We start from the raw sequence: 51,260 nt of genomic DNA, 5'->3' as shown, positions 1-51,260 counted from the left end.
TGCAAGCCCCGAAGGGCGCGGCCAAAACGTCCATCCGCTGTGTTGCACCTCTTGCCAAGGACTATGGCCATTGCCTGCGAAGCGCGCCTTGCCGAGTGAACGTTTTGACTCGCGCAGAGACCACTGGAGACTTGATCAGAGGCTCCTTAGGTCTACAGCCTGCTAGGGCACCCCATTATGTCTTCTACTCGTCAGCCCACCGCAAAGCTCGAATTAGCGGTGGTCGCAGTGGCATCGCGATATCAGCACTACACTTTACGAATCTCGCGGCCTGATTCACTGTGGCGCACTGGGGTCCACCAGCGTCGCTATCAGCGCCGGGTATTGCGTGTAGCGGCAATGATCAAAGTCGCACAAAGCACCAGCATTGATTTGGGTGCCATCTCCGATGCACTTGCCGAGTTACCTGAGCACTCGATGCCAGCCTTAAAAGACTGGCAACGTTTATCCTCGCACTGGCGCAGTTCTTTGCAATCGCGCATCGACACCCTGCTGGCACTGTGTGATCAGCTCGATAGCTGCATTGGTTGTGGCCCTCTGTCGCCGACAGATGCCCCTTGCGCACCCCAGAGAATGAGAGGTGAGCCCCAGTTGCTTCCCAACTAGAATGGCGCCACTGCAACTATTTTCTCGTTGGGTGTAGCCTAAGGGCGATTTGCGTCAATATCTGTCGTATATTGTTGCTAGAGTAAATAAAACAATGTGAGCCCATCAAGTGATCGACTCACTGACTCTGGAGAGCGACATGGCAAGCACCGCGAGCCGATTGATTAACCTAATTATGTTGTTGCAACGTGAACCGAATTCACCGGCCTCCAGGTTGGCGCAGTCGCTCGACGTATCGGTGCGGACCATTCAGCGCTATATCGGTATGTTGGAAGATATGGGAGTGCCGGTATACGCGGAGCGCGGCACCCATGGTGGATACTCGCTGGTGCGGGGGTACCGGATGCCTCCATTGATGTTGAGCGCTGAAGAGGCGGTTGCCGTTTATCTGGGTACAGAAATGGTGGAGCGATCCTGGGGGCGCTTGTTTCGGCCCGCTGCGCAAAGCGCCTTAAGCAAAATTGCCAATGTTCTGCCCCATGATCAGTTAGCGGAAATCGACTGGGCCAAAGAAAGTCTACTGACGCGCGGTATGCCCCGCATGAACCCGAGTGTTGATAACGATCGTTTGCACGATATCTGCAATGCCACCCGTAACCGGCACGAGGTCGACATTATCTATCGTGGTCGCGGCGAAGAGTTCGCGCTCAAGCGCCGTATAAACCCCTACGCGTTGGTTTACAGTTGGGGGCAACAGTATTGCGTTGCTTATTGTCAGCTGCGCTCGGCCATTCGCTCTTTTCGGGTAGATCGTATCGAGGCACTTGAAGTGCTGCCGCAAACCTTTGCCCGGCCCGAAGGTTTTAACCCAGACGATTTCCTCACCTGGGAGGGCAACCAGCAGCCGCCCCCCACGGAGGTGCAACTGCGGTTCCCGCCAGATTATGCGGCGGTGGCGAAGGATCACCCTTGCTGCTGGGATAACATGACCGAGCACACAGACGGCAGCGTTGAAGTGGCTTTTAAAGCAGTAGATCTCGCCACCGCCGCGAGTCGGGTGCTGGGTTTTTTGCCGGGAGCACAAATAATCGGCCCTGAGCCTTTAATCTCACTGATACGTCACCGGGCCCAAACCATTGCAGACGCATTAGCTTCCCCAGCCACAATCAATAACGACAAGCACAACGCTAATGCACGCTCCCATCATTAACCTTGATTAATTAATTGCCCGACGGATGCCGCTGAGCACATACCGCTAAACTCAAACCACTAATCTCATACCACTAAATATGGCGCCTGCGGGCCAGTCCGATGAAAAATACGGTCCGATAACGGTTTATGACAATGGTGATATTGGCACGGTTATTACTGTTGTCACATCTGCGGCCCGCGCTGCCTCGTATTCCCCTGTAACATTTCCCCTTTTTCAGGGTCTACAGGTTAACGCACAACGATAGGGCGCAGGTAAGTATGTTAATTCGATCCAAGGGCCGTCTGACTGAGAACGACGTAACACCCGAATCCATTTATCGTGACCGCCGCCGCTTTATGCAGCTGGCTCTTGCGGGCACTGCGATGGCTGCTACGCCACTTAGTCAGGCAAAGCCGGGCTTTGTTACCGACTCATCGGCAGCACAAGGGCCGCGCTGGCTAGAAGAGGGTATTGCGGGTGCGCAAGCCTATGGGCAAGAGGTTAAAGATAAATTAACGCCCTACAAGCATGTCACCAGTTACAATAATTTTTATGAATTTGGCTATGACAAGGCCGACCCTGCCGAACATGCGCACACACTCAAGCCGCACCCCTGGCAGGTTGAAGTGAGCGGCCATGCCGAAAAAACCGGTACTTTTAACTTGGAAGATATTCTGGCGAAAGTCGACTTGGTAGAGCGCGTGTATCGGCTGCGCTGTGTTGAGGCATGGTCTATGGTCATTCCCTGGGTGGGGTTTGAGCTGGGGCAATTGTTAAAACAATTTGCACCCACCAGTCGTGCTAAATATGTGGCCTTTGAAACGTTGCATGCACCGGATCAGATGCGCGCGCAAGACAGTGTGTTCAGTTCAATTGAATGGCCTTATGTTGAAGGTTTACGCATGGACGAAGCCATGCACCCACTCACCTTGTTGGCGGTGGGGCTTTACGGTAAACCTGTACCCAATCAAAACGGGGCACCACTGCGCTTAGTCGTGCCCTGGAAGTATGGTTTCAAGAGTATCAAATCGATTGTTAAAATTTCCTTTACCGAACAAGAGCCTCCGACCAGCTGGAATATCAGCGCACCGCGAGAGTATGGTTTTTACGCCAATGTAAACCCCAGTGTCAGTCACCCACGCTGGTCACAGGCGACAGAAAGGCGCCTGCCCAGCGGCCTGTTCAGCCCCAATATCATTGATACACAGATGTTCAATGGTTATCAGGAAGAGGTGGCTGATTTGTATAAAGGCATGGATTTGACGAAATACTATTAGACGGGTTACGGGTTACGGGTTACGGGTTACGGGTTACGGTAGAACAGGAGCGGTTAGTGACAGTAGTGTGGTGGCGAAGAATTGCTATTTTTTTACTTGCTTTGAGCCCGCTTGCGTTTATCACTTATATGACGGTGACGCAGCAGCTGGGAGCGGACCCGGCGAAAACCATTGTGTTGTTTACCGGTGAGTGGGCGATTTACTTTTTGTTCTTTTCTCTGTCAGTAACGCCATTGGTGCGTTTAGCAAAATGGCGTTGGCTGATGGTTCACCGGCGTATGCTTGGGTTGTTCGCACTGTTTTACGCCCTTTGTCATGTGGCCTCCTATCTGGTGTTTATTTTGGGGTTGGATCTGTCCCGGTTTGTCTCTGAGTTGGTCAAACGTCCATACATTACGGCCGGCGCGCCGGCGGTTTTGATTCTCATAGCTTTGGGGGTTACTTCAACCAAAGGTATGATGCGCAGGCTAGGTAAAAACTGGCAAAAATTACATCGCCTAGTGTATGTTGCGTTGTTTCTCGGCTGGGTTCATGTTTTGTGGCAGGTGCGTTCCAGTTATTTTCACGCCGTATTGTTCGGTGTTATCACACTGGTTTTACTGGGAATACGGTTTTATTGGCACCGACAAAAGCTGCAGAAACAAAAGAAGGCCGCTTAGTAGCGGCCTTCTTTATAATTCACATATAGCAGGCTGTTGAACCGTTTATATCTTCCACATAAGTGTGGCGCTGTAGTTGGCTGGAGCACCGTAGTAACCCTGTGCCCAAAACAAACTGTTCAAATACTTTTCGTCGGTTACATTGTTGGCATTGACCTGCAAAGAAAGCTTGTCGGTAAAGTCATAGCGGGCCATCAAATTAACGATGGTGTAGGCGTCTTGACGAGTCACTATGTTATCACCGGCCTTGGCAAATCCCTCACCTACCACACCTTGCACACGCGATATATCGTCTTGCCAACGCAAATTTGCTCCTATTGTCAGAGCGCTTAGAGCCGCTGGGTTATAGGTTGTCGAGAGCTTTAACACGCTGTCGGGCGTATAGCCCGCAATCAGATCATCGCCTTTGATATCAAAGCTGGTAAAGCCGACGCTTGCCTGCAGGCCGCTAATGAGTTCGCCGGCCAGCTCCAGTTCGTAGCCATTGCTGCTGACTCCGTCGGCTCCGATGTAACGCTGTTGATCCGCAGGCAGGCTCGCTGTGCTGGGATCAAGCTTTGCCAAATTGGTTTGTTGCACATCAAAGTACGCGGCTGTGGCCAGTAATCGGCCTGAAAACAGCTCAGCTTTTACACCTAGTTCGGCACTTTCTCCGGTTACCGGATCGAGGCGAAAATTGTTAATGTCGAGCTCGGTTTGTGGCATAAAGGTTTCGGTGTAGCTCGCGTACGCCTTGATACCTGGCACAAGCTCATACACCGTACCCAGGTAGGGAATAAATTCATCGTCATCGGAGGTTTGGTCGGTAGCGTAAGAGACGCCGTCCACTTCGAGTTGGTTGTAGCGACCACCGGCGATAATGTGCCAGCCGTCTAAAATATTAAACCGACCGGACGCATAATACGCGGTTTGCTTTTCCTCAATCTCACTGCCCGAAGCGCCTTCGCGCAGTACCGGAAATGGCGTGTTGCCGTGCCACTGCTCCATGGCCGGCAGGGGAGGGAAACCATTACCCGTGGAATAGTCATACAGTGAAATATCTTCATAGGCCATTTCAGCAAAAGACGCGCCGGTTGCGATTTGATGTTCACGACCCAATAAGTCAAAGGCACCAGTGACATATACGTCGAATAGATCGTGGCGGTCATCTAAATCGTATTCGCTGGCATAGCCGATCAGTCCCAATCCGGTTTCACGGTCAGGGGTGCCGTAGACGTAGAAAAGTTCTGAGTCTTCGTCGGTGGTAATGTGCGAATAGATTGCGGTTGCCTGCCAGTCCTCATTAAAAGCGTGGGTCAACTCAACAAAGGTGTTTTCTTTGACAATATTCCAGTTTGACCAGTCGGCGGCGGTATTGGTACTGCGGTCAAAGTTGGTGGGCGTGCCGTCGGTGTAGTACAGGGTCAATGCGCCCCAAAGATTGCCGTCGGCACTGCTGTCACTGTAGGTGTGGCCCAAGGTGAGCTGAGTGTTACGGGTTAAATCCGCCTCCACAACGCCGTAGAAGACAGTTTTCTCGTCACTATAACGGTCCAGATAGCTTTCACTGCTCTGATCAACCACAACAACGCGAGCCCGGACCGAGTCGCCAATGGGGAACATACCGTCCACTTCAATGCGCTGGCGATCCCAAGAGCCGCCGGTAATAGCAATAGCGCCATCGGCTAAATCGGCCGGACGTTTGCGCGCCAGATTCACCGTGGCAGATGGGTTGCCGGCACCTGTCATTAAACCGTTGGCACCGCGTACCACTTCAATTTGGTCATAGATGGCGGTCTCAATATTGCCATGGGTGTTGCCGGAACTTAGGGGTAGGCCAATGCCGTCGATTTGGAAGTTATTGATTTCGAATCCGCGCGCGGTGTAATAGGTACGGTCTGATTCAATACGCTGTACGTCGATACCGGTGGCCGTATCGAGCGCGGAATTGATATTGGTCAGCTGAAAGTCTTGCATTAAATCGCTCGACAGAATCGAGATAGACTGAGGCGTGTCAGCCACGCTCACCGGTAGGCGGCCGGCTACACTGGCCTGATCTGGCGCATAACCACTGGTGCGCGAACCGGTAACTTCCATTTGCTCAATTTGGCCCGGTTGAGCTGTATCCTGGCGCGCGGTCTCATTGGCTGTGGCAATCTGGCTCACAGATAGGGCAATTGCCAGTGAGGTTAACTGAAAGGTCTTCATAAATATTCACTCAGTTCAACAGCTCGGCCCCATCCAACCGTCAGAGTCCCTCTGAACAGCAGGTTACCTTGCTGATAGTCATCATCGTGTACCGTCGAGCTTGTACTCCATTCTCACGGTCGTATTCTATATATTAATAATAATCTAAATGATAAGCGTTATCAACTGTGGGGTGGTGTTTGTTGATGCAGATGTCACGTTTGGCAATTGATGCCTAGGTGGGAAGGTTTAATAAGTTGCCTTTTACCGATGGTTTTTACAACTTCACACAACTTTGTGCTTTTTATGTAAGGCAAAAACGGATTACCTTGCAATAAAGCAACTTGATTAACAGGGGAGTTAAATCATGCGGTTCATAATCTTAGTAACAGCAATGGCAAGCGGTCTGCTGGCCTGTGGTGGTTCATCGTCGGATGCCCCGCCAGTGACAGGTAATCCTGGTAACCCAGTAGGTGTCGAGCCCGTTGAGTATGAACAACTTAAGCCTGCACAAGTGGACTCAGAGCCACTGGTTGCGGTAGCGGGCGATGAATTGAGCAATTTTCTTAAGAACGGCTTGCGGCTTCAAACCATGGGATATCAATTCACCGATGGTGAAAGTGTTGATGATACTGTTGATTTTTCTGCGCCGCCTGCAAGTGGCGATGGTGGTGGACACGACTACTCAGATACCAATGTTCACGTGGCCGGTGTCGATGAGGCGGATGTCGCTAAGTACGACGGTCAACACTGGTTTGTTTCCTACGTTCCACAAGGCACCGCGACTAACTTGCCCGGTATTCAAATATTCTCGACGGAACCTGATATTCCCGCGGCCAGTTTAGTGGGGGCATACAGTTTTGCCGACACCGAATGGGGTGGGGCTGCCGCAATGTATTTGCATAAAGACGGCGATACGGCCAGTCAGATAGTTGCTTTGCGCAATCAATGGGGAAGCGTTACCCCCGTATTGCCAGGGCCCGGACTGGTCGTCGACTTCGCAAGTGAAATCTGGCCTGGGCCGGTAAACAGTGAGCTGCGCCTAGAATTTATCGATGTCAATGTGCCGTCAGCGCCTGAGTTAAGCAACGTAATCACGATTGATGGCGCCTTGATCAACAGTCGTCGCATTGGCGATACGCTCTACGTGGTGTCGCGCTATGACCCTTGGCTGTATAACTTGGCGCTGGAGCATACCGCTGATGGCGCGCGCGCAGACAACGAGCAGTTTCTGCAACAGACGAACCTTGACGATATTTTGCCGGGCTATCGCATCGGGGACGAAGAGCACACGTTAGCGGATTCGTGTTTGGTACAAAGCTCTACTGACGAAAACTCAGGTTTCTATTCACTGGTGAATGTCACCGCGATTGATTTGGCCAGTCAATCTGTCATCGATTCGTTGTGTGTTAGCTCCGGTGTAAATGATATGACCATGAGCGCCGACACTCTGTATTTGACCGGCAATAGCTGGCAAAGCGACGGGCAAACCACAACAATCCATAAATTTGATTTAACCGATAGTGGAGCTGCGTATTCTGCAACCGGTGCGGTCAGAGGTGACTTGCGTGGCCGGGCACCGTATCGAGTACACCAGCACGAAGGCTATTTGCGAGTTGTCACCTCTGACTGGAATGGTGAGCTGGTGCATAAATTGTTTGTGATGGAGCAAAATGGCCAAACGTTGGATGCCGTAGCAGAGCTTCCCAATGATAATCGGCCCGAGGCTATTGGTAAGACTGGCGAAGATATTTTCGCAGTGCGCTTTCGTGAAGATCAGGCGTATATTGTGACCTTTCGGCGAATCGATCCGTTCTACGTAGTGGACTTGGCGAACCCTCTGGACCCCAAAATTACTGGCGAGTTAGAGATCCCAGGCTTTTCGGATTACATTCACCCTATCAATGACCAGTACATTTTTACTCTGGGGCAAAATGTCAATGGAGAGACTGGTTGGACCGATGGCATTAAGGCTCAGCTGATTGAAGTCGCCGAGGGTGTGCCGAGTTTGGTCGGTGAGGTAAATATTGGTCAGCAAGGAAGCCGCAGTGAAGCCTTGTATGATCTGCGAGCGTTAAGCTTTTTACCGGATGGCAATGGGGGTGTACGTATAGCCTTTCCAGTTAAAGTGCACGCTCGCAGCGACAGCGAGACCAGCGCATGGCAGTACAGCGGTTTACAGATGCTTGAGCTTGTGGGGGTCGACGCCAATGGCGCTACGCTAGAGGATAAAGGCGTCTTGATTGCCGAAGCCGCCGGCAGCGAACGCTGGGACTCTGGATTTGGCGCAAGGCGAGGCCTGTTGCACGACCAAGCGGTGTATTACGCGCATGATAACCAGCTATGGTTTGCCGCTTGGGGCAGTCCTGACGATCCTACCGGCCCGGTAGGAGGCGAGCCCATCGCTTGTACCGAAGAAATACGCTATGGCATGAGTGTTACGGTTTGGGCAGGGGACGACCCCTGTGCTGCCCAAGTGACGTTAAGGGATGATGACTATGTCGAGCAGGTAATGGGTATCGCTGACGGACATGGCAGTTGTGTATTCGAAGGCGCTGCTGAGCGTGCCGGCACCTACGATTTAACCGTAGTGTTGGAGGGCTATATCACCGAGGTGCACTCGGGGATTCAGGTGTCGGCCGATGCCTGTCACGTACAAACTCGTTATCGACATATCAACCTTTGGGCGAACGAGTAAGCTGTCAGGGGCTCTATTTGAGCCCCTGGTTTTTTTAACGGCGCAAATATCGCCGACCTCCTGGTTCCCTAACCGTATCGCTTGCCGCTATACTCCTTAGACTTCTACAGGAGAATAAAATGAGTGAGTGGATGGTCGCCGGTATGCCGGTGTGGCTTTGGGTTGTAGGCGGTATTGCTCTGGCAGCGCTGGAGATAATTCTTCCCAGTTTTTTTCTACTTTGGCTCGGTGTCAGCGCCATTGTTGTCGGTGTTGTTAGCGCTGTACTCCCGCTCGATTTATCCACGCAGTTATTTCTTTGGGCGGTATTGTCGATGGCCTGCCTGGTGGCCTGGTTCCGCTGGGTGGCACCGCGTATGAAAGACAAAACCCGCAGCGGTATGGCGTATGAAAAACTACTGGGCCAAACGGCAACGGTGCTGGATTTCAACGAATCCACAGGGCGAGGGCAGTTGCGTTTCCCTGCGCCTTTGTTGGGGGAAGATGAATGGCGATTTATCTGCCAAGAGGATGTAAAGTCTGGCGATAGAGTGGCGGTGACGGAAGTCTCCGGTAACGATCTTGTGGTCAAACTTCACCGATAACAATCAGCTATAGGGAACTCTAAAATGGACGCATTAATTACGGTGCTTGCCGGCGTTTTTCTGGTATTTTTTATTATCACCCGTGGCGTTAGAATCGTGCCTCAGGGCCGCAAGGATGTGGTGCAGCGTTTAGGGCGATACCATATGACGTTAACGCCCGGCCTGAATTTAATAATCCCTTTCTTTGACAGTGTTGCTTACAAGGTAACGACCAAAGACATTGTATTGGACATTCCATCGCAAGATGTTATTACCTACGATAACGCCGTTATTATTGCCAACGCGGTAGCCTATATTAATATCGTTAGTCCGGAAAAATCGGTGTACGGCGTCGAAAACTATACTATTGCCATTCAAAATCTCATTCAGACCTCGCTGCGCTCCATTATCGGCGAAATGGCTCTGGATTCAGCTTTATCCTCCCGTGATCAAATCAAAGCTAAACTCAAGGCGTCGATATCGGACGATATTGCGGATTGGGGCATTGTCCTAAAAACCGTTGAAATTCAGGACATTAACCCATCGCCTACAATGCAGCAGGCAATGGAAGAGCAGGCCGCTGCCGAGCGCCAAAGACGCGCAGCGGTAACCCGTGCAGAGGGTGAAAAACAAGCCGCCATTCTTGAGGCGGATGGTCGATTAGAGGCCTCGCGCCGCGATGCTGAGGCTAAAATTGTTCTGGCGAATGCGTCGGCTAAGTCGATTAAAGTGGTCACCGACGCCGTTCAAAGCGGTGATGAATTGCCGGTTATGTATCTGTTGGGTGAAAAGTACATTGAGTCAATCGGCGACTTGTCCACTTCCGCCAATTCCAAGACGGTTGTTTACCCAGCCGACTTGGCCAATGCCGTGAAAGGGCTATTTGCCAAAGGCTAGCAGGCTCTGCATTCGCGGTAAGATATTCTTAAGGGTGGCGCTCGCGCGCTGCCCGCCTCTTCAGTACTTCTTGTTAATTTGCATTTGTTCTTCCGGCGCGCGCACCGTCAATCGATAAATAGCCATAAATTATATGTGGTTATTGAGGGTTTTTTGCGCAATCTTACCGCACGCCAGCATGACTCATCGACGAAAACTGCGTGTCCTTTCACTTCAAACCGATCGCCGGCCAATCAAATTTGCAAGCACTCTTTCTTTAAGCTACTACAATTAAGCTAAAGTCTTTTACTCGCCATTTTCGTTTGGCGGTACCGCTTGCTTGAACTAGGGCTGAACCTTTTAAGCTGCATGCTGGACTCATTGGCTGACTTACCTATATGCGCTGTCAGTAACATGTTGCTAGCAAGGCTAAAAGAGTGATGTGGATGGTTGAATGCAGTAACCTCAAGGAGGCCAGGGTGACAGCGGATATGCTCGGATTTCTCAGTCAGGATTTCATGCCACATGGGCACTGTTACATGTGGCAGCCTGCCATTTTGTGGACCAATGTAATTTCGGATGCAATGATTGCGCTGGCCTATTTTAGCATTCCCGCAGGGCTAATCTATATCAGAAAGCGGCGCCGAGATCTTATGTTTCCCTCGCTGTTTATTCTTTTTTCGCTTTTTATACTTCTGTGCGGTTTGACGCATGTTTACAGTATTTACACTATTTGGGTAGGTAGCTATGGCGTGCATGGAGCAATTAAGGCCGCTACTGCGACGGTATCCGTCATTACGGCAATAGCCTTGATTTATATGGTGCCGCGCATCTTGGCAACTCCGTCAATAGACCAGTTGCGTCAGGCCGTCAATGAAGCCAATAAGGAAAAGCTAGACCGGTTGTCAGCCGAAGCCCAGTATGAGAGTGACCGCAACCTGCGCGAGGCTGCTAACGCTTCACCTGTTGGGCTGATGGTGGTGGACGATAATGGACAAATCACGATGGCGAATGATGCGTTGTGTACTTTGTTTGGCTATCAACTCGGTGAGCTTGCCGGTGAAAATGTCACTGTGCTTATTGAGCGCGATATGCGCGGCTCCCATGGCAAGTTGCTACAAAGTTTCTTCACGTCCAGCAGTGCGAGTAGAGCGATGGCGTCTGGACGTGTTGTGCACGGTGTACATAAGTCGGGGCAAAAAATTCCTATCGAAATTAGGCTTATAAAAAAGACTATAAATGATGAGGATAAGGTTTTCGCCGCGGTGACCGATGTGAGTGAGAAGCTTGCATCGCAAGAGCGATTGGCTAAGGCGAATCACCGATTTGAACGAATTACATCGGCGACTCGCGAAGGGTTGTGGGAGTGGCAGCTTGAAAGTAACACACTGTGGTGGTCGTCGGCATTGTGGCAATTATTTGGCTACCAGAAAGAGCCGGCTGAGCTCAATATGGGTTTGTGGGAGGCGCATGTTCACGACGATGATCGCTCCAAATTTTTCTCGGCAATGGACAAGCACATCATTAATGGTGACGACTTTGATGTTGAGTTTCGCGCAATACTGGTTAACAGAGAGGTTCGTTGGTTTAGAGTTCATGGCGAGTGTGTTGGCGAGGAAGGCGCTAGTAATCGCTACATGTGTGGTTCGGTAGAGGATATTCAGCAGCGCAAGGATATGGCGTTGTCACTGTCCGAGAAAAATCAATTTTTGGAGTCAATCTTCTCCGGAACATCCTACGGGCTATTTGTACTTGATTGCCTGAAGGATGGCAGGCAGGTTTTCACTTCGGTCAACCCCACAATTGAAAGTGCGCTGGGGACTAAGATAAAGGACCTAAAAAATAAAACAGTATCAGAGTTGGCGCCAAGAGTTCTATCTCGGGAGAGCGCTGAAAAAATAGAAGATCGCTACAGGTTGAGCTATGAAACTGGGCGCCAGCAAACCTATGTTGAAAACGTTGAAATTAAGGGGCACTCCACCTGGTGGAAGACTTCACTTTATCCGGTAATGGATGAAGTGGGCGATATATATCGAATTGTTGGGTCTTCGGTGGAAATAACTGAACTTAAAGAGACTGAGAGTAAACTAAAAGAAAGTGAACAGTTTTTGTCAGCGGTGGTTGAAAGCTCTCTATGTGGTTTGTATATTCTGGATATCAAAGATGACAAGAATGTTTTCGTCAATGAGCGTTACACAGCAATCACCGGTTATGCGTTGAAGGATCTGGAATCGTTACCCGGCATGGCATCTATTATTCATCCAGAAGACGTTGCAGAGGTGAGACGTCACGTGCAAAGAGTTATACAGAATAAGGGTGCAGTTGAGCCTATAGAGTATCGGCTTTTACATAAGAATGGACACTGGATATGGTGTTATAGCTACGATATGGTATTTCGTTTTGACCCGGACCGTAATCCGATACAAATGCTGGGAAGTTTTATCGATATTAGCGATCTAAAAGAAAGTTCGGAGAAACTGAAGCAGTCAAACAAAGATTTGGAAAATTTTGCCTATATGGCATCTCACGATTTACAGGAGCCCCTCCGGAAAATAATTGCATTTTCGACGAGTGTTGAGGCAGGGGCTGAAATAGAGAATGTGTCTGAAGATACCCGCTATGCCATGAAGAAAATGGCTGAGTCGTCACGGGTTATGAAGGATTTGGTTAAAAATATACTTCAGGTCTCTAAGGTGGCATCGAGAGAAGTTAGCGTTGCTCCAGAGCCACTGTCAGACTTGATGGCTGAAGTTCGAGAAATACTCAGCGAAGACATTGATGCAGTGCAGCCAATAATTGAAGTCGTGAGGGATGCTACATTGAGCGTAGACAGGTTCTTGTTTGTGCAACTGCTGAAGAATCTTGTCGGTAATGCAATTAAGTACAAAAGTCCCGACAGAGAGTTGATTATCCGCATTGATGTTACAGATCGATATGAAGGCCGTGTGGTGTGTGGTAGGCAGATAACAGTGTCCGATAACGGAATTGGATTTGATAATGAGGATGTCGATAAAATGTTCTCGGCTTTTGGGCGGTTAGATAACGAGCTTAAAAACACGGGTAGTGGTATGGGATTGGCGATTTGTCGACAGGTTGTTAACGCCCACAAAGGCACCATTCACGCCCAAGGAGTGCTTGGTGAAGGCGCGACCTTCTTTGTTGATATACCTGATAAATTAAGTGAGGTTGAGTCGTGAAGCCTTATCGTGTGTGGTTAGTGGATGATGATGTCGATGATGTTTTCTTGGCTAAGTCAGCAGCTAAACAGTTGGCTAACCGGGTCGACTTGGCCAGTCTAAGCTCGGGGCGAGAGTTGCTGCAGTCTATTCAGGAAGTGGATGAAAGTGAAATGCCCGATTTGGTGCTGCTGGATCTTAATATGCCGGGCCTAAATGGCTTACAGGTGTTGGAGCAACGACGAGCAAACCTGAAGAAATTTGTTCATGTACCAATGGTGGTTTTATCCACGGCGGACAATAGTGAGCAGATCAAGGAGTGTTATCGTTTAGGGGCCAGTGCGTATGTTGTTAAGCCAAGTGAATTTGAAGATTTTGTCGTGGCACTGGGAAGAATTTTCGATTTTTGGTTGCTGACTAACTCCCGGTTGTCGCAATCTGCAACAAGCTAATAGCGCCTTTTTACCTATTGGGCAGATAAAGCGCTGGCCTTATTCGTGACACGATTGCGGTTTTTCATATGCGCATTCCATATTAGCGAACGGTTGCGACCGTTGATTTTTGCTTGATAGAGTGCCTTGTCCGCTCGAACGATAGGTTGTTCCAGTGTGGTTTCCTGCAATGTGCACTGGGCTATTCCAAAGCTGGCGGTTACTGAAATTGTCTCGTCGGTATCGCCGGTGTCTGATCTAACCGCCACCCGCTCTATTTTCTCACGCAACCTTTCGGCAAATTCGATGGCGCCACTCGCCGTGCTGTGAGGCATGGCTATCAGAAATTCTTCACCGCCCCAGCGAGCGGCGACATCCTCGGCTCTTACCGACTCTTTAATTAACTGGCCCATTTTCCTAAGTACCTGATCGCCACCAATATGGCCATAGATGTCATTGACTTCTTTGAAGTGATCAATGTCCATGATTACGATGCTCAAGGGGTGGCCGTGGCGCTGATGCCCGGCCCAAAGGCGATCTAACAGCTCTTTCAGTGCGCGCCTATTATTTAGGCCGGTAAGGACATCAATATTGGCGTTATACTGGGCTCGGTCGTGGGCCTGTTGGGTTAGGCGAAATCTTGCGGCTAGCGCTAAAGCCAATAGTGTAGCTTCAATCAACATGCCAATTTCGGCGGCGCGAAAGGTAAATTCATAGGCCGGCAACAAGCCTATGGCGGTTAACGTTGTGGTAATAGTGCCAAGTGTGCCGGCACTGATTGCAATTAAGAAGTAGCGGGCATTCAGCGGTTGATTGCTGAGTTGATGAAACCCGTGTATGAGCATTAACACAGTGTAAACAACAAGAAAAACAAAGGCGCTGGTTATCGCCAGGGTATGATGCTCCTGTACCAGCGCAATGACTTGGGTTAACCAAAATAGGCATGTTGCACCCAGAGCCCAGTAGAAGCCCCGCCTCCAGTGCTTGCGAATATCGAGAAACTCTACGCTAAATACGAGTGCGCTAGTGCCGAACAGACCCAGCAGTATAGGTTGCCCCCAGCGTTGCCAGGCCGTGGCGTCCGGCCATATCCAGGCAAATCCATGGCCCGTGTAGCCGAGATTGGCGGTGACGAAAACTCCAAGGTAAAAAGCGTAGAGCAAGTGGCGGCGATCTTTGAGGCCCAAAAACAGCAACACGTTATACAGCATCAATGCCAGTAGGTAGCCATAGCCTAGGCCATAAGTGAAAAGCCTTTGTGTGGCAAATTTATCGCGCTCACTTTGTGTCAGGAGATACACCGGCAAAAACATGGGGTCGGGTGTTTGCGCACGAATTAAAAGCACATGCCGTCCGGGGCTAAAGCTAAGGTCGACTTCAAAACCCGTGTACTGATGACCCCTATTCGCGTAGGGTTTGTGGTCTCCAGCAGTGTGCGTATAGATGAGCTGGCCATGGCTCAGATGAAAGAAATCGAGCTGGTCTATCCAGGAGGCGTCTATCATCAAGCGACGCCGATCGCTGCTAGCCGCCTTGAGTTCCAGGGCGAGCCAAATCGGCTGTGCGGCCAGCCCTTTTGCGATGACTGAGGTGTCTGACGCTACGAATTCTCCATCTAGAAAACGTTGGTATGCTTGGTGCCAGTTAAGCGCAGATGTATCACCGCTTTCCTGCAGCGTAAAAAGATATCTGCCAAGCGGCTGGGGCGGTAATTCCGCAAGCGATACCGGAGCGCATTGAGCTTGCCCTGCAATGCCAGAGACAATGCTTAAAAAGCACAAAACCATTAATATATTCAATGGCTTAGGCGAAACTTTACGGCGCAGACACGTCATAGGGGCGTGGTTATTGTGAGTAGGTTTGTAGGCACCGATGTTAGATGATTTTCGTGCCACCGACAATGCTTGTAATGGCCTCGGCTGAAAAGTAGGGCGACCCATCCGCATTATTAGCCCACGATATTGTGTTGCGGTTAAAGGTGCGCAATGACAGGACGGATGTGGACTTGGGCTGCTAAACTTGCCGCTATGATGACAACTGCCTTAGCGACTCTACAGACAACCTTTGGTTACAGCGACTTTCGTGGCCAGCAAGCTGACATTATCGATGCTCTAATTGCCGGAGACGATGTGCTTGTGTTAATGCCTACCGGTGGCGGTAAATCACTGTGCTATCAAATTCCCGCGTTGGTACGCGAGGGCTTAGCTATAGTCGTATCACCTCTGATCGCGTTGATGCACGATCAAGTTGAAGCGCTTGGGCAGCTGGGAGTGAGTGCGGCTTATCTCAACTCAAGCTTAACCTCCGATCAGGTTCAGTCGATAGAGCAGGGTTTGCGCAACGGCGAGATTAGGATTCTCTATGTTGCGCCGGAGCGGTTGGTGCAGCCACGAACCTTGAGCCTATTGCAATCCCTACCTATTTCCTTGTTCGCAATTGACGAGGCGCACTGTGTGTCCCAGTGGGGACACGATTTTCGCTCTGACTATTTACAGCTGAGCTTGCTGCAACAGCAGTTTCCAGCCGTGCCGCGCATAGCGCTTACCGCCACCGCCGATGAGCGCACCCGCGCCGAGATTATTGAACGCCTACAGTTGCAGGCGGCGAAGCAGTTCGTGAGCGGGTTTGACCGCCCCAACATCGTTTACCGTATTGAGCAGAAACAAAATGCGCGCCAGCAACTGCTGCGATTTCTACACAATGAGCACCCTAAAGACGCAGGTATTGTGTACTGCCTGTCGCGCCGCAAAGTAGAAGAGACGGCAAGCTGGCTGACGACTCAGGGTTTGAATGCCCTGCCTTACCACGCGGGTTTGCCCGCGCCTACCCGCCAACAAAATCAGGACCGATTCCTGCGCGAGGACGGTGTCATTATCGTTGCCACCATTGCTTTTGGTATGGGAATCGATAAGCCAGATGTGCGGTTTGTGGCTCACCTGGACCTGCCCAAGAGCATTGAATCCTACTATCAGGAAACCGGTCGCGCGGGCCGCGACGGCGAGCCCGCTACCGCTTGGATGGTGTATGGCGTACAAGATGTAATCAAACTTAAGCAGATGCTGAGCCAGTCACAGGGCAATGAAGAGTTTCGTCGGGTTGAGCACCACAAGCTCGATGCGATGTTGGGGCTGTGTGAAATTACCAGTTGCCGTCGCCAGGTGCTCTTGTCTTATTTTGGCGAGCAAGACCACGGTCCGTGTAATAACTGCGATACCTGCCTAACGCCACCCCAAACGTTTGAAGGCACTGTCGTTGCGCAAAAAGCGCTCAGCGTTTGTCATCGTACCGGCCAGCGTTTTGGGGTAAATCATCTTATTGATGTATTACTGGGTAAAACACCTGACAAAGTCATCCAATTTGGTCACGATAAACTCAGTACCTTTGGCATAGGGGGGGAGCTGGACGTCAATCAGTGGCGCTCGGTTTTTCGTCAACTCGTGGCGCGCGGACTTATGCAAGTTGATGTGGCGGGTTTTGGCGGCCTGCAGCTCACCGAAAAATGTCGGCCTCTGCTCAAGGGTGAACAGAGCATTGAATTGCGCAAAGACATTAAGGTGGACTCCGGCCGCAAATCCCGCAGCAGTGGAGCCGCTAACGGACTTTCTGGGCCAGACCGGGCCCTGTGGGATAAACTGCGCGAGCTGCGTAAGAGCTTAGCCGCTGAGCAGGATATTGCCCCTTACATGATATTTCACGATGCCCACTTAATGGAAATGGTCAGCTTGCAGCCGCAAGACTTAGATGCCTTTTCCCGTATCTCTGGGGTGGGCGCGAGCAAGCGTGATCACTACGGTGATGCGTTTGTTGCAGCCATCATCGAGCACGCGGAAAGTTTATCCGAATACGCAGGCAGTGCCGAAAACGTGAAGGCCACCGAGCACGAAACCTTCGCGTTGTTTAAAGCAGGGATGACAATTGCTGATATCGCGCGTCAGCGCGATATCACCGAAACCACAGTGTACGGTCATTTGGCCGGATTAATTGAGCAGGGCCAGCTGGATGTGACCGAGGTGGTCGAGTTACCCGAACAAGAGCTCGACACTATTTTTGATGTCATGCTCGCTCACGATGATGAACCCTTTAAGCTCAAGCCTGTCTATGAAGCACTGGACGGCGCTTACGACTACGGCGTATTGCGCTGTGTGCGGGCCGTGGTGGTGAGGGAGACCACTGATTGATGCAGGCGGTGCTTTTTGATTTAGATGACACCTTGCTTGATAAATCCAGCAGCCTTATGGACTGCGCTTGGGGCTTTCAGTGTAAATATAACGCGTGTGCGGAACCGGAGAAATTTATCAAGGCTTTTGTTCGAGAGAATGAAGTCATTCAGCCTAAATGGGCGGCATTTCGAAAAATTGCCAAGGAATGTGCGTTAAGTGACAGCCTAGCCGAAATCATGCATGTCGACTTTGATCAAAACTTCGCTCAATACTGCAAAGCTTTTCCCCGTGCGTTAGATACGGTTCGTAGATTGTCGAATACCGGCATTAAGCTGGCGATAGTGACCAATGGACGGGACTTTTTTCAGCGCAATAAAATCGAAGCTTTGGGGCTGTACGGTTATTTAGATGCCATTGTCACGTCGGGCGAATTGGGCGTTAAAAAGCCAACGCCAGAAATCTTTCTTCATGCTCTTGATATGATGGGTGCACAAGCCAAATATTCTGTGTTTTGTGGTGACAGCATAGTGGCAGATATGCAACCTGCCAACCTATTGGGTATGACAACCATCTGGAAAACCCAAAGACAAAGTGTACAACCAGCTGCGGTAAACTATAGGTTCACGCATTACAGCGAGTTCGGCAGCATACTGGGGCAGATAAAATTTGACCGTGCCTGAATCCGGGCGCCGATCACTGAGTTGAGACAAATGGAAAAAGCGATGAGCACTCCCTATATTCAACGGCTCTTTAGCCTAGCCTCTTGCAGATACTTTTGGGTGGCCGTTGCCCTGGCCATGTTAGCCCTTGAGGGTGGTGCGCTGTATTTTCAGCATGTTGAAAAATTCTACCCCTGCGAATTGTGCATATACGTGAGGGTGTGGGTGGCGCTCATTTTTTTAGTGAGTGTTATTGCTCTGTGGATAAGGAAATGGTTATGGGGGCGCATAGCGGCTAGTTTGACTGGGCTCGTGTTAAGCCTTGGTCTGGCCATGGAAACCTGGGGGTTGATCAAAGTCGAGTACGGAATTGGCAATGGCGGCGCCTGTGGCTACAAGGCCAATTTTCCGGACTGGGCGCCGCTCGATAGTTGGTTGCCTGCCGTGTTTGAGGTGCAGGATCTTTGTCAGGCTACGCCTTTGGTGTTAGGGCCAATTTCAATGACACACGGTTTGGTCCTCGTCAGCATTGGCTTGGTGCTTGCGATGAGTGTGGCACTGATGGGCTGTGTGCGCCGGGTTGCGGAGTAACGATTGTGGGGATTGAGATCGAACGGAAATTTCTGGTAGATGTGTCCCTGCTCCCCGAGCTTGTCGCAGGAACGTATATCTCTCAGGGGTATGTTGAAACGGCTTCAAGCACTGTGGTGCGTATTCGCGTCAAAGGTAATATCGGGTATCTAACCTTGAAGGGGGAAAGCACGGGTATTGCCTGTGCCGAATACGAATATGAAATTCCCAAGGCTGATGCCAAGGAGATTATAGCCACCTTGTGTGCTGGGAAAACTGTGGAAAAAACACGTTACGAATATCCAGTGGCAAATCATACCTGGGAGGTAGATATTTTTCACGGCGAGAACCAAGGGCTTATTGTTGCGGAAATTGAACTGGGAGCCGAAAACGAAGAGTTTCTTAAACCCGATTGGGTCATGGAAGAGGTGACGGGCCAGACTCGGTATTTTAATTCGCAATTGCTTAATCATCCGTATGCGACGTGGTAGTTGTTGTGTACACCGAGTGATACGCGGCGGATAAACAGCAAAACTGTATTTTTACGACACGCGCAGAGCTTGGCCGATTAGACAGGCCAATATTCTACCGATGCGACGGATGATCTAATACAACTCGGTGCCTTATAGGCGCAGAACATCGCAAACGTCTTGACGTGCACGGCAAGCGAATTGCGGGCTGATGTCGCTAACGCTTGGTAAGCCGCAGAGGGCGTGGTCTGAAGCGCACATTTGCCGCACCTTGCCTCTAGCAAAGGGAACCACCCTGTCCGTCGAGACAAGACACAAAATCTGCACGCTTCAGGCTACGCTGAGCATGCTTGGGTTTTTCAACAGCCAGCTATGGCGTAGCAGTTGAAAAATTTTTCCTAGGTGGGGCTGGTTTAAACGTGTCCTTAGTGAATTTTCTACGGCTGGTAACAACCTTTAACGAAAGATCGCTGGTAAATAAGGTAGGATTGCAGTCTGCCGGATTAGACGTTAGTGTTGTTTGGGCCAGTATTTAATGACTTAATACCCAATGGGTTTCTTAGCTCAAGGGCCTTTTACTCAAAGGACCGCAAAGGACTGTTAGGTTAAAGGACCCTTACGGAAAGGAGTGTTACTTCAAAGGAACGTCACGTCAAAGGCCTGTTCCCACAAAGGAGAGCTGTGTGCTATGGTAAGCAAGGTACGAAATTGTATTGTTATTGGTCTTGTCTGTTCACTCGCCGCCTGCGGTTCGTCGGATGATGCTGAGCATGAGTCGTTGGTTGCCTACACTAGGCTTGCGTGCCCAGCTGTGTCGAGCAATACCCCGTACGAGGATTCGCTTTTTACAGTGATCGACAATGAGCACGAGTATCGTGAGCGCTATTTGGCTACCGCTCTGAACAGCCAGCAGGATGCGCCAGCTGTTGATTTTGACACTCATCAGGTCATTATGCTGTACGCCGGTCAAAAGCCCTCTTTAGGTCACAGCATAGACGTGGAGAGTATTGCCGAGCATGGTGAATTTCTACAGGTAAGTTACCGTGAAGGCGAACCGCAAAGCTGCGGTGCCGACGCTGCATTATCCTACCCATATTGCTTTGTTTCTGTGGCCATCAACGATAAGCCCGTTCGCTTTGAGGGCGAGGTTTTTAATAGTTGCCCATAGTTCGAAGCGCAGCGCCCCGACACGGAAGTAAATCTCACGGCACTACGCCAGAAATCATAGGGCAGGCTTTTCGCCCGCCTTATGATTGAAGCGCAATCTCTACGCGCTATTGCGTAGAGATTTTGCCGCACTCACCATATTTTGCAATGCAGGCCGTACTTCGTCCCACTGGCGCGTTTTTAGTCCGCAGTCCGGATTGATCCACAAGCGCTCTGCGGGAATTCGCTCCCGGGCTTTGCCCATTAAGTTCACAATATGCTCCTCGCTGGGAATGTTAGGGGAGTGAATGTCGTAAACACCCGGCCCTATTTCATTGGGGTACTTAAAACTGTCAAACACATCCAGCAGTTCCATGTCTGAGCGCGATGTTTCAATGGTGATGACATCTGCGTCCATATGGGCAATGGCATCGATGATGTCGTTAAACTCTGAGTAGCACATATGGGTATGTATTTGCGTTTCATCTTTAACGCCATTGGCGCTGATGCGAAAACATTCTACGGCCCATGTTAAGTATTCCTGCCACTGACTTTGACGCAGCGGTAACCCCTCTCGAAGTGCGGCCTCGTCAATTTGAATGATGTTGACCCCAGCGGCCTGCAAATCCAGAACCTCTTTGCGAATGGCCAGTGCCAGTTGTTTACAGGTTTCACTGCGCGGCTGATCGTCGCGCACAAAAGACCAATTGAGAATGGTCACAGGCCCTGTCAACATACCTTTCATTGGCTTGTCAGTGAGCGATTGCGCGTAGCGAATCCATTCTACGGTCATGGTGTGTGGTCGAGTAATATCGCCGAATAAAATGGGTGGCTTGACACAGCGCGAGCCGTAAGATTGCACCCAGCCGAATTGACTAAACACGTACCCTTCAAGTTGTTCACCAAAATACTCAACCATGTCGTTGCGCTCGGCTTCGCCGTGCACCAGCACATCTAAGCCAAGCGCCTCCTGTTCACGCACGGAATATTCGATTTCGGTGCGCATGCGGTTTTGATATTCGTCGAGTTTCAGTTCGCCTTGTTTGAAAGCCAGCCGATCCTTGCGAATCTGTGGGGTTTGCGGAAACGAGCCAATCGTGGTGGTGGGGTATCTGGGCAGCGCCAGTTGCTGGCGTTGCTTGGCAGTACGTTTGCTATAGCTGCTGGCTCGCTTGCCAAGCGCGGGTGTTATTTTAGCGACAGACTCCTGTACAGTGGGGTTGTGCACACGATCAGAGGCGCGGCGGCCGGCTAAAGCATCGCGGTTCTGCGCAAGCTTTTCGGCAACGCTTGCTCGGCCTTCATTCAAGGCGGTGGCGAGTGTTGATAGCTCATCTATTTTTTGCTGGGCAAAGGCGAGCCAGTTTTTTATTTCACTGTCCAGATTTTGTTCGGCCGTTAAATCGACAGGTACATGTAAAAGCGAGCACGAAGGCGCTAACCATAACCGCTCGCCGAGCTTTTGTGAAATAGGCTCCAGCCAACTCAACAGCTCGGTTAAGTCACTTTTCCATATGTTGCGCCCGTCGATAATACCCAGCGAAAGCACTTTGTGGCTGGGCAGCCAATCTATGACTCTTACCACTTCAGTTCTCGCCCGTACCGCATCGATGTGCAAGCCCGCCACGGGCAGTTCACAGGCGAGCTTGAGATTATCACGCAGTTCGTCAAAGTAGGTTGCCACCAGCAGTTTCACCGGTGCGGCTTTGAGCTGATGGTAGGCGACATTAACGGCGTGTTGCCAGTTTCGGTCTAGTTCGGTTACCAGAGCGGGCTCGTCAATTTGCACCCACTCGGCCCCCGCATCGGCCAGCTGTTGCAATAGCGCTTGATAAACAGGCAATAGTTTATCCAACAGCTGTAAGCGGTCGCAGCCATCTTTGCTTTTACCTAACCACAGGTAGGTGACGGGGCCAATAATAACGGGCTTGGCATTTACACCCTGTGACTTGGCCTCTTGCAGTTGCCGGATCAGTCGCGCCGGATTCAAGGTGAACTCAGTATCCTGGGTGAACTCCGGAACGATGTAGTGATAGTTGGTATCAAACCATTTCGTCATCTCACCGGCGTGTACGCACTGGCACGCGGAATCATTCACCGCTCGGCCGCGGGCGACGCGAAAATAATTGTCCAGCTCAGTGCCTGCGAGATTGCTGACACGCTCAGGTAAGTGGCCCAGGGTGAAGCTGGTGTCGAGCACCTGATCGTAGAAAGAAAAATCCCCCACCGGTGCCCAGTTGAGGCCGGATTGTTGTTGCCAGTGCAGTTGGCGCAATTCGGCACCGGTTTGCTGGAGTTCAGCTTCTTTAGTTTGCCCCTTCCAATAAGCTTCTAGGGCAAATTTGAGTTCACGTTTTGCGCCAATGCGCGGAAATCCTAAGTTGTGGGTAATGGCCATTGTTGCCTCCTGTCAGTTGATTAGGGGCAGTCTAGGGGCTATTAACCATGATTAATAATGGTATTATATAATCTAAATATTAATAATATTCATGGGTTGTCTATGATTGAGCGCCACCACCTGGAGTTGCTAAAAGCCGTAGCAAGTAAGGGCACCTTGACCCGTGCCGCCGGGCATTTAAATCTTACCCAGTCGGCTTTGAGTCATTCCATCAAAAAATTGGAACAGCGTTTGGGAACTGCCCTGTGGGAAAAGGAGGGGCGGCAACTGCGCCTGACCACGGCGGGTGAATATCTGCTGGGGTTGGCAAACCGATTGGTCCCACAGTTTGAACATGCCGAGCAGGTGGTCGCTCAAATGGCCGCTGGTGAGCGGGGCTCTTTGCGAATTGGCATGGAGTGTCATCCCTGCTACCAATGGCTTCTTAAGATAGTGGGTCCTTACTTATCGGCTTGGCCTGATGTCGATGTAGACGTGAAACAGCAATTTCAATTTGGCGGTATGGCCGCTCTGTTTGGGCACGATATCGACTTACTTGTGACGCCTGACCCTCTGTTTAAACCTGGGGTAGTGTTTACTCCGGTATTTGATTATCAGCAGGTGTTAGTCGTGCCGCTGAATCACTGGTTATCCGACCGCCGGTATGTGGAGCCGAAGGATTTGGCCGGAGAGGTGCTTATCTCCTACCCGGTACCCATTGAGCGGCTGGATATTTACAATAAATTCTTACAGCCAGCGGGTATATCGCCTAAACGCCACAAAACCATCGAAACAACCGACATTATGTTGCACACAGTAGCCTCGGGCAGGGGTGTTGCCGCTCTACCCGGTTGGCTAGTCGAGGAGTATGCGCAAACATTGCCTATTATGGCCCTGCCATTGGGTAAAGCCGGTGTCAGTAAGCAAATTTATTTGGGGGTTCGGCAGGTCGACAACCAAGTGGATTATATCGATGCGTTTTTGCAAATGGCGACCGCGCGTAAGTAAGGGTAAAGTGATGAAAATTGGCTGGTGCGGAAGCTGATTCCTACTCTAATCTCGGCCGGAATAATGAATAAACAAAGGAAATGCAATGTATTCTACTTTGAGAAAATTACATTTTGTCGCGGTAATGCTCGTAATTTCACTGAGCCTACAAGCCAAAGAGCTTCACAAAGTTACCAAGGTCGATGATTTGGTTTGGGCGGAGCCGAAGGGTTATCCGCTTAAGGTGGATATTTACAGTCCTAAAACGAATCAGGATTTAAACCCTGTTGTGGTGATTTATCACGGCGGCGGCTGGTTGATTAACAACGAATCGATCATGGATTCAATGAGTCAGTATTTAGCAGAGCGCGGTTTTGTGGTGGCGAATATAAACTACCGTCTACTGCCGACTTTAAACAATACGACGACCATGAATGAGATTATTGAAGACGTGTTTGGCGGTCTACTTTGGGTAAAAGCCAATATTGCGCAGTATGGTGGTGATCCTACACGAGTAGCGATTACCGGTGACAGTGCCGGAGGCCACCTGACATCAATGATTTTAACGCACGGACGTGAACTGGAATCAGACGGTTATAGTGGCGATAGCCTTGGTTTCAACCCCACATGGTTGCCGCAAGGCAAAACAGCTGAACAAGTGGCCTCAGAAGATGGCTTAAAAGTACAGGCAGCGGTTGTTAGCTATGGAGCGTTTGATCTGCTGGGTACGGCGCAAGGCGGTTTTGAGACCGCACAGAATATATTCTGGCAATTTGCTCAGGCCGAGCCCCGCGGTATGTTTGGTGGGGAGGTGAATGTCGACAGCAATCCCGAGCACTACCGTATGGTGTCACCTCTATACAATATCCCGGCTATTGACGAGTATAAACTGCCACCTCAGCTTCATCATGTTGGCAGCGAGGATACCACCACCACTGCCGCATCGATCAAAGTTTATGTCGACAAAATGCGCAATGCTAGCCAACCCGCCGAGCTGATTGTGTATGAAGGGAATAATCACGCATACATGGATTCTGGTTGCCTGGAAGTGTTTGACAGCTGTTTTGACACTCACGCCGTGCCAGTTTTAGAAAAGGATATAGTACCGTTTTTACATGAGCACCTGTGACAAAAGTCGACACGGGTCAGGCTTGCTGTATGGGCGTGGAGAACATAGCGTGGCTTAATTGATTGGGTTTAGGGCCGCGTGTGTCGCGAAAGTAGAACGGCATCTGGTCTATACTGGTAGCCAACTTAGGGGAATACAGTGAATAACTGGATAGCACGATTTACAATTGCGCTTGTGTTTTGTTATACGGCGCAGGCAGTAGTGGCGGCAGAAATATCACTGACGGTCACTGACGCTGATGGTAGCCCTTTACCGAGTGCGGTGGTGTGGTTGCCGGGAGGCAATGTAACCCCGCGTGCGACACCTTATGTGATGAACCAGCGTAATCGACAATTTGAGCCCGGTGTATTGGCCGTTCCCACCGGCAGTCGGGTGGCCTTTCCCAACTCCGATTCGGTCATGCATCATGTCTATTCTTTTTCGCCGGTAAAACGTTTCGAGATCAAGCTCTACAAAGATAGCCCGGGCGAGCCTTTGCTGTTTCCCACAGCAGGGGTAGTTCAGCTGGGGTGCAATATTCACGATTGGATGCTGGGTTATATTGTAGTAGTCGATGCCGATACCTTTGCGGTCACCGACGCCGAGGGTAAAGTGAGCCTGAGTGTAGATGGCGACTCCGCCGATCTGTCAGTTTGGCATGCGCGGTTTAAAAATTTAAGTGCAACCGAGCAACACACGGTTCGCTCCGGTGCTCAGGTTATCAAAGTGGCGCAAGCGTTAACGCCTGCGGTCGATCCCTATCAAGCGGATGAATTTGATGGCTACTAAGCTGACATATAGGTGGCGATGGTTGGATAGCTGCGTCTGTTTGAACAGCAGGCGCAGTATTGGATTTTTTCTTTTATTGCTTGCCTGTCTGCAGGTTCAAGCCAGCTCCTTGCAGGTTAAAGGGCAGCTAGAGCTTAGGGGAACACTGTCTGACACGCCTGAGCCCTGGCTGTATAGTGGCTCAGGCCTGCATCGCTATAGTGATCAGCATGAAGGGCTGAGTGTTGGTAGCAGCGTGTTACAGGCCCAGTATGATTTTCTCAGCGCGTGGTCGCTGCATGGTGTCGCGCATATTAATGATGATGTCGATACCAAGCTTGGCATTACCGAAGCGTATCTAAAATATAAGCCGCTGAGCGCTAATGGCTACCAGTGGCAAGTTAAGACCGGTGGTTTTTACCCCGCCCTGTCGCTTGAAAACCCTGACATCGCCTGGCTGTCGCCGTATTTGTACAGCAATTCAGCCATAAACAGTTGGGTGGGGGAAGAGTTGCGTGTGTTCGGTGGTGAAGTTGCGTTTAGCCGACCCGGCCGCCGTTTTCACAGCCCTCACAGCTTTACCGCAGTCGGTGCGATTTTTAAAGCCAATGACCCTGCTGGCAGCCTACTGGCATGGCGCGGTTTTGCGATGCATGATCGACAGACCGTTTATAACGAAAGCATAGCGTTTGCCGATAACCCCGCGTTTGACGACCCGCGGCTGAGCCGTCAGGCGAACGAAGTATTGCCATTTTCAGAAGTCGATGGTCGTTTTGGGTACTACATAGGTGGACATTGGGATTATCTTAAACGCTCGCAGTTGCGTGTTTATTACTACGATAATAACGGTGATCCGCGAGCGCTCAATTATAAAACCGGCCAGTATGCCTGGGATACCAAATTTTTCTCCGCAGCCTGGCTGTTGAAACTGTCGCAACGCACCAGGGTTATTGCGCAATTTATGGATGGTAGCACTGCCATGGGGCCCAGTCTTGGAGTCAATAACGATTATCAAGCCAGCTATGTCTTGTTAAGTCACACTTTGGGTAAGCACCGGTTCAGTGCGCGCTACGACCGCTTCGAGGTACAAGATAAAGACCACTGGTCGTTTGACCCCAATAATAGTAACGGTGACAGTTTTGCCGTCGCGTGGCGTTGGAACTTGAGTCGTCATTGGCAAGTGGGCACGGAGGTTATGGTTACCGACAGTTATGTGGAAAATCGTGAATTGTGGTGGGAGCAGGCGAATCAGCAACAGACTCAGTGGCAACTCAATGCCAGGTATCGATTTTGATCAAAACAATGCGACCGAGCGACTTGTGGCTTGCGCTGCGCCACTGTGTTGTCTCACGTCACCAAACTCTGTATTCGAGGTCATGCGGTGAATGGTAAGGGGCTACACAGTATTCCTCGCTCTACCAGTGCCATTGTGCTGACACGAAGTGATTGGCGAGTGGAGATTCATCTGCGTCTGGAACCCAATGGCGTTGCCACTTTACTGGCCTACGCTGGGCGCGACAATACGCCTGAGCGTTCGACTCAGCAGGGGCCGTTTCAGACTACGGATGTTGCCTTGGGTGCAAGAAGAGCCATTGTCGTTGAACTGCTGAAGCAGAACTACCAAATCGCCGCCGGTGCTCACCCGGTATGGAGTTTGAACGCGCAGCGGGACATAAAAATATCCCGCGAGATCAAGCAAGAAAACGCGTTAAAGTTCGATTTTGATCCTAAGGATGTATTCCTCGATTGGTGATTTGCGCAAGTAAATAGCGGCCATTGTCGGAAGATTGCGTCGCAAGTCACACCCAAAATATTGAGTACAAGCCGCAACTATATTCTTATGTTCAATATGACCATATGTTAGGATATGCAAAAGCCTAATATAACAGCAGGTCATCTTGATGATCACAATAATAAAATCATTGCCCGCTTCGTTATCGCTGGTGAGCGCGATGTCCGTACTCTGTGGAATACCGGGTGGTCTTACCACGATGGCGGCACCCGATGCAGGTGATCCGTCCACGCTACCCATTGACAGGCACGCACTCGTCAATCGTCATAATCCTATCAATCAATCACCAGATATTCTGTCACCTTTCTCTCTCGGCAACGGTGAGTTTGCCGTGACTGTGGACGCGACGGGTTTGCAGACGTTCCCCAACATTTATGAACAGGGCATTCCATTGGGGACACTGAGTCAATGGGGGTGGCACAGTACGCCCAATGTTGACGGGTATCAGCTCAGCGATACTTTCGAACGGTATAACGTGGACGGGCGCGATATTAGCTACGCCGCTAAGCAACACTCTGACGCCGGGCAATGGCTGCGGGCGAATCCGCACCGCTTGCATCTAGGCCGGGTAGGTTTTGCCCGCCGCGATAAGTCGATCGGAGTTACTGATATTTCTGCTATCAGTCAAAAGCTCGATATGTGGCAGGGTACAGTCAACAGCCAGTTTGAACTCGACGGGCAGTTGGTGACTGTAAAAACCGCCGTGCACCCGGAGCGGGATCAGTTAACGGTAACCGCGTCGTCCAAACTGCTACAGCAACAAGATTTAGCCGTCGAGTTTGAATTTCCCTACGGGACTCTGAGCTGGGGCAAAAAAACAGCTGATTGGCAAAGTCCGGAAAAACACACGACGGAAGTTGTAGAGCAACGCGCGCAGGGGATTATTCTAAAGCGAACGCTCGACGCCACCGTTTACTACGTGGCCATTGCATGGGCAGGCGAAGTTCGTTGGCAAAAAACGGATGCACACCGTTATGTTTTGCAAGGTACTGCAGAGGAACTTTCATTCTCCGTAACCTACGCACCCACCAAGCTGTTGTTGGTGCCCGCTGACGCTAACCGTGATTTCTCTGTGGTTAAAGCGCACTGGCAAGACTTTTGGTTGAGCGGCGGGGCAATCGACCTTTCTCTTTCAAAAGATTCTCGTGCTCATGAACTTGAGCGGCGGATAATCCTGTCGCGTTACCTGACTGCCATTCAAACATCAGGCTCTTTACCTCCCTCGGAAACTGGCCTTACTTGCAATAGTTGGTACGGAAAATTTCATTTGGAAATGCACTGGTGGCACGGAGTGCATTATGCGCTATGGAATAAGCCGACTCTGTTTGAAAAAAGTTTGGCTTGGTACCAAGAGCAATTGCCGCAAGCAACAGCCAAGGCCGCAAGGCAGGGGTACAAAGGCGCACGCTGGCCCAAAATGGTAGGCCCTAATGCCGCGGAAAGCCCATCAACGATTGGTGTTTTCCTGGTCTGGCAACAGCCGCATCCAATTTACTTTGCTGAGCTTTTGTATCAATTAAACGGTAAAAGCCGTGAATCTCTCGAGCAGTATAAAGAGATTGTGCTCGCCACAACTGAATTCATGGTGGATTATTTGGTTTGGAATGAGCAAACGCAAGTCTATGATCTTGCGGGGCCAATTATACCGGCGCAAGAAATTTACAGTGCGGACGAAACCCATAACCCAACGTTTGAACTGGCTTACTGGCGCTATGGTTTACAGTTGGCCCAACGATGGCGCAACCGGTTGCAGCTAGCGCCAGACGAAGCTCTGAACGATCGCCTGCAATATTTAGCGCCTTTGCCCAAGTTCAATAATCACTACGTCAACGCGGGCAATGCGTTGAATACATTCGAAGACGCTTCACACCTCAATGACCACCCCAGCGTGTTGGGAATTTTGGGGATGTTACCGGGGCACGATGTTGACAAAAGCGCGTTGAATAATTCGTTTACGAAAATTTTCGCAAGCTGGAACTGGCAGCGTACCTGGGGTTGGGATTATCCGCTGGTGGCTATGACGGCGGCTCGTTTGGGGCGCACAGAGCAAGCTATTGATGCATTATTAATGCAGGTTCCCAAGAACACCTATCTCAACAATGGTCATAACTACCAGGAAGACTCGCTGCCAATATATTTGCCGGGTAATGGCGCACTTTTGAGCGCGGTTGCCATGATGGCGGCAGGCTGGGAAGGCTCTCCGTCGCGTCACGCGCCAGGCTTCCCGGCCGCTGGATGGACAGTGCGTGTTGAAAATATTAATCCTTTGCCTTAACGGAGATTGTTATGTGTGTTCACTCTAGTATTAAAGGGGCTGTTATGCTCTTTGTGCTTGCCTTAAGTAGTATCACTCAGGCGGATGAGCAATGGAAATGGGGTGACTATGGCCTGCAGAATAAAGATCAAACAATATTGCTTAATTTTCGCGGCGATACCTATGCCGAGATTACCGGTTTCAGTTTTAATTTTATCGAAACAAGCATCGACAGTATCAAAAAGTCTGGCAATTCCCTTGATGTGACACTGGCTCTGGCGAGCGGTGATGGCTATAGCCAGAATTTTCCAGGCAAGGTGGACGTTAAGGTTTCGTTTGATAATGGAAAATTTCGGTTTCAGACGCAGCACGACACTTTTAATCATATAACGATCACCCTTAAGGATCAGGATGAGCACTACTTCGGACTGATTGAAAAACTATACCCCGCTAACAAGAAAAACCCGGATTTGCGTGGGCAAACCGTAGATGTCGAAGTCTACGCCCTTGGCGAAAGAGACTATGGTGAGAACTACGCGTCGGCCTACTCGGCCTTTTATATGAGCAGTGCAGGCTATGCGAGTTTTTTCGACAGTTTTAGCAAGGGACAGTATCGGTTGGGGGTGAATGGTGAGACGCAAATCTATCACCAGACTGATGCATTGGATTGGTATGTCATTCACGGCAAAGATGGTGTGGCGATACATCAGCGTTACTACGACATTATTGGCGATCCCAAAAACGTTCCAGCCTGGGCATTAGGGCCAGTAGTGTGGCGCGATCATAATGGGGGAGGGAAAGATCAAATTATTGATGATTTGTCTCGCTTTGCTGGGCTGGAAATTCCCCTGACCGCAACATTTGTCGATCGCCCCTATAGCGATGGCGGACACAAGTGGTCAAAAATGAATTTTGCCGAAGGGTTTGAAAACCCCGAGCAATGGATTAAGACCATTAATGACGATTTCGGTATGGCGTTTATGAGCTGGGTTGGTCCAATGACATTTGGTGACCTGGATTTCCCGGGTTTGCTTCCCAATCACCGCAGCTATATAGATTTAACTCACCCCGCCGCGCTTAAGGAATTTAAACATCGCCTGACTGAACTGCAATACAAGGTTGGGGTGCAGGGGCATAAAATGGATCGCGCCGATGAAAATTTCCCAGTGACCGCTAAGTGGCACAAGGAAACGAGCGAATCTCAATCGCGCAACCACTATGTGTATTTGTATTCAAAAGTCATTGATGAATTTTTACGCAGCCATCATGGCGATGATCAATTTAACTTTGCACGCTCGGCTTACCACCGTTCACAGCCTTACTTAAGTGCTGTATGGGGCGGCGATGTCAGACCTAACTGGCAGGGCATGGCGAGCAATATGGCAAACGCCATTCGTGTGGGTTTTATGGGCTTTCCGGTGTGGGGCTCTGATACCGGCGGGTACCTTGGCGATGGTCGTATTGACGAGCAGCTCTACGCGCGCTGGTTACAATGGAGTAGCTGGAGCGGCATGTTCGAGGTTAAGCTCGATGGTATTGCGGGCCAGGGAGAGGATCGCCCGCCCTGGAAATACTCAAAAGATCTGCAGTCGGTGTTTCGCAATGCGGCAACAAAGCGTATGGAGTTACTGCCATACAATTACTCATTAGCGAACCGCTCGGCACAGCAAGGCGTATTGATGAAGCCTATGGCGTATCAGTATTTGCACGATGAGAATACCTACACCCTATGGGATCAGTACGTGTTTGGCGATGCTTTTTTAGTGGCGCCGGTGTTTACAGAAAATGCGAAAGCGCGCTCGATCTATTTCCCCAACGGCAAGTGGCGCTCTTATTATGAGCCGGGCAAAGTGATTCAAGGGCCGGCGACCGTCAATTGGCCGTTGGTTGCTGATCACATTCCCGTTTTTGTCAAAGCGGGCAGTATCTACGTAACGGGTGATGTATACCGCGGCAGCGCTAAGCGCTGGCAAGGTGAACTAAGTGCCCCTGAGCTGGTGATTCATGTTACACCGGGGCAGGCGGGGCAGCGTGAAAAATTCGAGTATGTCGATATGCACGATGGCGATGCAGTCAAACCCATGTTGCTTAAAAGTGGCAAAGCGTCACTGGAATTTACCGCGCCTGAGTTACAGCATCGCGCACACGTTGTGGTTTATCTGGAGCAGCCAGCGCAAAAAGCAACGCTAAACGGCCAGGCTGTGACGATGGAGAGTGATTTACCTGAGGCCGGCTACCGATTTAATCTGCCCGCCGGCAAGTCAACTCAGTTGCAGCTTAGCTGGTAGTTCTTCGGGGGGCGAGGGAGTAACCGGGGCAGGGCGCTTGCCTTGCCCCGGCCTTGAGCAAGTTAACCGCCCCAAAGTGACGTTAATTGACCCAGTAATTCTTTACCACCATTACTGCTGACATAGTCCAATACTACGGGAGTGAACTGCTCCACCAGCGCCGGGTCCATGCCTAATGTGTCGAAGGCACTGCGTACACTTTCCATACTGGTGACCTGCTTAATCAGAGTGTCCGTCAAGCCGCCACCGCTAGTGGGAATGATGTCTGTCAACTGCGATGCACTGTCATCGGATAGGTTGTTAGCTGCCATCGCTACCAGAGCCGATGTGCCGCCAATGGCCTGATCTGAGGTGATCCCAAATTGTTCGGTCAGCGATGAAATTAAGCTCTCTGGCGCCGAAGTTTCAGAGCCCGATAGTTGGTTTCCTACATCTTGCAAATCTAAAGCACTGGCATTGACGCCTACAAACAAACACACACACACAAGCAAAAGTCGCTTCATATCCTTATACTCCATAGTGAGGAAATAACCGCTAAAACCGTTATATTAGCGGAATATTAGTGAATCGGATATGACAGGCATTGCACAAGTGCGGTCCAGTTGGCGTTGTTGGCTCCAGCCGCGGCCGTTGCGCGTCACACTGGCGCAATAATGCAGTGCTTCATGCTATTTAATGTGCCATTTCGTGCTACCCTGTTGCCTTGGCAGACAGTTGAAAAGAAAAGAATTAGGATCGGAAATTTTGCGCAATTTACTCATTTTCTTGCTTGCAGGTTGGGTTTTCTGTTTTAACGCTCACGCTGAGCCGCCGAACCCCGATAATCTGCAATTGGCGTCGGTAAGTGCCAAGGTGGCTTCGGTCAACGATGGGAGCGCTTTGTACGAGAAGCGCGCCGATTGGGTGGTGCCAATTGCCTCTGTTACCAAGCTTATGACCGCAATGGTTGTGTTGGATTCGGGAGCTGATTTAAACGAGCGCCTAGAGGTGACCAAACGGCACTTTCCTGCCGCGGCCAACGCTTATTCCAGAATTCGGCCAGGCTCGCGCGCCAAACGCAAAGATTTATTACACATAGCGGTTATGTCCTCGGAGAACTACGCAGCCTATTTGTTGGCATGGCACCACCCTCAGGGTTATGACGCGTTTATTCAGGCTATGAACGACAAGGCGCAAGCACTGGGTATGGAGAATACGCAGTTTGTAGACTCCAGTGGCCTGTCAATCGAGAACGTCTCTAGCGCCGATGATTTAGTGACCATGCTGACGGCGGCGTATGGTTATGAGGAGATTCGCAACGCCAGTACCAGTGCCAAGCACGATGTGTGGTTTACCCACCCCGGTTACTCTCTGTATTACGCCAACACGAATCCTCTGGTGCGCAGCTCCCGTTGGGATGTGCTTCTGAGCAAAACGGGTTATTTGAGCGAAGCGGGCCGCTGCTTAGTCATGGTGGCCAATGTCCAAAACAAGCCGACAGCGTTTGTCTTTCTCGACTCTTTTGGCAAGCGCACTCCGCTGGGAGATGCTGGTCGCACACGACGTTGGTTAAGTGGAACTGCAAGTGGCCGTATAGCCGGAGCTGCGGCCCAGTATGAGAAAGATAAGGCGCAAAAGCTCTCGGTTGTGCAGATCGCTCAGGACTGAGGTAAACGCTTTAACTCAGTCATTGTCGGTGTGGTCAGTGGCTTTCAGATCCATTGTTCCGCACACATCATTTGCAGACAGCCCGCTGTTGCGCTATAAATCGGGTTGCAAAACAGTAATCCAATTTATAGCGGGTTAAATAATAATATAAATGTAGGTGACTTATGAATGTAAACCTCCCTTGCTTGGCGTTAGTATTAGTGTCGCTGTTAACCGCCTGTTCGACATCGCCTGAGCATAAATCAACCCAGAATCACGGATTTTCCAGTGCGCAGGAGTCTTCAGCCGAATTCTGGAATATTCCCTATCCCCAGAGCTTTGATACCGCAACGCTTGTCAATGAACAGGATGTCTTGTCGGTTGCCGGTGCAAAGGTGGTCGATGAAAGTGGTAACACTTTTGTACTGCGTGGCGTCAATATCGCCGATCCGGCCAAGCTCGCTTACGACAACCGATGGGACGAGCGTATTTTTGCCGAAGTGGCGGCCTGGGGGGCTAATGTTGTACGGATTCCTGTGCACCCGCTAGGGTGGCGCCGTCAAGGCAAAGATTGGTATTTCGAGCGTATTGATGAAGCGGTACGTTGGGCCAATGCGCACAATATGTACTTGATTCTCGATTGGCACATTATCGGTAATATACAGTCGGCTCTGTATCAGCATCCCATGTACGTCACCAACATGGATGAAACCCGTGAGTTCTGGCAGTCGGTTGCTTTACGCTATCGCGGTGTACCAACTATTGCAGTCTATGAGCTTCTCAACGAACCCACCCACGATTTTATTGGCAATGGCGCGGAGTCCTTGGGTAAGGCGAGCTGGGAAGGGCTTCGGGCCATTCATGAAGAACTCATCGATTTGATTTACGTCTACGACAAAAACGTCATTCCACTGGTGTCTGGTTTCAACTGGGCCTATGATTTAACTATGGTCGCCGATGCACCAGTGCGTCGTGAGGGTATTGCCTATACCATTCACCCCTACCCGCAAAAAGCCAAACCCGAGGTAAAGTCTAAGGAAAACTTTTTTGCTTTATGGCAAGAAACCTGGGGCTACGTTGCCGAAAATTATCCGGTCATGGCAACTGAGCTGGGTTGGGTTCGTGCGGATGGTTATGGCGCTCATGTGCCCGTTATTCACGATGAAGGCACCTACGGCCCGCAAATTGTTGAGTTTATGGAAGCGCGGGATATCGCCTGGACCGCCTGGGTATTTGATCCAGACTGGTCGCCTACGCTTATCAATGATTGGGATTTTACGCCTTCCGAGCAGGGCGCGTTCTTTAAAAAGGTAATGACTGATTTGAACGCCCAGTAACGGTAAAAGTACGCACGAAAAAGTGTTAAAAATTAGTACTTGAATATGTACCTAAAAAGGGAGCTTCGGCTCCCTTTTTAGTGCGCACTTACCATTCGTTGCTCATTGCCACCAGGTGTTGTAGATCGTCGTTGTGTAGACTGCCGGTCACGTTGATGAAAATGGCCTCGCGTTCGTTAATGACCGAAATCAATACCCCTTTGAATACGTCGCCGTCGGTGAGAGTGAGAATTCGAACATATTCCTTTGCGTCATTGACAGCGACAATTTTCTCCCAGCCATTAGCCTCAAGAGCACTCAGTGAGTTGCCTAGTTGACTCGTGATGACTTCAGTTGGCGCGTTCACATCGTAAAAATTCACATCCAGCCCACTGATATTGTCCAAGAATTTAGCTTCTTCGGAATCGCTTTGGCTGGCAGCCCAAATTAGAGGTTTAAGAGTCCAGCTGCCCAAGTTCAGTGAAAGTTTGCTTTTTAGCCCCTTAACGTTATCCAAACTGTAGTTAGCGTAGCCGACATGGCTTTGGTCTGGGCCGGACTTCGCGGTGGCGATTGCAACTCCCGCTCCCACTACGAGCACAAACCCTATAACGGTTATGAGTAACTTTTTCATTAGATATCTCCCAGATCGATGTTCATGCTATTGGCGATGGCGCCGACTTTATTGGGGTCAATTTGGCCAACAATATTAATAAATACCGCTTCGCCGGGGCCGTTTTCGTCAACGACCATAACCACTAAGCCATCCATAACGTTTTCAGTCATCTTAGAAAAAATTCTTACCTTTTCTTTCTCTTCGTTGACACTAACAATAGGTTGCCAGTCAAGTTTGCGAATATTGCTTGTGACCGTGTCGAGTGTTTTGAGAGCGGCTTCCGCCTCGCCATTGAGTTGATAAACACGCACCTTAATGAAATCAACACCATTCAATACATTGGCAATTTCGGGGTCTTCTTGTTGAGACAGGGTGCCTACCATATTGATTAGCGACTTGGGCAGGTTGATTTCAACTTTGGCCTCACCATACGCGCTGGATAGGTCAGCGAAATCTATGCTACCCGCAGGGCTTGCGCCTGCCGCGACGCTGACGAGCAGTGCGCTGGCCAATACTGCCCCAGAATACAATGTTGATAATGATTTTTTGAAACTTTTCATACGCTTAACCTCGCGCTATACACTAAAAATGAGTTTTCTTTAACCGGATGTTACGTCGACTACCGTATTAATAACCGGATCAATTGTGGAGTTTTGCAGTTGTTCCTTAAGTTCTTTATGAATGCTGTGTGCCGCTTTTTCGTTTGCTTTGTTGAGATAAAATAAAGCGAGCTTTACCTCTTGTTGCGCCTGTTGATGCAATTGGTACTCTTGGTAGCTCTCGTTCAGTGAGAACGAGAGCGCGCAAAACATAACCACGCTGGCTGCAACACCAGCCATTTTTAGCCAGCGTGGGCGAACGGTTTGCTTTCCATGCTGACGTGGAATGTGGTAGAGTTTCTGATGCAGGGACTCCGGTACATCTACCAGCGGAAAATCCTCCTGCTCGATCTCTTCGCAGTAAATTCGTTCGATTAGCTGCTTGTCATCTACGTGTTTACTCATGATCCACCTGCTGCGAATACCCGTGTTGCAAAATGGCTTTTAATTTCTTGCGGCCCCGGTGTAAATACACCTTAATTTGATTTTCGGTTTTCGGGACCTGCTGAGCTATTTCCTTGCCTGTCAGTTGTTCAATGTCTGCCAATATCACGATGGTTTGATAGGGCTCCTTTAGTTTGCCAATGCAGGCTTTCAGCCACTGGCTAAGTTGCGCATTGGCCAGTGCCTTGGCAGGACGCCCATCGGCGCGTTCGCACTCAAGGGTAACCGGTAGTTCGCTGCTCTCCTGCCGTTTACGTATGTAGTCAATACAGCGATTGCGCGTCACCCGCAGTAGCCAAGGTCTTGCCGCCTCCTCGGAAACCTTGTCGATGTTTTGCCACAAACGAATATAGACGTCCTGGCATACATCTTCGGCCTCAGCGCCATCAGCCAACATGTGCTTCGCTAATGAATACACATGCCGTTGATGTTGGTTTACTAATGTGCGGTATTTAAATTCCATGTTACTGATTAAAACGTGCCTGCTGTAAAAAGGTTACAAATAGTTTTGCTTTATGATGCGAAACGTTGCCATCGGTTAATAATAAGACGCACAAAGCCGTCAATCTGATGCAACAGCCTGCTACGCTAAAGGGTAGAAATGGTCTTTAAGACTATTGGACATACCAAAATGCTGTGTTAACCTATATTGGTAAGGCCAAAAACCTTAATTGGTATGGCGGTCGATGTGGGATGGATGGTTTCGGGGCCAATTGCGGCCTCGTGGAGGGTTTATGACAAAGAAAGCGCCGTTGGTTGTAGCCAACTGGAAATTAAATGGCGGTACCGATTTGATTTGTACCTCGGTCGCGTCCATACGCAACCAAAACTTTAACGTTCAGGTGGGAATAGCCCCACCCTATGTCTATATCAGTGAACTGGTAACGTTTTTACGCAATTCGCCCATTATGGTGGGCAGCCAAAACGTCAGTAAGTTTGAATCGGGCGCCTTTACCGGTGAGACCTCTGCGCAGATGTTAAAAGAGGTTGGTTGTCAGTTTTGTCTGATTGGGCATTCCGAGCGGCGCCAGGTGTTTCTGGAAAACAGTGAATCCTGCCGTACCAAAGTAGAGCGAGCTCTGGCTGCTGGTGTTATGCCTATCATTTGTATCGGAGAAAACGCACAACAGTACGAAATGGGCCTAACACGGGATATTTTGTACCGACAGCTGCACCATACTCTGGAAGGATTGAGCCTGAATGGCCAGTCACTGGCGGTTGCCTATGAGCCGGTGTGGGCCATTGGCACCGGGCGGGCGGCCAGTGTCGAAGTGGTCGGTGAAGTACATCAGTTTATCTTTGACGAGCTGGTCGTTATGTTGGGAGAGGACGCGAATAGCGTGCAAATTCTCTATGGCGGCAGCGTTAAAAAAGATAACGCCGCCGAACTATTGGCGATTGATCACGTGGATGGATTACTAGTGGGCGGCGCCAGCCTGGACCCGGAGCACTTTGTGCAAATATGTCGTGTCGCCGGAACAGGTTAGTGATCTGGCTAATTGAACCAATCGGTCATATGTTCAATGCACTTTAGCAGCGCCGGCGGTGGGTATCGGCGGTTGGGGTAAAGAGCATAAAGGGTAAGCTCGGGCTTTGAGGCCTGTATTAGGATTTCTGTAAGACTTCCGCGGGCCAGCTGGTCGCGCACAACAAATTCGGGCATAAAGCCAATTCCAAGGCCGGCTTCAACTGCGTCACGCATAAACAAAGTGCTATTCACCCTTAGTGTACCTTTAATGTGGGTTGCGCCGTCCAAGGGCCAGGTATCGCCTCCTTTAAAGTAGCTGTAGACAAAGCAATTGTGTTGTGCAAGTTCGGTAGGACTGTGCGGCAGCCCGTGGGCCTGAAGGTACTCAGGGGAAGCGCACACGCAGTAGGGGAATGTTCTCAATGGTTTGCCGACGTAATGGGAGTCTAGCGAACGACTGCTGGCACGAAAGCCCAAGTCGAAGCCGTGCTCGACTAGATCCAGGTCCTCGTCCCCGAGGTGAATATCCAGCTCAATGTCAGGAAAAATTCGCATAAAGTCGGCGAAGAAATCGCCTAAGTCGGTAAGTCCTAATGCCATGGGGGCGTTAATGCGCAACTTGCCTTGGTAGCTACCCTGCATAGCTTGCACCAAGGCGTCAGCCCCTTCGTCTTGCTTGACAATGTCCTGTGCTAGCGACAGATAACCTTCTCCCAGCGCGGTTAAGGTGAGATTGCGAGTGGTGCGGTGTAGCAGCCTGGCGTTTAGCTGCTTTTCCAATTTGCTGATTTCCTTGCTTACCATCGAGGCTGTTACCCCGTATTCCTGCGCTACGGCGGTAAAGCTCATGGTTTCTGCCAGTCGCACGAAGAGCCTGATGGCCCGCAATTTATCCACGTCTCTACCTCCAGTATAGGTTTGTTGTAGCTAGGCCTATCATTCCATATTGGCAATTATAAGTCACACTATAGTGCAGTAATGCCTATATTTTTTGGTGTGCAAGATATTCTGGATTAAAAAAGGGAAAGGATATTTTCCATTATGGAAAATGAAATTTTCCTAAAGCGGCCTTTTTGGACTGGGGTTGGTCTGCGAAACTGAGCCCTACAGTCAACCGGCCCAGGAGGCTCTATGTACACTCTATACTATCTTCCCGACACCTGTTCTTTAGCGACATTGACTATTCTGCATATGCTAGAACAGCCTGTGGAGCTAATAAATCGCGATGCCGTTGCCGACTATCAGTCGATCAACCCAACCATGCAGGTGCCGGCTTTGGATACGGGCGCCGCTGTACTCACAGAAGGTGCCGCGATTTTATTGTACCTACTCAATAGTCACCCAAATCGTTTGCTGCCCGAGCAAGGATATGAGCGCCAGCGCGCCATTGAAAATATCGCCTTCGCTAACGCCAGTATGCACCCGGCGTATGGTCGATTGTTCTTTGCCCAGGCACACTTGCATCACGCTCAGGCGAAACAGGATTTTTTAAATCTAGCGGCAGTGGAAATTAATAAGCTTTGGCAAGTGGTGGAGCTTAGATTCGGAAATCAACCGTATTTGGGCGGGCGTGAAATTGCGGCGGCGGATGTCTTGTTGGCAGTCTATGCGCGCTGGGGTGACCTGTTCCCTGTCGATATTACCATTGGCCCTAAGGCTCAGGCGATGATTGCCGACGTTCTGGCAGGCGCCGCATTTGCCAAAGCCTTGCGACAACAGGAGGCGCTTTAATATGGCTGGCACGCCCTCGTTTGCCAGTGATCTTCAAGCCATTAGCGACGTTATTGATGTTTACTTTTCCGGTTTGCATCACGCTGATACTGCAACACTGTCTTCCGTGTTCGACGAAGATTGCCATTTATGCGCACCAGGGGTTCGGCTCTCCTTAGCGCAATGGTTGGCAAAAGTTGAAAGTAGGCCGGTACCCGCCGAGCTCGGTCTTCCTTACCTCTATCGGATAGTGTCGATGGGGGTATACGGTAATCAAGCAATGGTGCAAGCAATTTGTCCGTTGCTCGGGTCCGAGTATTTCGATTTTTTGGGTTTATTGCGCGAACACAGTCAGTGGAAAATAGTCAGCAAAATGTACGCAGACAGTAGTCTGTAAATATCACCGTACCGGCTATGCGCGCTGATCGCGAAGTTCGGACTATTAAATATCCATGTCCGGCAGGGCGCCGGACGCAAAGTTTGTTGGAGAATTTGATATGCCAATTGTTGAGATAAAAATTACCGATGAAAATGTCACCGCTGTGCAGAAAAATCGACTGGTATCAGGGGCAACCCAACTGATGGTAGACGTACTGGGAAAAGATCCGGCGACAACGTTTGTTTTGATCTCAGAAATATCTACTGTGGACTGGGGGATTGGCGGTGTGTCGGTAGCAGAGCTGCGGCGCGGTGCCTCGACGTCGTTGGACATTTAAAACTCATCGCGTAGCAAACGAATAGATTTAAAAACAGCGAAAGGTGTGTCTACGGGCATGCCTTTTTTTTGTAGCGCGCGAATAATGGCAGCATTGTCTAATTGAAAGTAGGGGCAGAGCTTGCGCTGCTCGCCAATAGTCGATAGTGGCCGCTGCTCAGGTTTTAGTGGCTCCAGCTGGCTAAGCTTGGTGTTGAGTTCTTCGTTGTCAGGTTGCAGCGACAGGGCGAAACGCAAGCCGATAAGGTCATAATCGTGCGCGGTTAAGAAGGTTGTATCATCGGGTAACCCGGCCAGCCACCGAATGGATTTATACATGTTTTCGTGTTGAGCGTGCCGTACCTTGCCAATACCGTAGTTAAACAGCATATCGCCAGAGATTAGCAATTTTTGTGCCCGGCAATAAAATACATGGTGATGTGGCGTATGTCCGGGCAAGTGCTTGGTGGTAAAGCGCGCGCCGGCAAAGCTTAATATGTCGCTTTCGCTAAAGCCGGCTGCACCTTTAAGGAGGTGGCTAAAGGCTTTTGGGGCAAATATAGGGACATTGAAATATGCGCTGACCTCAACCGCACCGCCGATATGATCCTGATCTTCATGGGTAATCCAAATGGCGTCCGGGGTTAGCCCTTGGCGCTCAACATAATGAATCGTCAGGTCGGCCTGGGTAGGGTCAATAATCAGCGCTGCGCCCTGTGGATTGCGAATGACGTAGTTGTAGTTGCGCAGCGGGTTGTTCAGAAAAAAGCGCTGTATGCCTAACATAACCTATAACTCGTATCGGGAATCGGGTGCGCCTGAATAAACAAGCGCTCTGCGCTAAAAATTGTACATGCTTGCCAGTTACCCCACCAGTTAGACACAGTGAGGTGAAAGTCAGAACAAAAAAAACTTTTTTCTTGTTTTTTCTTGCTAAAGCCAAAAAACTCCTATAAATAGCAGGCTCTACATGGCTGGCAGGCTTGCATTGATGCCGACAACAGATCGCAGGGCGGTCATATATCTGAGGCAACGCGATGAGTGCAGGTTTCGAAACCGCTATTGGCCAAACCACCCTACAGTCTGAGACTTTATTTGGTCAAATTGCAGACGATATCCGCGATACAGGCTACAGTATATTGCCAAATGCGCTACCGGAACTTTTGATTCGCCAGCTGCTTGGGCAAGTCAATACGCTGCCGGCGGATGAATTTTCCGTCGCAGGCATTGGCCGGCGCCATAATTACCTTCATGAGCAACGAGTTAGAACCGATGAAATTGTCTGGATCACCGGGGATACAATCTCGGGGGCTTTATGGTGCCAGTGGGCCAATAAACTGCAGACAACGCTTAACCGACAACTCCTGTTAGGCATGTTTTCTTTCGAAAGCCATTATTCTCACTATGCTCCCGGTGCTTACTATAAGCGTCATCTGGACGCATTTAAGGGCGAGCGAAATCGAGTACTTTCGGTAGTGGCCTACCTAAACCCTGATTGGGGCGATGATGACGGTGGCGAGTTGGTGCTCTATACCGATGCAGCTGGGAGCTACGTGAAAGTATCGCCGCAAGGTGGTACGTTAGTGGTCTTTCTCAGTGAGGATTTTCCTCACGAAGTCTTGCCAGCCCGGCGTGATCGTTTTGCCATAGCCGGCTGGTTTCGTACCAATACCAGTACCACGCAGCGTATTGATCCTCCCCGATAGGGACAGTAATCATGAATATTGACATTGAACCTATGCCAGCCACTTGGCGCAGTCTGGATGCGGCTTTATTCGACGTTGTAAAGGGAACCGATATTCTCGATGCCATTGCCCCGGTAAACTACAAAGAGCAAAAGCTGCGGTTTTTCAATTCCGGGTTTAGCGTCAATCCCGAATTTGCCTATCGTAGCGTCAGTATTGACACGTTCCAGAAGCGGCGAGCGCTCTATGCCTTACCCATTGAGAATATTGATGATACGGATCTGGCTGAACTCTACATTGATGTGGTCGGGTCTTACGCCGACAAATTGGGTCAGCTGAACGCCATTGGGACGCCGGATTTTCTATACGAGTCGTTGCGCTACTATGGTGAGCCTACAGAAAAGGACATCCGCAATGCCGAATTTCTGTTACATTTGCCCGAGCGGCTGACGGCTGAGCCGGAACAACAGCATGAAAGCCCTGTTTTGGTTGAAGCACTGCGACAATTTGCGTTGCAAGAGGGCTACGATTTTCAGCTCGTGCTGGATGACAGCATGATTGCGAAGGCGCTTGTCAGTGGCACTCAAGTTAAAATTAATGCATCGGTTAGGGTAACTCAAACAGAGATCTCAGCGCTTGCTCACCACGAGCTGGGCGTACACTTAGTGACGACATTGAATGCGCGAGACCAGCGCTTGCGGGTTTTGCAACTTGGCTCACCGGTTAACACCACCGCGCAGGAAGGTTTGGCCATATTGTGCGAGTATTTGTCTGGCAGTTTAACAGTGGACAGATTAAAGGTATTGGCACTCAGGGTTGTGGCGGTGCAGTCGCTGGTTAAAGAGCGCAGTTTCAAATCGACGTTTGCATTGCTTAAAGAGCAATATGGTGTGCCGGACGAACTTGCCTTTACCATTACCGCTCGGGTCTATCGAGGTGGCGGCTTTACCAAAGACTGCCTGTACCTTAAGGGGTTCCATCAAGTGATAAACGCCTTTGAAACCCGAAAAGATTTTAACAACCTGATGTGTGGCAAGTTGTCGATTGAGCATCTGGACAAAATCACGCGTCTTATTGGCAAAGGAGTGTTGCAGCAACCAAAATATATCAGTCCAGCCGTAGCAAGGCCGGTCGCGGTAGATGATGTGCAACAATTTATCGTTCACGCCATTCGCTAAGCCCGCGCGGCATGCTCTGCCATTGTTGTCAGCGCTGTTATATTAGCTGTCTCTGCTATAGTATAACCAGAACTTCTGGGCACAATACATTAGTCGTTATCCTCACTTTGAGGCGAAGTCGTGTTAAAAGGAAACTGCCATGCGGTTAGCCGAATTAGGCAAGGTGTTGGTACTGGTCTCTGTGTTTTGGGGAGTGACAGTAAACGCCGACGTTGACAATCATGTAGTCCGAATTGCCGCGGAGGACAGTTGGCCGCCATTTTCTGACCGCAACGGTCAGGGGCTGTCAAAAAAAATCGCTGAAGCGGCCTTTGCCTATTCAAATTACCGGCTTGAAATTTCGGTTGTTCCATACGCTCGCGCCCTAAGACAAGTGGAGCAGGGATTACTTGATGGCTGTTGGAACGTTACCCGGCAGGCCAATACCGAAGCTCGCTATCATTTTGGGGAGGAACCCTTATTAAAAGCTGATATTTCATTTTACTATCGGGCTGGCACCGCTTTACATTACACCAGTTTTGCTGAAATACCCGACGGCACTCAAGTAGGGGTTATTATCGACTACGAGTACGGGGATGAGTTTGAACAGCACAAGCATCGGTTTGATCTGGTTTCAGTCTCTACTCAAAAAAGTCTGCTCTATATGCTCAACGCCCGCCGCTTCGACGTTGTATTGATGTTCGATAAAGTGTTTGAGTCTCATATTGCATCGCTGCAGCTAAATCCGGAAGATTATCGGCAGGGCCACAGTTTTTATACGAGTGAGATTTATATTGCCTTTAATGCTAGCAATAAAAAGGCTGAAATTTATAGTCAAGCACTGGACTCAGGTTTGCGTCAGCTACGGGAATCCGGCCGTTACAACGAAATTATGGCCGACTTATCGCCATAAGAGTTATTGCTCAGACATCTTTGTATTGAGGCTGGCGCGTTTGTGTGACCTGTGGAAGAAGAACCAACAACTCCAGAAAAAGCCGCATAATCCGAGCGCGGTATAGACCGCTGGCATAGGGTTTTCCAGACTGCTCACTGAACCCGCGTAGTTGGTAATAGCTGCGTAGGGCAAAATGCTCGCTAGCCAAAGCACGAGAAATCGCCAAAACTTCATGCCAGTAAGCCCGGCCAGGCAAGCGGAAACCTCCGGCAACATGGGCATGGCTCGCGACAGTAAAATAACCACCGGGCCGTGGCGAGCGAAGGTTTCAATTGCACTTGTTCTTTGCTCAGGTTCTTTCACCAGAGCAAAGAAAAGATGATTGCCGTAGCGCGCGCTTATTAAATACCCCAATACCCCCGCCAGTAGCAGCCCGACTGTGCCCGCTATTGTGCCCAGCACTGCCCCCAGTAAATAGCCCGCCAAAATCATCACCGACAAGGTGGGTACCGATATCACGAGGTCGGCTAACAGCAGACCCGCAACCAATAGCATTAGCAACCAAGGGTTAATGGCCCGTGCCGCCTCAAGCCACAGTTGTATTTTCTCAACCGTGACAATACCGGTTAGCGTAAGCAGTGCAAATGTACTGGCAAATACCAGCGCCAGCACCATCATAACTTTTAGCAGTGGTTTCATTTTCGTCCTGTACAAATGGCCTAAGGTTATCAGCCGGCTCTGAGTATTCGACGCGCAAGCAAGGGGGCGAGCGCGAATAATACGCGCAGTAATTTTACCTTGCCAATATTAATGGTAGTTCGCCCGAGCTCAATACCCTTAATCGTCTGTGTGGCGGCCTGAGCTGCGCTGATTTTGTTACGGCCCCTTCCTTCTGTCATAGGGGTATCAACCAGTGGTAAAAATACCTGAGTGACTTTTATCGTGGTGCCTGCAAGCTGGTAACCCAAGCTCTGTGAAAAACTGTTCACTGCCGCTTTGGTGGCGCAGTAAACCGCCGAGCCAGTTTTGGGGGCCAACGCCAAAGCGGAGTTCATGTTAACGATGTAACTTTTCGTTGCCGCCTCCTGCAGAGCAGGCAACAGTAGATAAGTAAGCGCACAAACGCAGGTAAGGTTTAGATTGATTTCATAGTCTATCGATTCAAAGTTAAACTGATCGTCAAGCATGGTGGCCGGATACTGTACGGCCGCATTATTGAGCAATACGTCAATGTTCGGGTACTGTTTAAGCAGCCAATTGGCCACGCCTTCGCATTCGTGCAGGTTGCTCAAGTCTGCCGCGTATACGCTGACCTGACCGAATTCGGCGGCCAGCGCGTCCAGTTTCGGGCCGGGCCTGGCAATCACGACCACCCGGTTATTCAATGTCAGCTGTTTGACCAACTCGTAACCTATTCCGGAAGTGCCGCCGGTTACGACGACCGTTTTGTGTTGTAACGGGAACACGATTTGGGGCATATTCTAAGCGCCTTCATGGCATACTGAATAAAGCGCTAGGCTAACGCCCGGACTGAATCAGTGCATTAACTTAGGTTAAAAATGACTAAAGAGCAGAGTGTGGCAGGCTTGCTACAAACACACGGTCAACCAAAGGTCTTGGCAAAGCAAACGCATGTGTTTTATCAGGGCGATCACGATGCGCGTGTTTACTTTGTACAATCGGGGTTGCTGAAGGCGTACTACTTGTCAGCAGACGGCAAGGAGAGTATTAAGTCGTTTATTGAAGCGGGCAGTATTATCGGTAGCTTAAATGCTGCGCTCGGTCAGGGCGGCTGTTCGTTTAATCTAGTGGCGCTGGAGCCATCGCAGTTGTTGGGTTTGCCATTTGCCACTCTAGTGGAGGCCGCTGCACAATCGCACACTTTAGCCGGTGAAGTCATTCAGCATTTGCTGGCCTTGGCGATGAAAAAAGAGCAGCGCGAATATGAGCTTTTAAGCCTTAGCGCTGAGCAACGCTTTGTGCGTCTGCGGCAAACCTCGCCGGAGTTGTTAAAGCGGGTCACCCAAAACGATATAGCCCGTTATTTAGGGGTAACGCCTGTGGCATTGAGCCGTATCAAAAAAAGAGGCTCCTGAGCTCTAGCACGCTGTTGAAAACCCCCTTGCATGCTCAGCGAGGCCCGAAGCGTGCAGATGTCGTGCCTTGTCTCGACGGACAGGGTGGCTCCCTTTGCTAGAGGCAAGGTGCGGCAGATGTGCTCTTCAGGCCTCGCCCTGCGGGACTTCCAGGCTGGCCCATACTCGTCGTTGCCACTTTTCGATGGGAGCACACACCGTCAAAGAGGCGCCTAGATTACGAACCAGCCTGAGAGTCTGAGTACGTAAGAGGTTTTTCAACAGCCTTGCAGGTTCCCGCACGGGCGGGTTATTCGCAATTTTGTGGCGTGTTAATCATCTTTTGCATTGCATTCTTCTATACTGTTTTAATGAGCGTTCTGATCATAGACGCGCAGCCCACACTTTGGTGTAATGGCGCCTCATGCAACATGGTGATTAATCCAAGGAATTGTTTGTGAGCCTTAAAACCCGCTTTCTTACCTTAATGGCGCTGCTGATTCTGGTGGCCGGCTCCGCCTCTTGGCTGGCGTATCAATCGTTAAGCGAGTCCATTATTGAGAGTTGGGGGCGCCAGGTCACTGAAATTCAGGTGCGCTATGACAGTGCGCGCCTGTTGAGTTCACTTGAGCGTGAAATTGCATTGGCGCGTCAACTGGCCCGTGCTCCCAGCCTGCTTGCGTGGGCCAATACACCTGAAGATGAGGCGTTGCAGGCCAAGGCGTTAAGCGAGTTGGAGAATTTTCGATCAGGCTTCGGCGACAAAAGCTACTTTGTCGCACTGACCAAGAATAATCACTACTACTTCAATAATGCCCAAAATGAGTATGCCGACAATCAGTTTCGGTATGTGCTCAAAGCGGATAGCCCCGACGACGCCTGGTTTTTTCAGCTGGTCGAAGAGGGACGTGACTTCCACCTCAATGTAAACCCCGATGTCAATTTAGGCGTTACTAAGCTCTGGATAGACGTCTTAGTGCGCTCCGAGGAGGGCGAAATAGTGGCCATGGTGGGTACAGGCCTGAACCTGGATCGCTTTCTACAAGATATTGTCGATATCGGGCAAAAGGGAATTACGACTCTGTTTGCCGATTACAATGGCGCCATTCAGCTGTATCGCGACCGCAACTACATCGATTTTGGCAGCATTATTAAGCCCGAAGGGCAGAAAAAAACGGTCGACTTGTTAGTGGATGACCAGCAAGACAAGCAACAAATACTGGGTATGTTGGCACTGCTGAAAAAGCAGGGCGCGGCCCCTGGCGTTGTCGAGAGTGGATTTGTCACGGTCAACGGCAAAAAACATTTAGCCGGGGTTGCTTACTTGTCGTCCATCGGCTGGTTTGAGGTGACTCTGCTGGATTTAAGTGTGCTGGTGCCCAAAAGTTATTTTTGGCCGCTGGGGCTGGTATTTCTTGTTGCTCTACTGACAACGCTCGCGATATTTCACTGGATTTTGCAATCGCGTGTACTAAAACCCGTTACCTGTCTCGAAGAAGCCGTGCACCGGGTGCGCGAAGGCCGCTATGATTTACCTTATCTTCCTAAACCCGACAACGAAATCGGCCGCCTGGCGGACCACTTTGAGAAAATGACCGATCGCGTGCGCCGCCATACCGAAGAGCTGGAAGGCCGGGTAGCGCAGCGCACCGAGCAGTTGCACCTGCAAGCGCGTACCGATTCGCTCACCAGCCTTAAAAATCGGCGCGGTCTGGATGAGTCCATGCATGAACTCATTGCCCGCGCTGAGCGCGAACCCATAAGTTTTGCGTTGTTGTGGCTGGATGTGGATCACTTCAAGGCCATTAACGACGATTTTGGCCACCAAACCGGCGACGATGTACTGAACCGAGTAGCCCTTTGGTTGCGGGCCGCGGTGCGGCCATACGAGCAAGTCGGACGCTGGGGTGGCGATGAGTTCGTGGTGTTAATGTCGCCCTGCGAAGACGGCAGCGCCGAAGCCACAGCCGAGCGGATACGTGAAACCATTGCCCGCGAAAGCAAGCATACTGGCACACCGCTGACGGTAAGTATCGGTATTTACTATGCCAAGCCCGGCGAGGGAATCGATACCTTGTTACACAATGCAGACCAGGCTCTATACCGTGCCAAGGCGCAAGGGCGCAATTGCGTTGCGCAACTCTTAACGGATAATGTAAACCCGTCGTAGCACCACACAGGCTATAAAGGTGGCGCAAGCTAAGGGGTTTCAAGTATCCTTGTCACTTAGCTATAAGCCCATTGGTATAAATACTTTGCTCTGATATTTTCCCGAGAGAGCCAATGTGCTCTTGCGGGCGCAATGTTTGATTACGGCATAGAGTTGAGAGTATTTGTAAGGGACACATTAATGAAAACGGAAGCGCACACTGCCATGAAATTTCCTCCTACTATTGTTGATACATCTGTTCGCCTGGGGCTGATTGTCTTTTTGGTATACCTTTCCATGGCGATCCTGTCTCCGTTTCTCAGCCTCCTGCTGTGGGCAATGATCCTGGCCATTGCGCTCTATCCGTTGCACGCCAAAATAACCAGTAAAGTAGGCGGCAGCCAAAGCCGCGCTGCGACCCTGTTTGTATCAACTGTTGTTCTGATTATTGGCGTGCCCACTGTTTTGTTAAGCATTTCGTTTGTCGATCATATGCTTGATATCTATAAGCAGTTAATGGATGGTTCGCTACAAGTGCCGCGGCCCTCCGACAGCGTGGCCGGCTGGCCGCTTATAGGCGAGCGAGTTGATGCGATGTGGCGCGAGGCGTCGGTTAACCTGCAGGGCTTTATGGTGGAGCATCATGAGCAGGTGCGCAATTATGCCCGCAAGGCCGTATCCGTGTTGGGCAGTGCCGTTACCACATTACTAGCGTTTCTGGCGGCGTTTATCGTTGCCGGCATCATGCTGTCCTATTCCAAGCCCGGCGCCGAAAGTACCAGCAAGATTTTTAGGCGTATTTGCGGTGCCAAAGTGGGCGACGAGTTGCATACCTTGAGTGTGGCAACAGTGCGTTCGGTCGCCGTTGGTGTCGTCGGTGTGGCGTTTATTCAAGCTTTGTTACTCGGTGTAGGCTTTTTATTGGCAGGTATACCGGCCGCCGGACTGTTGGCGCTGGCTGTGTTGGTGTTTGGTATCGTCCAGTTGCCCGCCGCGATATTTGTGATTCCGGTTGTCGCCTGGCTGTGGATGTCCGGGGACGGTTCACTGGTGGTGAATATTCTTCTGACTGTTTATCTTATTGCCGCCGGACTTGCCGATAATATTCTTAAGCCCATCTTTTTGAGCCGCGGTGTGGCAGCCCCTATGCCCGTTATTTTGTTGGGCGCACTAGGCGGTATGTTTGTCAGCGGTTTGATTGGATTGTTTGTCGGGGCGGTAGTGCTGGCGGTGAGCTATCAAGTCTTTATGGCCTGGGTCAATGAAGGTATGCCAGAGGATGCAGAGGCTGCTCCTGTGGATGCGCCCACGCCATAGGTTGATATTCCGTTGAACCTTTGCAAAACAGTCAAAATTACCTGTGCAGCGGCCGCGTTTTTGTTGGCCGGCTGCGCTCCGCTTGGTCCTGATTTTAAAGCGCCAGATACCGATTGGCTTGCCGAGTGGGAGCCTGAGCTTTATGGCCAGTTGCAGCAAGACCCGGCAGCGCTCAATCTAAGTCAGTGGTGGACGCGTCTTAACGATCCGCTACTCAACAATTTGATGTTAAAAGCGCGGCTCGAAAGCCCTACCATGCGCGTAGCGGGCCTGCGTATTCTGGAAAGCCGGGCGGTACTCGGCGTTGCTTCTGGTTTGTACTATCCTCAGGTGCAGCAAGTCAGTGCCAGTGGCGCCTATGTGGGGCAAAAGCGCGGTGGCGGTACCTACCGGGATTTCACCTCCAGTGATGCGGCTTTCAATCTGGGCTGGGAAATGGATTTCTGGGGTCGTTTTCGCCGCAGCGTAGAATCGGCAGATGCCGCCTACTTTGCCTCGCTCGCCAATCATCGCGATGTTCAGGTCTTACTTTCAGCGCAAGTAGCCAATCTTTACTTTGCGATTAAAACAACGCTGCAACGCATAGAAATTGCACAAAGCAATTTGGCTTTGCAGCGGCGTAGTTATGAGATTACCGAGCAGCTGTTTACCCAGGGCCAGGACTCGGAGCTGGATTTACAGCAGGCCAAGGCGCAGTATTTGTCCACCCAAGCCAGTATTCCGGGGTTAAAGCTGGCTTTGCAACAGCAGCGCAATGCTTTGGGCGTGTTGTTGGGGCGAGCGCCAAACGATCTGCCCGAGCTTGCCGATATTGACAGTAAATTGCCGCAGCTCGACGCCGTGAGCATTAAAGACATTCCGACTAATCTGTTGTTGCGCCGGCCCGATGTGCGCACGGCTTACTGGCAAACGGCGGCGCAGTCAGCGCAAATTGGTATCGCAAAAGCCGACTTATACCCATCGATTTCCCTGTTCGGCACCATTGGCTGGTCGGGCAACAGCCTGAAAGCCACCAACGATGTGGTGAGTGTGGCGGCCGGGCCCTCGGTAAGTTGGGACATATTTAATTACGGCAGGTTGAAAAACAATGTGCGCACCCAAGATGCCCGCTTACAACAGGCATTGGAGGCCTACCAAATGACGGTGTTAAATGCCGCGCGCGAAATTGACGATGCCGCCAGTCGAGTGGCGCAAACTCAGGCCAGCCAGCAAATTTTAGACGACGCAGTAGAGGCGGCGGAGCGCTCCTTAGAGATCGCTACACGGCGTTATCAAGAGGGTTATTCAGATTTTCAGCGGGTACTGGATGCTCAGGCCACTACATTTCGACAATCGGACCATGCGAT

Annotated in this window: 46 protein-coding genes (1 of these 46 cut by a window edge); 34 read left to right on the top strand and 12 right to left on the bottom strand. The window is 50.5% G+C overall.

Going from position 1 to position 51,260, the window contains the following annotated elements; all coding sequences use genetic code 11:
- Positions 1 to 177: 177 nt before the first annotated feature.
- From QWI17_RS03155 to msrQ, 4 genes are all read left to right on the top strand, one after another.
- Positions 178 to 606, top strand: a complete 429-nt coding sequence (locus QWI17_RS03155) for a MerR family DNA-binding protein (RefSeq protein ID WP_302721043.1) — start codon at positions 178 to 180, stop codon at positions 604 to 606.
- Positions 607 to 745: 139 nt separating this feature from the next.
- Positions 746 to 1,756 carry a helix-turn-helix transcriptional regulator gene (locus QWI17_RS03150; RefSeq protein WP_302721042.1) on the top strand — a complete coding sequence of 337 codons (1,011 nt, stop codon included), beginning with the start codon at positions 746 to 748 and terminating at the stop codon, positions 1,754 to 1,756.
- Between the two features lie 260 nt (positions 1,757 to 2,016).
- Positions 2,017 to 3,015: a protein-methionine-sulfoxide reductase catalytic subunit MsrP gene (gene msrP, locus QWI17_RS03145; RefSeq protein ID WP_302721041.1), complete on the top strand. Its 999-nt coding sequence runs from the start codon at positions 2,017 to 2,019 to the stop codon at positions 3,013 to 3,015.
- Positions 3,016 to 3,071: 56 nt separating this feature from the next.
- Positions 3,072 to 3,674: a protein-methionine-sulfoxide reductase heme-binding subunit MsrQ gene (msrQ, locus tag QWI17_RS03140; RefSeq protein WP_302721040.1), complete on the top strand. Its 603-nt coding sequence runs from the start codon at positions 3,072 to 3,074 to the stop codon at positions 3,672 to 3,674.
- A gap of 45 nt (positions 3,675 to 3,719) precedes the next feature.
- On the opposite strand, the gene QWI17_RS03135 is transcribed toward msrQ, so the two are convergent.
- The gene (locus QWI17_RS03135; RefSeq protein ID WP_302721038.1) at positions 3,720 to 5,861 is read right to left on the bottom strand and encodes a TonB-dependent siderophore receptor; all 2,142 of its coding nucleotides are present in this window, start codon (positions 5,859 to 5,861) and stop codon (positions 3,720 to 3,722) included.
- Positions 5,862 to 6,207: 346 nt separating this feature from the next.
- Here QWI17_RS03135 and QWI17_RS03130 point away from each other — a divergent pair, with 346 nt between their 5' ends.
- The 5 genes from QWI17_RS03130 (at position 6,208) to QWI17_RS03110 (ending at position 13,605) form a co-directional block, all read left to right on the top strand.
- Positions 6,208 to 8,538 (top strand): beta-propeller domain-containing protein, encoded by a 2,331-nt coding sequence (locus QWI17_RS03130; protein WP_302721037.1) that lies wholly within the window; start codon positions 6,208 to 6,210, stop codon positions 8,536 to 8,538.
- 119 nt (positions 8,539 to 8,657) lie between these two features.
- On the top strand, positions 8,658 to 9,122 hold the full coding sequence (locus QWI17_RS03125) for an NfeD family protein (RefSeq protein ID WP_302721036.1): 465 nt from the start codon (positions 8,658 to 8,660) through the stop codon (positions 9,120 to 9,122).
- 24 nt (positions 9,123 to 9,146) lie between these two features.
- A complete protein-coding gene (locus tag QWI17_RS03120) occupies positions 9,147 to 9,998 on the top strand; it encodes an SPFH domain-containing protein (RefSeq protein WP_302721035.1) in 852 nt (283 codons plus the stop codon).
- A 458-nt stretch (positions 9,999 to 10,456) separates the two neighbouring features.
- Entirely contained in the window at positions 10,457 to 13,174 is a 2,718-nt protein-coding gene (locus tag QWI17_RS03115; RefSeq protein ID WP_302721034.1) for a PAS domain S-box protein, read from the top strand.
- Positions 13,171 to 13,605 carry a response regulator gene (locus tag QWI17_RS03110; protein WP_302721033.1) on the top strand — a complete coding sequence of 145 codons (435 nt, stop codon included), beginning with the start codon at positions 13,171 to 13,173 and terminating at the stop codon, positions 13,603 to 13,605. Before QWI17_RS03115 ends, QWI17_RS03110 begins: the two co-directional genes overlap by 4 nt.
- A gap of 14 nt (positions 13,606 to 13,619) precedes the next feature.
- Here QWI17_RS03110 and QWI17_RS03105 read toward each other — a convergent pair whose 3' ends face one another.
- The gene (locus QWI17_RS03105) at positions 13,620 to 15,479 is read right to left on the bottom strand and encodes a sensor domain-containing diguanylate cyclase (RefSeq protein WP_302721032.1); all 1,860 of its coding nucleotides are present in this window, start codon (positions 15,477 to 15,479) and stop codon (positions 13,620 to 13,622) included.
- A gap of 90 nt (positions 15,480 to 15,569) precedes the next feature.
- On the opposite strand from QWI17_RS03105, the gene recQ reads away from it, so the two are divergent.
- From recQ to QWI17_RS03080, 5 genes are all read left to right on the top strand, one after another.
- Entirely contained in the window at positions 15,570 to 17,762 is a 2,193-nt protein-coding gene (gene recQ, locus QWI17_RS03100) for a DNA helicase RecQ (RefSeq protein ID WP_302721031.1), read from the top strand.
- On the top strand, positions 17,762 to 18,424 hold the full coding sequence (locus QWI17_RS03095; RefSeq protein ID WP_302721051.1) for an HAD family hydrolase: 663 nt from the start codon (positions 17,762 to 17,764) through the stop codon (positions 18,422 to 18,424). The genes recQ and QWI17_RS03095 overlap by 1 nt, the downstream gene beginning before the upstream one ends.
- Positions 18,425 to 18,466: 42 nt before the next feature.
- On the top strand, positions 18,467 to 18,994 hold the full coding sequence (locus tag QWI17_RS03090; RefSeq protein WP_302721030.1) for a disulfide bond formation protein B: 528 nt from the start codon (positions 18,467 to 18,469) through the stop codon (positions 18,992 to 18,994).
- 5 nt (positions 18,995 to 18,999) lie between these two features.
- Positions 19,000 to 19,464, top strand: coding sequence for a CYTH domain-containing protein (locus QWI17_RS03085; protein WP_302721029.1), 465 nt, complete (start codon positions 19,000 to 19,002; stop codon positions 19,462 to 19,464).
- Positions 19,465 to 20,131: 667 nt separating this feature from the next.
- Positions 20,132 to 20,611 (top strand): protease complex subunit PrcB family protein, encoded by a 480-nt coding sequence (locus QWI17_RS03080; RefSeq protein ID WP_302721028.1) that lies wholly within the window; start codon positions 20,132 to 20,134, stop codon positions 20,609 to 20,611.
- 99 nt (positions 20,612 to 20,710) lie between these two features.
- Here QWI17_RS03080 and metE read toward each other — a convergent pair whose 3' ends face one another.
- Complete coding sequence (gene metE, locus QWI17_RS03075; protein WP_302721027.1) at positions 20,711 to 22,987, bottom strand: 5-methyltetrahydropteroyltriglutamate--homocysteine S-methyltransferase; 2,277 nt, start codon at positions 22,985 to 22,987, stop codon at positions 20,711 to 20,713.
- A 102-nt stretch (positions 22,988 to 23,089) separates the two neighbouring features.
- Here metE and QWI17_RS03070 point away from each other — a divergent pair, with 102 nt between their 5' ends.
- The 7 genes from QWI17_RS03070 to QWI17_RS03040 all read left to right on the top strand — a co-directional run bounded on the left by QWI17_RS03070 (position 23,090) and on the right by QWI17_RS03040 (position 32,163).
- Positions 23,090 to 23,974: a LysR family transcriptional regulator gene (locus QWI17_RS03070; RefSeq protein WP_302721026.1), complete on the top strand. Its 885-nt coding sequence runs from the start codon at positions 23,090 to 23,092 to the stop codon at positions 23,972 to 23,974.
- Between the two features lie 85 nt (positions 23,975 to 24,059).
- Positions 24,060 to 25,082: an alpha/beta hydrolase gene (locus tag QWI17_RS03065; RefSeq protein WP_302721025.1), complete on the top strand. Its 1,023-nt coding sequence runs from the start codon at positions 24,060 to 24,062 to the stop codon at positions 25,080 to 25,082.
- Between the two features lie 138 nt (positions 25,083 to 25,220).
- Positions 25,221 to 25,850, top strand: a complete 630-nt coding sequence (locus QWI17_RS03060; RefSeq protein ID WP_302721024.1) for a methylamine utilization protein — start codon at positions 25,221 to 25,223, stop codon at positions 25,848 to 25,850.
- Between the two features lie 40 nt (positions 25,851 to 25,890).
- Complete coding sequence (locus QWI17_RS03055) at positions 25,891 to 27,123, top strand: hypothetical protein (protein ID WP_302721023.1); 1,233 nt, start codon at positions 25,891 to 25,893, stop codon at positions 27,121 to 27,123.
- Between the two features lie 45 nt (positions 27,124 to 27,168).
- The gene (locus tag QWI17_RS03050) at positions 27,169 to 27,582 is read left to right on the top strand and encodes a PA4575 family protein (RefSeq protein WP_302721022.1); all 414 of its coding nucleotides are present in this window, start codon (positions 27,169 to 27,171) and stop codon (positions 27,580 to 27,582) included.
- A gap of 148 nt (positions 27,583 to 27,730) precedes the next feature.
- Positions 27,731 to 29,896 carry a hypothetical protein gene (locus QWI17_RS03045; RefSeq protein WP_302721021.1) on the top strand — a complete coding sequence of 722 codons (2,166 nt, stop codon included), beginning with the start codon at positions 27,731 to 27,733 and terminating at the stop codon, positions 29,894 to 29,896.
- 11 nt (positions 29,897 to 29,907) lie between these two features.
- Positions 29,908 to 32,163: a TIM-barrel domain-containing protein gene (locus QWI17_RS03040; RefSeq protein ID WP_302721020.1), complete on the top strand. Its 2,256-nt coding sequence runs from the start codon at positions 29,908 to 29,910 to the stop codon at positions 32,161 to 32,163.
- Positions 32,164 to 32,225: 62 nt separating this feature from the next.
- Here QWI17_RS03040 and QWI17_RS03035 read toward each other — a convergent pair whose 3' ends face one another.
- Positions 32,226 to 32,666 (bottom strand): DUF2780 domain-containing protein, encoded by a 441-nt coding sequence (locus QWI17_RS03035; protein ID WP_302721019.1) that lies wholly within the window; start codon positions 32,664 to 32,666, stop codon positions 32,226 to 32,228.
- A gap of 241 nt (positions 32,667 to 32,907) precedes the next feature.
- Here QWI17_RS03035 and pbpG point away from each other — a divergent pair, with 241 nt between their 5' ends.
- Both pbpG and QWI17_RS03025 read left to right on the top strand, forming a co-directional pair.
- Positions 32,908 to 33,810, top strand: coding sequence for a D-alanyl-D-alanine endopeptidase (pbpG, locus tag QWI17_RS03030; RefSeq protein ID WP_302721018.1), 903 nt, complete (start codon positions 32,908 to 32,910; stop codon positions 33,808 to 33,810).
- 164 nt (positions 33,811 to 33,974) lie between these two features.
- Entirely contained in the window at positions 33,975 to 35,126 is a 1,152-nt protein-coding gene (locus tag QWI17_RS03025; protein WP_302721017.1) for a glycoside hydrolase family 5 protein, read from the top strand.
- An 88-nt stretch (positions 35,127 to 35,214) separates the two neighbouring features.
- On the opposite strand, the gene QWI17_RS03020 is transcribed toward QWI17_RS03025, so the two are convergent.
- From QWI17_RS03020 to QWI17_RS03005, 4 genes are read right to left on the bottom strand one after another with little or no spacing between them, the layout of a single operon-like run.
- Complete coding sequence (locus QWI17_RS03020; RefSeq protein WP_302721016.1) at positions 35,215 to 35,739, bottom strand: DUF4252 domain-containing protein; 525 nt, start codon at positions 35,737 to 35,739, stop codon at positions 35,215 to 35,217.
- Complete coding sequence (locus QWI17_RS03015) at positions 35,739 to 36,281, bottom strand: DUF4252 domain-containing protein (protein WP_302721015.1); 543 nt, start codon at positions 36,279 to 36,281, stop codon at positions 35,739 to 35,741. The genes QWI17_RS03020 and QWI17_RS03015 overlap by 1 nt, the downstream gene beginning before the upstream one ends.
- A gap of 39 nt (positions 36,282 to 36,320) precedes the next feature.
- The gene (locus QWI17_RS03010; protein ID WP_302721014.1) at positions 36,321 to 36,725 is read right to left on the bottom strand and encodes a hypothetical protein; all 405 of its coding nucleotides are present in this window, start codon (positions 36,723 to 36,725) and stop codon (positions 36,321 to 36,323) included.
- Positions 36,718 to 37,227, bottom strand: coding sequence for an RNA polymerase sigma factor (locus QWI17_RS03005; protein ID WP_302721013.1), 510 nt, complete (start codon positions 37,225 to 37,227; stop codon positions 36,718 to 36,720). The genes QWI17_RS03010 and QWI17_RS03005 overlap by 8 nt, the downstream gene beginning before the upstream one ends.
- 271 nt (positions 37,228 to 37,498) lie before the next feature.
- Here QWI17_RS03005 and tpiA point away from each other — a divergent pair, with 271 nt between their 5' ends.
- On the top strand, positions 37,499 to 38,251 hold the full coding sequence (tpiA, locus tag QWI17_RS03000; RefSeq protein WP_302721012.1) for a triose-phosphate isomerase: 753 nt from the start codon (positions 37,499 to 37,501) through the stop codon (positions 38,249 to 38,251).
- 8 nt (positions 38,252 to 38,259) lie between these two features.
- On the opposite strand, the gene QWI17_RS02995 is transcribed toward tpiA, so the two are convergent.
- Positions 38,260 to 39,129 carry a LysR family transcriptional regulator gene (locus QWI17_RS02995; RefSeq protein WP_302721011.1) on the bottom strand — a complete coding sequence of 290 codons (870 nt, stop codon included), beginning with the start codon at positions 39,127 to 39,129 and terminating at the stop codon, positions 38,260 to 38,262.
- Positions 39,130 to 39,363: 234 nt separating this feature from the next.
- On the opposite strand from QWI17_RS02995, the gene QWI17_RS02990 reads away from it, so the two are divergent.
- From QWI17_RS02990 to QWI17_RS02980, 3 genes are all read left to right on the top strand, one after another.
- Complete coding sequence (locus tag QWI17_RS02990; RefSeq protein ID WP_302721010.1) at positions 39,364 to 39,963, top strand: glutathione S-transferase family protein; 600 nt, start codon at positions 39,364 to 39,366, stop codon at positions 39,961 to 39,963.
- 1 nt (position 39,964) lies between these two features.
- The gene (locus QWI17_RS02985) at positions 39,965 to 40,339 is read left to right on the top strand and encodes a nuclear transport factor 2 family protein (protein WP_302721009.1); all 375 of its coding nucleotides are present in this window, start codon (positions 39,965 to 39,967) and stop codon (positions 40,337 to 40,339) included.
- A 100-nt stretch (positions 40,340 to 40,439) separates the two neighbouring features.
- Positions 40,440 to 40,658 (top strand): 2-hydroxymuconate tautomerase family protein, encoded by a 219-nt coding sequence (locus QWI17_RS02980; protein WP_302721008.1) that lies wholly within the window; start codon positions 40,440 to 40,442, stop codon positions 40,656 to 40,658.
- Here QWI17_RS02980 and QWI17_RS02975 read toward each other — a convergent pair.
- Entirely contained in the window at positions 40,655 to 41,422 is a 768-nt protein-coding gene (locus QWI17_RS02975) for an MBL fold metallo-hydrolase (protein WP_302721007.1), read from the bottom strand. The two genes, QWI17_RS02980 and QWI17_RS02975, sit on opposite strands and share 4 nt — an antisense overlap.
- A gap of 251 nt (positions 41,423 to 41,673) precedes the next feature.
- Here QWI17_RS02975 and QWI17_RS02970 point away from each other — a divergent pair, with 251 nt between their 5' ends.
- The 3 genes from QWI17_RS02970 to QWI17_RS02960 all read left to right on the top strand — a co-directional run bounded on the left by QWI17_RS02970 (position 41,674) and on the right by QWI17_RS02960 (position 44,391).
- Positions 41,674 to 42,342: a 2OG-Fe(II) oxygenase gene (locus QWI17_RS02970; RefSeq protein ID WP_302721006.1), complete on the top strand. Its 669-nt coding sequence runs from the start codon at positions 41,674 to 41,676 to the stop codon at positions 42,340 to 42,342.
- Positions 42,343 to 42,353: 11 nt separating this feature from the next.
- Entirely contained in the window at positions 42,354 to 43,499 is a 1,146-nt protein-coding gene (locus QWI17_RS02965; protein ID WP_302721005.1) for a flavohemoglobin expression-modulating QEGLA motif protein, read from the top strand.
- Positions 43,500 to 43,638: 139 nt separating this feature from the next.
- Entirely contained in the window at positions 43,639 to 44,391 is a 753-nt protein-coding gene (locus tag QWI17_RS02960) for a substrate-binding periplasmic protein (RefSeq protein WP_302721004.1), read from the top strand.
- A gap of 3 nt (positions 44,392 to 44,394) precedes the next feature.
- On the opposite strand, the gene QWI17_RS02955 is transcribed toward QWI17_RS02960, so the two are convergent.
- Together QWI17_RS02955 and QWI17_RS02950 are read right to left on the bottom strand one after the other, a co-directional pair.
- The gene (locus QWI17_RS02955) at positions 44,395 to 45,072 is read right to left on the bottom strand and encodes a TVP38/TMEM64 family protein (RefSeq protein WP_302721003.1); all 678 of its coding nucleotides are present in this window, start codon (positions 45,070 to 45,072) and stop codon (positions 44,395 to 44,397) included.
- A gap of 29 nt (positions 45,073 to 45,101) precedes the next feature.
- The gene (locus QWI17_RS02950) at positions 45,102 to 45,851 is read right to left on the bottom strand and encodes an SDR family oxidoreductase (RefSeq protein WP_302721002.1); all 750 of its coding nucleotides are present in this window, start codon (positions 45,849 to 45,851) and stop codon (positions 45,102 to 45,104) included.
- 81 nt (positions 45,852 to 45,932) lie between these two features.
- Here QWI17_RS02950 and QWI17_RS02945 point away from each other — a divergent pair, with 81 nt between their 5' ends.
- The 4 genes from QWI17_RS02945 to QWI17_RS02930 form a co-directional block, all read left to right on the top strand.
- Positions 45,933 to 46,469, top strand: a complete 537-nt coding sequence (locus QWI17_RS02945; protein WP_302721001.1) for a Crp/Fnr family transcriptional regulator — start codon at positions 45,933 to 45,935, stop codon at positions 46,467 to 46,469.
- A 436-nt stretch (positions 46,470 to 46,905) separates the two neighbouring features.
- Positions 46,906 to 48,618 carry a sensor domain-containing diguanylate cyclase gene (locus tag QWI17_RS02940; RefSeq protein ID WP_302721000.1) on the top strand — a complete coding sequence of 571 codons (1,713 nt, stop codon included), beginning with the start codon at positions 46,906 to 46,908 and terminating at the stop codon, positions 48,616 to 48,618.
- A gap of 180 nt (positions 48,619 to 48,798) precedes the next feature.
- Positions 48,799 to 49,914 (top strand): AI-2E family transporter, encoded by a 1,116-nt coding sequence (locus QWI17_RS02935; protein ID WP_302720999.1) that lies wholly within the window; start codon positions 48,799 to 48,801, stop codon positions 49,912 to 49,914.
- A 12-nt stretch (positions 49,915 to 49,926) separates the two neighbouring features.
- Positions 49,927 to 51,260: the 5' portion of an efflux transporter outer membrane subunit gene (locus tag QWI17_RS02930; RefSeq protein ID WP_302720998.1), read on the top strand. The gene runs 229 nt beyond the window's last position; 1,334 of the gene's 1,563 nt are visible here — the first part of the coding sequence; the start codon lies at positions 49,927 to 49,929; its stop codon lies off the right edge, out of view.

This window comes from Gilvimarinus gilvus (genome assembly GCF_030518155.1).
In the GTDB taxonomy this organism is placed as follows: domain Bacteria; phylum Pseudomonadota; class Gammaproteobacteria; order Pseudomonadales; family Cellvibrionaceae; genus Gilvimarinus; species Gilvimarinus gilvus.
The sequence above is the reverse complement of the archived record's forward strand: the minus strand, read 5'-3'. Positions and strand labels throughout refer to the sequence as shown.

What these genes read in the sequence shown, in the direction of transcription:
- QWI17_RS03155 (WP_302721043.1), top strand. Translation starts at nt 178, where the DNA reads ATGTCTTCTACTCGTCAGCCCACCGCAAAGCTCGAATTAGCGGTGGTC.
- QWI17_RS02975 (WP_302721007.1), bottom strand. Translation starts at nt 41,422, where the DNA reads ATGTTAGGCATACAGCGCTTTTTTCTGAACAACCCGCTGCGCAACTAC.
- QWI17_RS03080 (WP_302721028.1), top strand. Translation starts at nt 20,132, where the DNA reads ATGGTAAGCAAGGTACGAAATTGTATTGTTATTGGTCTTGTCTGTTCA.
- QWI17_RS02950 (WP_302721002.1), bottom strand. Translation starts at nt 45,851, where the DNA reads ATGCCCCAAATCGTGTTCCCGTTACAACACAAAACGGTCGTCGTAACC.
- QWI17_RS03025 (WP_302721017.1), top strand. Translation starts at nt 33,975, where the DNA reads ATGAATGTAAACCTCCCTTGCTTGGCGTTAGTATTAGTGTCGCTGTTA.
- QWI17_RS03020 (WP_302721016.1), bottom strand. Translation starts at nt 35,739, where the DNA reads ATGAAAAAGTTACTCATAACCGTTATAGGGTTTGTGCTCGTAGTGGGA.
- metE (WP_302721027.1), bottom strand. Translation starts at nt 22,987, where the DNA reads ATGGCCATTACCCACAACTTAGGATTTCCGCGCATTGGCGCAAAACGT.
- tpiA (WP_302721012.1), top strand. Translation starts at nt 37,499, where the DNA reads ATGACAAAGAAAGCGCCGTTGGTTGTAGCCAACTGGAAATTAAATGGC.
- QWI17_RS02955 (WP_302721003.1), bottom strand. Translation starts at nt 45,072, where the DNA reads ATGAAACCACTGCTAAAAGTTATGATGGTGCTGGCGCTGGTATTTGCC.
- QWI17_RS03125 (WP_302721036.1), top strand. Translation starts at nt 8,658, where the DNA reads ATGAGTGAGTGGATGGTCGCCGGTATGCCGGTGTGGCTTTGGGTTGTA.
- QWI17_RS02970 (WP_302721006.1), top strand. Translation starts at nt 41,674, where the DNA reads ATGAGTGCAGGTTTCGAAACCGCTATTGGCCAAACCACCCTACAGTCT.
- QWI17_RS03045 (WP_302721021.1), top strand. Translation starts at nt 27,731, where the DNA reads ATGATCACAATAATAAAATCATTGCCCGCTTCGTTATCGCTGGTGAGC.
- QWI17_RS03065 (WP_302721025.1), top strand. Translation starts at nt 24,060, where the DNA reads ATGTATTCTACTTTGAGAAAATTACATTTTGTCGCGGTAATGCTCGTA.
- QWI17_RS03005 (WP_302721013.1), bottom strand. Translation starts at nt 37,227, where the DNA reads ATGGAATTTAAATACCGCACATTAGTAAACCAACATCAACGGCATGTG.
- QWI17_RS03120 (WP_302721035.1), top strand. Translation starts at nt 9,147, where the DNA reads ATGGACGCATTAATTACGGTGCTTGCCGGCGTTTTTCTGGTATTTTTT.
- msrP (WP_302721041.1), top strand. Translation starts at nt 2,017, where the DNA reads ATGTTAATTCGATCCAAGGGCCGTCTGACTGAGAACGACGTAACACCC.
- QWI17_RS03015 (WP_302721015.1), bottom strand. Translation starts at nt 36,281, where the DNA reads ATGAAAAGTTTCAAAAAATCATTATCAACATTGTATTCTGGGGCAGTA.
- QWI17_RS03040 (WP_302721020.1), top strand. Translation starts at nt 29,908, where the DNA reads ATGTGTGTTCACTCTAGTATTAAAGGGGCTGTTATGCTCTTTGTGCTT.
- QWI17_RS03035 (WP_302721019.1), bottom strand. Translation starts at nt 32,666, where the DNA reads ATGAAGCGACTTTTGCTTGTGTGTGTGTGTTTGTTTGTAGGCGTCAAT.
- QWI17_RS03010 (WP_302721014.1), bottom strand. Translation starts at nt 36,725, where the DNA reads ATGAGTAAACACGTAGATGACAAGCAGCTAATCGAACGAATTTACTGC.
- QWI17_RS02980 (WP_302721008.1), top strand. Translation starts at nt 40,440, where the DNA reads ATGCCAATTGTTGAGATAAAAATTACCGATGAAAATGTCACCGCTGTG.
- QWI17_RS02945 (WP_302721001.1), top strand. Translation starts at nt 45,933, where the DNA reads ATGACTAAAGAGCAGAGTGTGGCAGGCTTGCTACAAACACACGGTCAA.
- QWI17_RS03150 (WP_302721042.1), top strand. Translation starts at nt 746, where the DNA reads ATGGCAAGCACCGCGAGCCGATTGATTAACCTAATTATGTTGTTGCAA.
- QWI17_RS03070 (WP_302721026.1), top strand. Translation starts at nt 23,090, where the DNA reads ATGATTGAGCGCCACCACCTGGAGTTGCTAAAAGCCGTAGCAAGTAAG.
- QWI17_RS02985 (WP_302721009.1), top strand. Translation starts at nt 39,965, where the DNA reads ATGGCTGGCACGCCCTCGTTTGCCAGTGATCTTCAAGCCATTAGCGAC.
- QWI17_RS03095 (WP_302721051.1), top strand. Translation starts at nt 17,762, where the DNA reads ATGCAGGCGGTGCTTTTTGATTTAGATGACACCTTGCTTGATAAATCC.
- recQ (WP_302721031.1), top strand. Translation starts at nt 15,570, where the DNA reads ATGACAGGACGGATGTGGACTTGGGCTGCTAAACTTGCCGCTATGATG.
- QWI17_RS03130 (WP_302721037.1), top strand. Translation starts at nt 6,208, where the DNA reads ATGCGGTTCATAATCTTAGTAACAGCAATGGCAAGCGGTCTGCTGGCC.
- QWI17_RS02935 (WP_302720999.1), top strand. Translation starts at nt 48,799, where the DNA reads ATGAAAACGGAAGCGCACACTGCCATGAAATTTCCTCCTACTATTGTT.
- QWI17_RS03090 (WP_302721030.1), top strand. Translation starts at nt 18,467, where the DNA reads ATGAGCACTCCCTATATTCAACGGCTCTTTAGCCTAGCCTCTTGCAGA.
- QWI17_RS02960 (WP_302721004.1), top strand. Translation starts at nt 43,639, where the DNA reads ATGCGGTTAGCCGAATTAGGCAAGGTGTTGGTACTGGTCTCTGTGTTT.
- QWI17_RS03135 (WP_302721038.1), bottom strand. Translation starts at nt 5,861, where the DNA reads ATGAAGACCTTTCAGTTAACCTCACTGGCAATTGCCCTATCTGTGAGC.
- QWI17_RS02965 (WP_302721005.1), top strand. Translation starts at nt 42,354, where the DNA reads ATGAATATTGACATTGAACCTATGCCAGCCACTTGGCGCAGTCTGGAT.
- QWI17_RS02990 (WP_302721010.1), top strand. Translation starts at nt 39,364, where the DNA reads ATGTACACTCTATACTATCTTCCCGACACCTGTTCTTTAGCGACATTG.